This window comes from Streptomyces sp. NPDC016459 (assembly GCF_040632845.1).
Classification (GTDB): Bacteria; Actinomycetota; Actinomycetes; order Streptomycetales; family Streptomycetaceae; genus Streptomyces.
In genome coordinates this window covers 111,578-167,846 of record NZ_JBEYCR010000009.1, presented here as the reverse complement: position 1 = coordinate 167,846, position 56,269 = coordinate 111,578, and the positions used below count along the sequence as shown (strand labels likewise).

Annotated in this window: 54 protein-coding genes and 2 tRNA genes (2 of these 56 cut by a window edge); 10 read left to right on the top strand and 46 right to left on the bottom strand. The window is 72.0% G+C overall.

Features of this window, described 5'->3' with window-relative positions; translation table 11 throughout:
• The 13 genes from ABZ567_RS22460 to ABZ567_RS22400 form a co-directional block, all read right to left on the bottom strand.
• Positions 1–518: the beginning of an aminopeptidase P family protein gene (locus ABZ567_RS22460; RefSeq protein ID WP_360792636.1), read on the bottom strand. 595 nt of this gene lie to the left of the window's left edge; only the first 518 of its 1,113 coding nucleotides appear in the window; it begins with the start codon at positions 516–518; its stop codon lies off the left edge, out of view.
• A gap of 79 nt (positions 519–597) precedes the next feature.
• A complete protein-coding gene (locus tag ABZ567_RS22455) occupies positions 598–1,503 on the bottom strand; it encodes an AAA family ATPase (protein WP_360792811.1) in 906 nt (301 codons plus the stop codon).
• A 476-nt stretch (positions 1,504–1,979) separates the two neighbouring features.
• Complete coding sequence (gene aroQ, locus ABZ567_RS22450; protein WP_360792634.1) at positions 1,980–2,426, bottom strand: type II 3-dehydroquinate dehydratase; 447 nt, start codon at positions 2,424–2,426, stop codon at positions 1,980–1,982.
• On the bottom strand, positions 2,423–3,520 hold the full coding sequence (aroB, locus tag ABZ567_RS22445) for a 3-dehydroquinate synthase (RefSeq protein ID WP_360792632.1): 1,098 nt from the start codon (positions 3,518–3,520) through the stop codon (positions 2,423–2,425). Before aroB ends, aroQ begins: the two co-directional genes overlap by 4 nt.
• A complete protein-coding gene (locus tag ABZ567_RS22440; protein ID WP_360792630.1) occupies positions 3,517–4,038 on the bottom strand; it encodes a shikimate kinase in 522 nt (173 codons plus the stop codon). Before ABZ567_RS22440 ends, aroB begins: the two co-directional genes overlap by 4 nt.
• Positions 4,035–5,219, bottom strand: coding sequence for a chorismate synthase (aroC, locus tag ABZ567_RS22435; protein ID WP_360792628.1), 1,185 nt, complete (start codon positions 5,217–5,219; stop codon positions 4,035–4,037). The genes ABZ567_RS22440 and aroC overlap by 4 nt, the downstream gene beginning before the upstream one ends.
• A gap of 114 nt (positions 5,220–5,333) precedes the next feature.
• Positions 5,334–5,561 (bottom strand): hypothetical protein, encoded by a 228-nt coding sequence (locus ABZ567_RS22430; RefSeq protein ID WP_360792626.1) that lies wholly within the window; start codon positions 5,559–5,561, stop codon positions 5,334–5,336.
• Between the two features lie 53 nt (positions 5,562–5,614).
• Positions 5,615–6,457, bottom strand: coding sequence for a shikimate dehydrogenase (locus ABZ567_RS22425; RefSeq protein WP_360792624.1), 843 nt, complete (start codon positions 6,455–6,457; stop codon positions 5,615–5,617).
• Positions 6,438–8,207, bottom strand: a complete 1,770-nt coding sequence (mltG, locus tag ABZ567_RS22420; RefSeq protein ID WP_360792622.1) for an endolytic transglycosylase MltG — start codon at positions 8,205–8,207, stop codon at positions 6,438–6,440. The genes ABZ567_RS22425 and mltG overlap by 20 nt, the downstream gene beginning before the upstream one ends.
• Positions 8,208–8,308: 101 nt before the next feature.
• A complete protein-coding gene (gene ruvX, locus ABZ567_RS22415; protein ID WP_360792809.1) occupies positions 8,309–8,773 on the bottom strand; it encodes a Holliday junction resolvase RuvX in 465 nt (154 codons plus the stop codon).
• Positions 8,774–8,775: 2 nt separating this feature from the next.
• Positions 8,776–11,445 (bottom strand): alanine--tRNA ligase, encoded by a 2,670-nt coding sequence (gene alaS, locus ABZ567_RS22410; RefSeq protein WP_360792620.1) that lies wholly within the window; start codon positions 11,443–11,445, stop codon positions 8,776–8,778.
• Entirely contained in the window at positions 11,445–11,792 is a 348-nt protein-coding gene (locus ABZ567_RS22405; RefSeq protein ID WP_360792618.1) for a DUF6167 family protein, read from the bottom strand. Before ABZ567_RS22405 ends, alaS begins: the two co-directional genes overlap by 1 nt.
• A 6-nt stretch (positions 11,793–11,798) precedes the next feature.
• Positions 11,799–12,236, bottom strand: coding sequence for a DUF948 domain-containing protein (locus ABZ567_RS22400; protein ID WP_360792616.1), 438 nt, complete (start codon positions 12,234–12,236; stop codon positions 11,799–11,801).
• 158 nt (positions 12,237–12,394) lie between these two features.
• On the opposite strand from ABZ567_RS22400, the gene ABZ567_RS22395 reads away from it, so the two are divergent.
• The gene (locus ABZ567_RS22395; RefSeq protein ID WP_360792614.1) at positions 12,395–14,569 is read left to right on the top strand and encodes an AAA family ATPase; all 2,175 of its coding nucleotides are present in this window, start codon (positions 12,395–12,397) and stop codon (positions 14,567–14,569) included.
• 10 nt (positions 14,570–14,579) lie between these two features.
• On the opposite strand, the gene rpsD is transcribed toward ABZ567_RS22395, so the two are convergent.
• The 5 genes from rpsD to ABZ567_RS22370 form a co-directional block, all read right to left on the bottom strand.
• Positions 14,580–15,194, bottom strand: a complete 615-nt coding sequence (gene rpsD / locus ABZ567_RS22390; protein WP_015032311.1) for a 30S ribosomal protein S4 — start codon at positions 15,192–15,194, stop codon at positions 14,580–14,582.
• A gap of 351 nt (positions 15,195–15,545) precedes the next feature.
• Entirely contained in the window at positions 15,546–16,898 is a 1,353-nt protein-coding gene (locus ABZ567_RS22385; RefSeq protein WP_360792807.1) for a replication-associated recombination protein A, read from the bottom strand.
• A gap of 43 nt (positions 16,899–16,941) precedes the next feature.
• Positions 16,942–17,568: a vitamin K epoxide reductase family protein gene (locus ABZ567_RS22380; protein ID WP_360792611.1), complete on the bottom strand. Its 627-nt coding sequence runs from the start codon at positions 17,566–17,568 to the stop codon at positions 16,942–16,944.
• A 156-nt stretch (positions 17,569–17,724) separates the two neighbouring features.
• Complete coding sequence (gene hisS, locus ABZ567_RS22375; protein WP_360792609.1) at positions 17,725–18,987, bottom strand: histidine--tRNA ligase; 1,263 nt, start codon at positions 18,985–18,987, stop codon at positions 17,725–17,727.
• An 8-nt stretch (positions 18,988–18,995) separates the two neighbouring features.
• Positions 18,996–19,703 carry an MBL fold metallo-hydrolase gene (locus ABZ567_RS22370; protein ID WP_360792607.1) on the bottom strand — a complete coding sequence of 236 codons (708 nt, stop codon included), beginning with the start codon at positions 19,701–19,703 and terminating at the stop codon, positions 18,996–18,998.
• Positions 19,704–19,866: 163 nt separating this feature from the next.
• Here ABZ567_RS22370 and ABZ567_RS22365 point away from each other — a divergent pair, with 163 nt between their 5' ends.
• Both ABZ567_RS22365 and ABZ567_RS22360 read left to right on the top strand, forming a co-directional pair.
• The gene (locus ABZ567_RS22365) at positions 19,867–20,664 is read left to right on the top strand and encodes a peptidylprolyl isomerase (RefSeq protein WP_360792605.1); all 798 of its coding nucleotides are present in this window, start codon (positions 19,867–19,869) and stop codon (positions 20,662–20,664) included.
• A gap of 200 nt (positions 20,665–20,864) precedes the next feature.
• Positions 20,865–22,094, top strand: coding sequence for a DUF349 domain-containing protein (locus tag ABZ567_RS22360; RefSeq protein ID WP_360792603.1), 1,230 nt, complete (start codon positions 20,865–20,867; stop codon positions 22,092–22,094).
• Positions 22,095–22,158: 64 nt separating this feature from the next.
• Here the strand turns inward: ABZ567_RS22360 and ABZ567_RS22355 are convergent, their stop codons facing one another.
• The 15 genes from ABZ567_RS22355 to pgsA all read right to left on the bottom strand — a co-directional run bounded on the left by ABZ567_RS22355 (position 22,159) and on the right by pgsA (position 37,331).
• Entirely contained in the window at positions 22,159–24,639 is a 2,481-nt protein-coding gene (locus ABZ567_RS22355) for a bifunctional (p)ppGpp synthetase/guanosine-3',5'-bis(diphosphate) 3'-pyrophosphohydrolase (protein WP_360792601.1), read from the bottom strand.
• A 216-nt stretch (positions 24,640–24,855) separates the two neighbouring features.
• Positions 24,856–25,407 (bottom strand): adenine phosphoribosyltransferase, encoded by a 552-nt coding sequence (locus ABZ567_RS22350; RefSeq protein WP_360792599.1) that lies wholly within the window; start codon positions 25,405–25,407, stop codon positions 24,856–24,858.
• Positions 25,404–26,471, bottom strand: coding sequence for a protein translocase subunit SecF (gene secF, locus ABZ567_RS22345; protein WP_360792597.1), 1,068 nt, complete (start codon positions 26,469–26,471; stop codon positions 25,404–25,406). Before secF ends, ABZ567_RS22350 begins: the two co-directional genes overlap by 4 nt.
• 1 nt (position 26,472) lies before the next feature.
• Positions 26,473–28,254 (bottom strand): protein translocase subunit SecD, encoded by a 1,782-nt coding sequence (secD, locus tag ABZ567_RS22340; protein WP_360792595.1) that lies wholly within the window; start codon positions 28,252–28,254, stop codon positions 26,473–26,475.
• Positions 28,255–28,398: 144 nt separating this feature from the next.
• Positions 28,399–28,872 (bottom strand): preprotein translocase subunit YajC, encoded by a 474-nt coding sequence (gene yajC, locus ABZ567_RS22335; protein WP_360792593.1) that lies wholly within the window; start codon positions 28,870–28,872, stop codon positions 28,399–28,401.
• A 165-nt stretch (positions 28,873–29,037) separates the two neighbouring features.
• A complete protein-coding gene (gene ruvB / locus ABZ567_RS22330; protein WP_360792591.1) occupies positions 29,038–30,126 on the bottom strand; it encodes a Holliday junction branch migration DNA helicase RuvB in 1,089 nt (362 codons plus the stop codon).
• 59 nt (positions 30,127–30,185) lie between these two features.
• A complete protein-coding gene (ruvA, locus tag ABZ567_RS22325; protein ID WP_360792589.1) occupies positions 30,186–30,818 on the bottom strand; it encodes a Holliday junction branch migration protein RuvA in 633 nt (210 codons plus the stop codon).
• Entirely contained in the window at positions 30,815–31,378 is a 564-nt protein-coding gene (gene ruvC, locus ABZ567_RS22320) for a crossover junction endodeoxyribonuclease RuvC (RefSeq protein ID WP_056566692.1), read from the bottom strand. Before ruvC ends, ruvA begins: the two co-directional genes overlap by 4 nt.
• A 121-nt stretch (positions 31,379–31,499) precedes the next feature.
• Positions 31,500–32,252, bottom strand: coding sequence for a YebC/PmpR family DNA-binding transcriptional regulator (locus tag ABZ567_RS22315; RefSeq protein WP_360792587.1), 753 nt, complete (start codon positions 32,250–32,252; stop codon positions 31,500–31,502).
• 62 nt (positions 32,253–32,314) lie between these two features.
• On the bottom strand, positions 32,315–32,908 hold the full coding sequence (gene pdxT, locus ABZ567_RS22310; protein WP_360792585.1) for a pyridoxal 5'-phosphate synthase glutaminase subunit PdxT: 594 nt from the start codon (positions 32,906–32,908) through the stop codon (positions 32,315–32,317).
• 5 nt (positions 32,909–32,913) lie between these two features.
• Positions 32,914–33,837 carry a pyridoxal 5'-phosphate synthase lyase subunit PdxS gene (gene pdxS, locus ABZ567_RS22305; RefSeq protein WP_360792583.1) on the bottom strand — a complete coding sequence of 308 codons (924 nt, stop codon included), beginning with the start codon at positions 33,835–33,837 and terminating at the stop codon, positions 32,914–32,916.
• Positions 33,838–33,954: 117 nt separating this feature from the next.
• A complete protein-coding gene (locus tag ABZ567_RS22300) occupies positions 33,955–34,497 on the bottom strand; it encodes a hypothetical protein (protein ID WP_360792581.1) in 543 nt (180 codons plus the stop codon).
• 103 nt (positions 34,498–34,600) lie between these two features.
• Positions 34,601–35,752 carry a glycosyltransferase family 4 protein gene (locus ABZ567_RS22295; RefSeq protein ID WP_360792579.1) on the bottom strand — a complete coding sequence of 384 codons (1,152 nt, stop codon included), beginning with the start codon at positions 35,750–35,752 and terminating at the stop codon, positions 34,601–34,603.
• The gene (locus tag ABZ567_RS22290) at positions 35,749–36,672 is read right to left on the bottom strand and encodes a phosphatidylinositol mannoside acyltransferase (protein ID WP_360792577.1); all 924 of its coding nucleotides are present in this window, start codon (positions 36,670–36,672) and stop codon (positions 35,749–35,751) included. The genes ABZ567_RS22295 and ABZ567_RS22290 overlap by 4 nt, the downstream gene beginning before the upstream one ends.
• Complete coding sequence (gene pgsA, locus ABZ567_RS22285; RefSeq protein ID WP_360792575.1) at positions 36,669–37,331, bottom strand: phosphatidylinositol phosphate synthase; 663 nt, start codon at positions 37,329–37,331, stop codon at positions 36,669–36,671. Before pgsA ends, ABZ567_RS22290 begins: the two co-directional genes overlap by 4 nt.
• Before the next feature lie 274 nt (positions 37,332–37,605).
• Between pgsA and ABZ567_RS22280 the strand changes: the two genes are divergently transcribed.
• Together ABZ567_RS22280 and ABZ567_RS22275 are read left to right on the top strand one after the other, a co-directional pair.
• Complete coding sequence (locus tag ABZ567_RS22280; protein WP_360792573.1) at positions 37,606–39,822, top strand: elongation factor G-like protein EF-G2; 2,217 nt, start codon at positions 37,606–37,608, stop codon at positions 39,820–39,822.
• 264 nt (positions 39,823–40,086) lie between these two features.
• Complete coding sequence (locus tag ABZ567_RS22275) at positions 40,087–41,745, top strand: hypothetical protein (protein ID WP_360792571.1); 1,659 nt, start codon at positions 40,087–40,089, stop codon at positions 41,743–41,745.
• 116 nt (positions 41,746–41,861) lie between these two features.
• On the opposite strand, the gene ABZ567_RS22270 is transcribed toward ABZ567_RS22275, so the two are convergent.
• From ABZ567_RS22270 to ABZ567_RS22255, 4 genes are all read right to left on the bottom strand, one after another.
• Positions 41,862–42,425, bottom strand: coding sequence for an HIT domain-containing protein (locus ABZ567_RS22270; protein ID WP_360792569.1), 564 nt, complete (start codon positions 42,423–42,425; stop codon positions 41,862–41,864).
• Positions 42,426–42,565: 140 nt separating this feature from the next.
• On the bottom strand, positions 42,566–44,542 hold the full coding sequence (thrS, locus tag ABZ567_RS22265) for a threonine--tRNA ligase (protein WP_360792567.1): 1,977 nt from the start codon (positions 44,540–44,542) through the stop codon (positions 42,566–42,568).
• Between the two features lie 145 nt (positions 44,543–44,687).
• Positions 44,688–46,001, bottom strand: coding sequence for a hypothetical protein (locus ABZ567_RS22260; RefSeq protein ID WP_360792565.1), 1,314 nt, complete (start codon positions 45,999–46,001; stop codon positions 44,688–44,690).
• Positions 46,001–46,567: a DUF4365 domain-containing protein gene (locus tag ABZ567_RS22255; protein ID WP_360792563.1), complete on the bottom strand. Its 567-nt coding sequence runs from the start codon at positions 46,565–46,567 to the stop codon at positions 46,001–46,003. Before ABZ567_RS22255 ends, ABZ567_RS22260 begins: the two co-directional genes overlap by 1 nt.
• A 121-nt stretch (positions 46,568–46,688) precedes the next feature.
• On the opposite strand from ABZ567_RS22255, the gene ABZ567_RS22250 reads away from it, so the two are divergent.
• Complete coding sequence (locus tag ABZ567_RS22250; protein WP_360792561.1) at positions 46,689–47,417, top strand: 3'-5' exonuclease; 729 nt, start codon at positions 46,689–46,691, stop codon at positions 47,415–47,417.
• A gap of 48 nt (positions 47,418–47,465) precedes the next feature.
• Here the strand turns inward: ABZ567_RS22250 and ABZ567_RS22245 are convergent.
• Positions 47,466–47,537 (bottom strand) — tRNA-Val (locus tag ABZ567_RS22245).
• A gap of 39 nt (positions 47,538–47,576) precedes the next feature.
• Positions 47,577–48,023: an SRPBCC family protein gene (locus ABZ567_RS22240; RefSeq protein ID WP_360792559.1), complete on the bottom strand. Its 447-nt coding sequence runs from the start codon at positions 48,021–48,023 to the stop codon at positions 47,577–47,579.
• Positions 48,024–48,115: 92 nt separating this feature from the next.
• Between ABZ567_RS22240 and ABZ567_RS22235 the strand changes: the two genes are divergently transcribed.
• The gene (locus tag ABZ567_RS22235) at positions 48,116–50,656 is read left to right on the top strand and encodes a hypothetical protein (protein ID WP_360792557.1); all 2,541 of its coding nucleotides are present in this window, start codon (positions 48,116–48,118) and stop codon (positions 50,654–50,656) included.
• A gap of 49 nt (positions 50,657–50,705) precedes the next feature.
• Here ABZ567_RS22235 and ABZ567_RS22230 read toward each other — a convergent pair.
• A tRNA-Val gene (locus ABZ567_RS22230) sits at positions 50,706–50,780 on the bottom strand.
• A gap of 54 nt (positions 50,781–50,834) precedes the next feature.
• A complete protein-coding gene (locus ABZ567_RS22225) occupies positions 50,835–51,257 on the bottom strand; it encodes a TIGR02611 family protein (protein ID WP_360792555.1) in 423 nt (140 codons plus the stop codon).
• Between the two features lie 190 nt (positions 51,258–51,447).
• Between ABZ567_RS22225 and ABZ567_RS22220 the strand changes: the two genes are divergently transcribed.
• The gene (locus ABZ567_RS22220; RefSeq protein ID WP_015032345.1) at positions 51,448–51,861 is read left to right on the top strand and encodes an SsgA family sporulation/cell division regulator; all 414 of its coding nucleotides are present in this window, start codon (positions 51,448–51,450) and stop codon (positions 51,859–51,861) included.
• 191 nt (positions 51,862–52,052) lie between these two features.
• Positions 52,053–52,610: a CGNR zinc finger domain-containing protein gene (locus ABZ567_RS22215; protein WP_360792552.1), complete on the top strand. Its 558-nt coding sequence runs from the start codon at positions 52,053–52,055 to the stop codon at positions 52,608–52,610.
• An 11-nt stretch (positions 52,611–52,621) separates the two neighbouring features.
• Here ABZ567_RS22215 and ABZ567_RS22210 read toward each other — a convergent pair whose 3' ends face one another.
• Together ABZ567_RS22210 and ABZ567_RS22205 are read right to left on the bottom strand one after the other, a co-directional pair.
• The gene (locus ABZ567_RS22210; protein WP_360792550.1) at positions 52,622–52,786 is read right to left on the bottom strand and encodes a hypothetical protein; all 165 of its coding nucleotides are present in this window, start codon (positions 52,784–52,786) and stop codon (positions 52,622–52,624) included.
• A 111-nt stretch (positions 52,787–52,897) separates the two neighbouring features.
• The gene (locus ABZ567_RS22205) at positions 52,898–53,311 is read right to left on the bottom strand and encodes a hypothetical protein (protein ID WP_360792548.1); all 414 of its coding nucleotides are present in this window, start codon (positions 53,309–53,311) and stop codon (positions 52,898–52,900) included.
• Between the two features lie 148 nt (positions 53,312–53,459).
• Here ABZ567_RS22205 and ABZ567_RS22200 point away from each other — a divergent pair, with 148 nt between their 5' ends.
• Positions 53,460–53,975: a DsbA family protein gene (locus ABZ567_RS22200; RefSeq protein ID WP_360792546.1), complete on the top strand. Its 516-nt coding sequence runs from the start codon at positions 53,460–53,462 to the stop codon at positions 53,973–53,975.
• A 12-nt stretch (positions 53,976–53,987) separates the two neighbouring features.
• Here the strand turns inward: ABZ567_RS22200 and ABZ567_RS22195 are convergent, their stop codons facing one another.
• The 3 genes in view from ABZ567_RS22195 to ABZ567_RS22185 are tightly spaced (at most 42 nt apart) and all read right to left on the bottom strand, a layout consistent with a single transcriptional unit that may run on beyond the window.
• Positions 53,988–54,827: a GNAT family N-acetyltransferase gene (locus ABZ567_RS22195; protein WP_360792544.1), complete on the bottom strand. Its 840-nt coding sequence runs from the start codon at positions 54,825–54,827 to the stop codon at positions 53,988–53,990.
• A gap of 42 nt (positions 54,828–54,869) precedes the next feature.
• The gene (locus tag ABZ567_RS22190; protein WP_360792542.1) at positions 54,870–55,700 is read right to left on the bottom strand and encodes an aminodeoxychorismate lyase; all 831 of its coding nucleotides are present in this window, start codon (positions 55,698–55,700) and stop codon (positions 54,870–54,872) included.
• Positions 55,697–56,269, bottom strand: the 3' portion of a protein-coding gene (locus ABZ567_RS22185; protein ID WP_360792540.1) for a chorismate-binding protein. Its footprint extends 495 nt past the window's final position; 573 of the gene's 1,068 nt are visible here — the last part of the coding sequence; its start codon lies beyond the right edge, outside the window — the gene reads right to left on this strand; it ends in the stop codon at positions 55,697–55,699. Before ABZ567_RS22185 ends, ABZ567_RS22190 begins: the two co-directional genes overlap by 4 nt.

Genomic DNA, 56,269 nt, shown 5'->3' with positions numbered 1-56,269 from the left:
TCGGTCCGGCCCACCAGGATCGACTCGAGCAGCTCACCGAGGGCCTGGTCGGCGATCTCGGCGGCGATCCGGAGGCAGGCGATCTCGTCCTCGTCCTTGACGATCCTGAGCTGCTCGACGGCGCAGGCGAGGTCGGTGAGACGCAATCCGGGCGAGACGGAGCCCATGGCCCGGTACCGGGCCACCGTCAGGTCGTGCTCCTCGACGGCGAGCGCGTCGGCGCCTGACCGGAGGGCGTGGCCGACGGCGGCGACGGCCGGATCCCCGCCGCCGGTGGGCAGGACCTGTCGGCGGAGCAGTTCGTCGAGCCGTCCGTCGGCCGGCTCGCCACCGGGGGCCACGGAGCAGAGCAGGACGTCCGCGTCGGGCTCCGGTCCGACGAGGAGGACGGCGCCGGGAGGCGAACCGCCCGCCAGGTAGCGGACGTTGGCGGGGCGGGAGACCAGGGCCGCCGGGCTGCCCGCGGCCGCGCACCGATCGCGCAGCCGTACACGGCGGTCCGCATACACCTCTGACATGCTCCGAGCGTACGAGCAGCGGGCCGCGGTGGCCTGTTCAGCACGGCCGACCGGGCAGCGACGCCCGGTCGGCCGAGGCTCACCAGGTGGGCGGGCTGGCGATCGCGCGGGCCAGCACGTCGTCGAGGACGCGGGCGGTGGTCTCGACGTCGTACGTGGAGTTGTCGATGATCGGCAGGCCCGAGCCGTACCAGCCGGCCATCCGGCCGTGGATGGCGGCGACCTCCTCGTCCGAGAGGCGCCGGTTCCCGCTGCGCTCGGCGTTGCGCTCCAGGACGACCTCCAGGCCGGGCAGGAGCACGACCGGGAGCAGGCCGGGGCCGACGTGGCGCTTCCAGCCCCCGAGGCCCACCACGGGCCGGTCGGGGAAGACGGCGTCGTCGACGATGCAGGAGATCCCGTTGGCGAGGAAGTTGCGCGCGGCGAAGCCGCAGGTGCGGCGGGCGAGCCGGTACTGCGCCTCGGAGTGCTCGTTCCACCCGGTCTGCGGGTCGGCGAAACCGGAGCAGACCCACTCGCGGACGTCGTCGAGGCTGATGTGCGCGGTGGGCACGCGGCGGCGCTGCGCCCAGTGCCGGGCGACGGTCGTCTTGCCCGCCCCTGCGGGACCGATGAGCAGGACGGCGAGGGTCGCCGCGCCCGTACCGACGCCGTGCTCGCCGGGGGGCGCGAGCGGCGCGCTCACGGGCGGCAGCGGCACGTGGCCGGTGGGGTCCGCACGGTGGGGGCCCCCGACGGGGTACTGCGACGCGCCGGAGTGCGGCGGTACGGCTCCGGGCGCCGCGGCCCAGCCGGGCGCTCCCGGCTGCGCGGGGGGCGGTGACGGCGCCGCGTGCGGGGGCCTGGGGGCCCCGGCCTGCACGGCCGGGTGCACACCGAGCCGCGGCCCGGCCGTCGGGCTCTGGTGCGGGGCGCCGGACGGCGGCGGAGGCACGAGCGGACGCGCGCCGACGGCCCCGCCCTCCGCCCTTGAGGCGGGAGACAGGCCGGGTCCGGGGTTGGGTCCCTGAGCAGGGCCGGGGCCGGGACCCTGGCTGGGGCCGGGACCGGGGCCGGGACCCTGGCTGGGGCCGGGACCGGGGCCCTGAGCAGGGGCGGGACCGGCACCAGGGCCCTGCCCGGGACCGGGGTGGGGTCCTTGTCCGGGGCCGGGACCATGACCGAGGCCGGGACCCTGGCCGGGACCATGACCGAGGCCCTGTCCGAGGCCGGGACCGGGGCTCTGTCCGAGACCGGGGCCCTGGCCAGGGCCCTGACCAAGGGCGGGGCCCTGGGCGTGAGCCTGGGCGTGGCCCTGGCTCGGCGCCTGGCCCGATTGCTCGGGGGGTGGCAGCGGACCCCCCACTGCGTGCTGCATCCGGTGCCACTCCGTCTCGTACGCCTGATGTATCCGGTGCGCCGGAACGTTACCGCCCCCGGCCCCCACGAGGGGAACGGCCGGGGACGCCCCCTGGTGCCCTGTCAGCCGGACAGTTCCTCGGCGAGCGCCCTCAGGGCGAGCCGGTAGGAACCGATCCCGAACCCGGCGACCGTACCGGTCGCCACGGCCGCGACGACCGAGGTGTGCCGGAACTCCTCCCGGGCGTACGGGTTCGAGATGTGGACCTCGATCAGCGGGGCGGTCCGCTGGGCGGCGGCGTCCCTCATCCCGTACGAGTAGTGCGTGAACGCCCCGGGGTTGATGACGACCGGCGTCGAGGTGTCCGCCGCCTCGTGGAGCCAGCGGATCATCTCGCCCTCGTCGTTCGTCTCCCGCACCTCGACGTCGAAGCCGAGCTCCGCGCCGAGGGTGCGGCAGGAGTCGACGAGTCCCTTGTACGACGTGGCGCCGTAGATGTCGGGCTCGCGCGAGCCGAGCCGGCCCAGGTTGGGGCCGTTGAGCACCAGGACCGCACGGGGCTCGCTCACGCGGACACCTCGCCGTACGCCGCGATCAGGACGGCCGGGTCGGGACCCTCCAGGACGGTGGGCCTGCCGATCCCGTCGAGCACGATGAAGCGCAACAGGTCGCCGCGGGACTTCTTGTCCACCCGCATGGTCTCCAGGAGCTTGGGCCACTGGTCGCCGCGGTAGGTGAGCGGGAGGCCGACGGACTCCAGGATCGCGCGGTGCCGGTCGGCGGTCGCGTCGTCGAGCCGCCCGGCGAGCCGGCCGAGTTCGGCGGCGAAGACCATGCCGACGGAGACGGCGGCGCCGTGGCGCCACTTGTACCGCTCGTTCTTCTCGATGGCGTGGGCGAGGGTGTGGCCGTAGTTGAGGATCTCGCGGCGGCCGGACTCCTTGAGGTCGCCGGAGACGACCTCCGCCTTCACCCTGATCGAGCGGACGAGCAGCTCGGCGGTGTGCGGCCCGGTCGGGGTGCGGGCGGCCTCCGGGTCCTCCTCGATGAGGTCGAGGATGACCGGGTCGACGATGAACCCGGCCTTGATGATCTCCGCGAGACCGCTGACGTAGTCGTGCACCGGCAGCGAGTCCAGGGCCGCCAGGTCGCAGAGGACGCCGGCGGGCGGGTGGAAGGCACCGACGAGGTTCTTGCCCTCGGCGGTGTTGATGCCCGTCTTGCCGCCGACGGCCGCGTCGACCATGGCGAGGACGGTGGTCGGTACGGCGATCCAGCGCACGCCCCGCAGCCAGGTCGCGGCCACGAAGCCGGCCAGGTCGGTGGTGGCGCCGCCGCCGACGCCCACGACGACGTCGCTGCGGGTGAAGCCGGTCTGGCCGAGCGCCTTCCAGCAGTAGGCGGCGACCTCGACGGTCTTGGCCTCCTCGGCGTTCGGCACCTGGATGGCGACCGCCTCGTACCCCTGGTCGGCGAGGTCGGCGCGGAGGGCCTCACCCGTGTCGGCGAGCGCCTCAGGGTGGATCACGGCGACCCGCTTGGCCTGGGTGCCGATCAGTCCCGGGAGCTCACCGAGCAGCTGCCGGCCGACCAGCACCTCGTACGGATCCGTGCCCGCGCTGCCCGCGACCTGGATACGGGTCACTGCCTGGTCCGTCGTCATGCGTCCTTCTTCAGATCCAGTGCCGCGAGGACCGCGTCCGCGACCTCTTCCGGGGTGCGGTCGTCGGTGGCGACGACGGCCCGCGCGACTTCGGTGTACAGGTGACGGCGTGCCTCCATCAGCTCGCGCCACTGGCGGCGCGGGTTGACGGCGAGCAGCGGCCGCGCGGTGTTGAGGCCGACGCGCCGGACGGCCTCGTCGACGTCCATCGAGAGGTACGCGACCGGCAGCCCGGCGAGCAGGGCGCGGGTTCCGGCGTCGAGGACCGCGCCGCCGCCGAGGGCGAGGACGCCCTCGTGCCCGGTGAGGGCCGCGGCGACCGCGTCCCGTTCCAGGGCGCGGAAGTGGTCCTCGCCGTCCTCGACGAAGATGTCGGAGATCTCGCGTCCCTCGGCGGCGACGATGTCGGCGTCGGTGTCCCGGTAGGGCGCGCCGAGCCGTTCGGCCAGGAGCGCGCCCACCGTGGACTTGCCGGAGCCCATGGGCCCGACGAGGACGACCAGGGGACCGGCGGTCACCGGATGCGGAGGTTGTCGAGGTACGACCGCACGTTGCGGCGGGTCTCCGGGACACTGTCGCCGCCGAACTTCTCGACGACGGCGTCCGCGAGGACCAGGGCGACCATGGCCTCGGCGACGATGCCGGCGGCGGGGACGGCGCACACGTCGGAGCGCTGGTGGTGGGCCTGGGTGGCCTCGCCGGTGACGACGTCGACGGTGGCGAGGGCGCGCGGGACGGTCGCGATGGGCTTCATCGCGGCGCGGACGCGCAGCAGTTCACCGGTGGTCAGACCGCCCTCGGTGCCGCCGGAGCGGCCGGTGGTGCGCCTGAGGCCGTCCTCGGTCCTCACGATCTCGTCGTGGGCCTGGGAGCCGGGCACGCGGGCGAGGTCGAAGCCGTCGCCGACCTCGACGCCCTTGATGGCCTGGATGCCCATGAGGGCGGCGGCGAGGCGGGCGTCGAGGCGCCGGTCCCAGTGCACGTGCGAGCCGAGGCCGACGGGCACGCCGTAGGCGAGGACCTCGACGACACCGCCGAGGGTGTCGCCGTCCTTGTGGGCCTGGTCGATCTCGGCGACCATCGCCTTCGACGCGTCGGCGTCGAGACAGCGGACCGGGTCGGCGTCGAGCTTCTCGACGTCGGCGGGGGTCGGGTGGACGCCGTACGGCGCCTTGGCGGCGGCCAGCTCGACGACGTGCGAGACGATCTCGATGCCCGCGGCCTCCTTGAGGAAGGAGCGGGCGACGGCGCCGAGGGCGACCCTGGCCGCGGTCTCCCGGGCGCTGGCGCGCTCCAGGATCGGCCGGGCCTCGTCGAAGCCGTACTTCTGCATGCCGGCGAGGTCGGCGTGGCCGGGCCGGGGCCGGGTCAGGGGGGCGTTGCGGCCCGTCTCCTTGAGCTCGGCGGGGTCGACCGGGTCGGCCGACATGACCTTCTCCCACTTGGGCCACTCGGTGTTGCCGATCATGACGGCGACCGGGGAGCCGAGGGAGAGCCCGTGCCGGACGCCACCGAGGAAGGTGATCTCGTCCTGCTCGAACTTCATCCGGGCGCCGCGCCCATAGCCGAGACGCCGCCGCGCGAGGTGGTCCGCCACCAGCTCAGTGGTGACCGGGACACCGGCGGGAAGACCCTCCAGCGTCGCGACCAGCGCGGGTCCGTGGGATTCCCCAGCGGTCAGCCAACGCAACCTGCTCAACGATGCTCCTCATGCTCGCGCCTGGGCACTGCGACGACGCGGCCGGGTGCGCGGCCCTGGCCCGCCACTCCCGATCCTCCCACGTCCGGGGCGACCACTTGGTCGCCGGTCCAGCTATCGGACGCGGGTCTCGTCCTCCTGGCCGGTCTCCTCGTCCGCCGGGGCGGTGGAGGAGCGTTTCCGCAGCCAGGAGAGGAAGCCGTACGCCACGGTCGAGCCGAAGAGGCCGAGGACGGTGTACCTCGCCCAGGCCGGCAGGTCGCTGAAGAACCCCACGTACAGAAAGCGCACCACGTCGAAAGCGGCGTCCCACTTGGACGCCAGCACCAGTTCCCCGCCCATGTCCCCCGTACTTCCCCCTGCGGCTCCGGCGGTCCCCCGGCGCCGCTCCGAGCCTACCGGGCGCTCAGTGCCCGCTCCCCCGCCGCCCGCATGGCCGCGAGCGGCGCCCGCGGCGCGCCCGTCATCTGCTCGACCTGGAGGACGGCCTGGTGGACGAGGAGGTCGAGGCCGCCGACGACCTTGCCGCCGCGGTCGGACCAGGCGGCGGCGAGCGCCGTCGGCCAGGGGTCGTAGAGGACGTCGAAGAGGGTGCCGACGCTGTCGGGGACGGCGGTCGCCAGCGCGTTCGTCGTCCCCGCGGGGGTGGTCGCGACGACCAGCGGCGCGGCGAACGCCTCCGCCGCGTCGTCCCAGTCGGCGGTCCGGACGTCCACGCCGAGCCGCTCGCCCCAGCCGCGCATCTCCTCGGCCCGCGCCTCACTCCGTACGTACGCGGTCACGGGCCCGGCGCAGATCCGGGCGATCGCGGCGAGCGCGGAGGAGGCGGTGGCGCCGGCGCCGAGGATCGCCGCCGACTCCACCTTCTCGACGTTCCGCTCGCGCAGGGCGGCGATCATGCCGGGGATGTCGGTGTTGTCGCCGACCCGCCGGCCGTCCTCGCCAAGGACGACGGTGTTGACGGCCTCCACCGACGCGGCCGTGTCGCTGATCTCGTCGAGCAACGGGATGATCGCCCGCTTGAGAGGCATGGTCAGCGAGAGGCCCGCCCAGCTGTCGTCCAGCTCGCCCACGAAGCCGGACAGCCCGGCCTCGTCGACCTCGAACCGGTCGTACGACCAGCCGTCGAGGCCCAGCTCGGCGTACGCGGCCCGGTGCAGGACCGGGGAGAGCGAGTGGGCGATCGGCGAACCGAGGACGGCCGCGCGGCGGCCCGTCTCACTGGTTCGTGCTGGCATTGAACTTGTCCTTCAGCTTGAGGAAGTCGGCATGCGTCTTGGCGAACTCGGTCTTGTTCATGCCGTCCGTGGCCACGAAGTAGATCCAGCCGTCGCTCGTGGGGCTGAGCATGGCGGCCAGCGCCTCGTTGCCCGGGTTGCCGATCGGCCCCGGCGGTAGTCCCTTGTGCTTGTACGTGTTGTACGGGTCGGTGTTGGTGCGGGTCTCCTTCTCGGAGATCTTGATCTCGCTCTGACCCTTCAGGTAGTTGAGGGTCGAGTCGAACTGGAGCAGCTGGTACGTCTCCCGGTTGTCGGGCTGGAGACGGTTGTAGACGACCTCGGACATCTTGCGGAAGTCGTCGTGCGTCTTGCCCTCCGCCTGCACCAGGCTCGCGACCGTGACGAGTTCCCACGGGCCCTTGACGCCCAGCTCCTGCGCCTTCGCGTCCAGGTCGAGCTTCCCGTACTCCTGGTTCGCGCGGGAGACCATCTTGCGGAGTGCGTCCTCCGGCTTGCTGTTCTTGGCGACCGGGTAGCTCGCCGGGAAGAGGAATCCTTCCAGCGGGTCCTTGACGTCCTTGTGGTTCTTGGCCCAGTCCGGCAGGCCCAGGGAGTCCGCCTTCGCGCGGGCGATCTCCTTGGTGGTGCCCGGCTTGAGGTCGAGGCGCTTGTCGAGGGTGTCGTACACCCAGGTGTTGCGCTTGCCCTCGGGGATGACGAAGTTGGCCTGGCTCGCCGGATTGAGCATCAGCGCGACGGCGCTGTCCGCCGACATCTCCTTCTTCAGCGTGTAGACGCCCGCCTGGATCGTCCTGCCCTTGGGGTTCTGGGACTGCGCGGCGACGAACGCGTCGACGCTCTTCACGACGCCGGCCTTCTTCAGGATGTTGCCGATGTCGTAACCGAGCGCCCCACGCGGGATCTCGACCTGGATCTCGCCGGTGCCGCCGCCCGCGTAGTCGGGCGCCTCCCCGAACTGGCCCTGCCAGAACTGGTAGCCGAAGTAGCCGACGCCGCCGACGCCGCCGGCCAGGACGAGGGCGACGACCAGGCAGGCCACGCCGTTCTTGCCGTTGCGCTTCTTCGCCTTGCTGCGGCGGTCGCGGTCGCCGCCGCGCGAGCCCCGGCCGGGGGCCGGCTCGTCGTCGTAGTCGTCGTCCGGGTCGTCCTCACCCGTGAAGAAGGGGTGCTTCTCCTCCTCCGGCTCAGGCCGGGACTCCTCCTCCGGGGCCCAGTCGATCACCGGCTCCGGCGGGTTCTGCCGGTGGCCGGGGGGCTGGGGCGGCGGGTACGCCTCGGGGGTGCCGTAGAGGTCGGGGTTCTGGCCGCCGTACGGATCGGCCGGAGGCGAGCCGTAGGCCATCGCCGCCTGGCCGCTCTCCCAGCTGCCGTCGTACTGCTGTCCGAGGTGCCCGGGCGTGTCGTAACCGCCCTGGTACTCCGCCCCGTACTGCTGCTGCTCATACGACTGCTGGTACTGGTGAGCCTGCGCCGGCTGCTGGTACTGCGGGTCCACGTACCCCTGCGGCTGCTGCTCGTACTGCTGCGCATGCTGCTGCTGGTACGGGTCACCCTCGTATCCCTGGCCGCCCTGAGTACCCTGACCACCCTGGCCGTACGGGTCCTCGTAGCCCTGTCCGCCGTGCCCGTACTGGCTCGCCTGCTGCGGATCCGGGTACTGCTGCTGGCCCTCCCACCCCTGGTCCCCGTAGAGCGGGTCCCCGGGGTGCCACGGTTCGGAGCCGGGGCTCCGGCCATACTCAGTCATCGATCCCCAAACAGCCGCGAGGCTTCCGGACGATCCGCCTCTACGTAGTGCGGCAGCTGTTCGAACACCGCCGCATCGCGCGGAACGTTACCGTATCGCGATCAGATGACCACTTCGACGCCCTCGCCGGGCGGATTACCTGATACCCGTTCGGACTCAAGAGCGTTCTGCAGGATGATCACAGCGGCGGCCTGGTCGATGACGGACCGCCCCTTCTTCGCCTTCACTCCCGAGGCCCGCAGGCCCTGCGTGGCCGTCACGGTCGTCATCCGCTCGTCCACGAGGCGGACGGGTACGGGCGCGATCCCGCGCGCCATCTCCCCGGCGAAGGCACGGACCTTGGTCGCGGCCGGGCCCTCCCGCCCGCTGAGCGAGCGGGGCAGACCCACGATGACCTCGATCGGCTCGTACTCCTCGACGATCTGGCGGAGCCGCCGGTGGGCGGCCGGGACGTCACGTCCCGGCACGGTCTCCACCGGGGTGGCGAGGACCCCGTCGGGGTCGCACGAGGCGACCCCGATCCGGGCGTCCCCGACGTCCACCGCGATGCGGCGGCCGCGGCGCATCGTCACGCCGTCTCCGTCACGAGGCGCTCGACGGCGGCGATGGCCTCGCCGACGGCGCCCGGGTTCTGGCCGCCGCCCTGGGCGACGTCCGGCTTGCCGCCGCCACCGCCACCGAGGGTCTTGGCGGCGGTACGGACCAGCTCACCGGCCTTGAGGCCGCGCTCGCGGGCGGCCTCGTTGGTGGCGATGACCGTGAGCGGCTTGCCGTTGACCGTGGTGAACAGGGCGACGACGGCCGGGCGGCCGCCCGAGATGCGGCCCCGCACGTCGAGGACCAGCCTGCGCAGGTCGTCGGCGCCGGTGCCGTCCGGGACCTGCCCGGTGACGACGGCGACGCCGCGGATGTCCTGGGCGGAGTCGACGAGGCCGGCGGCGGCCTGGAGGACCTTCTCCGCACGGAACTTCTCGATCTCCTTCTCGGCGTCCTTCAGCTTGCCGAGCATGGTGGAGATCTTCTCCGGCAGCTCCTCCGGACGCCCCTTGACCAGCTCCTGGAGCTGGGCGACGACCGTGTGCTCCCTGGCCAGGAAGTTGTACGCGTCGACACCGACGAGGGCCTCGATACGGCGCACGCCGGAGCCGATGGAGGACTCGCCGAGCAGCTTCACCAGACCCAGCTGGGCGGTGTTGTGGACGTGCGTACCGCCGCACAGCTCCTTGGAGAAGTCGCCGATGGTGACGACCCGGACCTTCTCGCCGTACTTCTCACCGAACTCGGCGATGGCGCCCTGACGCTTGGCCTCGTCGATCGGCATGACCTCGGCGTGGACCTCCAGCTCGCGCGAGAGGACCTCGTTGATCTTCTGCTCGACGTCGGTGAGGACCGCGCCCGGCACGGCGTTCGGCGAACCGAAGTCGAAGCGGAAGCGACCGGGCTGGTTCTCGGAGCCGGCCTGGGCGGCCGTCGGACCGAGGGCGTCGCGCAGCGCCTGGTGGGTGAGGTGGGTGGCCGAGTGGGCGCGGGCGATGGCCCGGCGGCGGCGCACGTCGATGGCGGCGTAGGCCGTGGCGCCCACGGTCACCTCGCCGACCTGCACGGAACCCTTGTGCACGGACACACCGGGGACCGGCTGCTGGACGTCACGGATGTCGATGACCGCGCCGCTGTGCAGCCTGATCCGGCCCTGGTCGGCGATCTGGCCGCCGCCCTCGGCGTAGAAGGGGGTGCGGTCGAGGACGACCTCGACCTCGTCGCCCTCGGAGGCGGCAGGCGAGGGGACGCCGTTGACGAGGAGACCGACGACGGTGCTCTCGCCCTCGGTGTTGGTGTAGCCGGTGAACTCGGTGGCGCCGTTTCCGTCGGCGATCTCCCGGTACGCGGTCATGTCGGCGTGCCCGGTCTTCTTGGCCTTGGCGTCGGCCTTGGCGCGCTCCCGCTGCTCCTTCATCAGGCGGCGGAAGCCGTCCTCGTCCACCGAGAGGCCCTGTTCGGAGGCCATCTCCAGGGTGAGGTCGATCGGGAAGCCCCAGGTGTCGTGGAGCAGGAACGCCTTGTCGCCGGAGAGGATCGTGCCGCCGGCGGCCTTGGTCTCGGTGACGGCGGTGTCGAGGATGTTGGTGCCGCCCTTGAGGGCCTTCAGGAAGGCGGCCTCTTCGGCGAGGGCGACGGTCTCGACGCGCCTGCGGTCGGTGACGAGCTCCGGGTACTGCTCGCCCATCGTGTTGATCACGGTGTCCACGAGTTCCTGGACGACCGGACCGGTGGCGCCGAGCAGACGCATGTTGCGGACGGCGCGGCGCATGATGCGGCGCAGCACGTAGCCGCGGCCCTCGTTGCCGGGGGTGACGCCGTCGCCGATGAGCATCACGGAGGTGCGCATGTGGTCGGCGACCACGCGGAGCGAGACGTCGCTCTCGTGGGACGTGCCGTAGTCGACGCCGGTGAGCTCGGTGGCCTTGTCGATGACGACCTTGAGGGTGTCCGTCTCGTACATGTTCTGGACGCCCTGGAGGATCATCGCCAGGCGCTCGAGACCGAGGCCCGTGTCGATGTTCTTCGACGGCAGCTCGCCGAGGATCGGGAAGTCGTCCTTGCCGGAGCCCTCACCGCGCTCGTACTGCATGAAGACGAGGTTCCAGATCTCGACGTACCGCTCGTCGTTGACGGCCGGGCCGCCCTCGACACCGAAGTCGGGGCCGCGGTCGTAGTTGATCTCGGAGCACGGGCCACAGGGGCCGGGGACGCCCATCGACCAGTAGTTGTCCTTCTTGCCGAGGCGCTGGATGCGCTCGGCGGGGACGCCGACGACGTCGCGCCAGATCTGCTCGGCCTCGTCGTCCTCCTGGTAGACCGTGATCCAGAGCTTCTCCGGCTCCAGCCCGTAGCCGCCGTGCTCCACCGAGGAGGTCAGCAGCTCCCAGGCGAGCTTGATGGCGCCTTCCTTGAAGTAGTCGCCGAAGGAGAAGTTGCCGCACATCTGGAAGAACGTGCCGTGGCGGGTGGTCTTGCCGACCTCTTCGATGTCCGGCGTGCGCACGCACTTCTGCACGCTGGAGGCGCGCGAGAAGGGCGGCTTGACCTCGCCCAGGAAGTAGGGCTTGAAGGGCACCATGCCGGCGGGGACGAGCAGCAGAGTCGGGTCGTCCGCGATGAGCGACGCCGAAGGGACGACGGTGTGCCCGCGCTCCTCGAAGAAGCTCAGCCAGCGGCGGCGGATTTCAGCCGACTCCATCAGTGGTCCTCATTCCGGTTGTACGAGATCGTGGGGATGGAACGCGTCGTGGTCGGGCGCGCGGTGGGATCGAGCGCGGCCCTGCGACGGGGTGGCGGAAGCTCGTGGTCCTGGTCGACGGCTGCGTCCAGGCCGAGCGCCTCGCCCAGCTCGGCCTCGCGCTGGACCATGCCGGCCCTCACGTCGAGGGCGAAGTCCCTGAGGCGGTGGCCGGTCTCGATCGCCTTGTTCGCCGCCTGGGCCGCGAGGCTCTCGGGGGTCAGCTGCTTGAGCTTCCGGTTGACCTTGGTGGTGGCCCACACGCCGGCGGCTGCGCCGGCCGTGAACCAGAACGTACGGCGGAACATCGCGGCTCAGCCCTTCTGCTTCCGGCGTCGGGAGGACGGCACGGTACGGCCGACGATCACAGTACGGCGCGAGCGGGCGCGCGGCACGTCCTCGCCGTCCCCGCTCCGGCCGAGCGCCTTGCGCACGCCGTAGCCGAAGGCGGCCACCTTGACGAGCGGGCCGCCGAAGGCGGTGGCGACGGTGGAGGAGAGCGCGGAGGCGTTGGAGGTGACCTCCTGGACGTCCGAGGCGATGGCGTCGACCCGGTCGAGCTGGGTCCGCGCGGAGCGCACCGTCGCGGAGGCGTCCGCGAGCAGGGGCACGGCCTGCTCGGTCACGTCCGCCACCAGCCTGGTGGTCGCCCTGAGCGTCTGCGCCAACCTCACCAGCACCACGGCGAGGAAGGAGACCAGGATCGCCCAGAAGACGGCCACCAGAATCCCGGCAACCTCTCCACCGGTCACTCTGCACCGCTCTCTGCTGTCGTCGGGCCTTTGCGAAAAGTCGTTCCACGACCCTATCGCGCCCGGGCTCTCCCGCCGTACCGCATTACCGCCCGTGGGAGGGGAGTTGCGGGAACCGATTGTACGGAGAGCGTCCCGGTGAGTACGCTCCGTGTCCCATGCGACGCAGCAATCTCCCGGCGGAGCTGAACCGGTTCGTCGGCCGGTCCGCAGAGCAGGCCGCACTGACGGCGCTCCTCGAAGAGTCCCGCCTCGTCACGGTCGTGGGTGTGGGCGGGGTCGGCAAGACCCGGCTCGCGCTGCGCGCTGCCACGGCCGCGCAGAAACGCTACAGCGACGGGGTACGGCTGGCCGAGCTCGCGGCCCTCCGGGACCCCGGACTCATCGAGTACGCCCTGGCCGAGGCGCTCGGCCTGACCGACCACACCCCGAGGGCCCCGCGCGAGATCCTCCTCGACCATCTCGCGGAGCGGCGACTGCTCCTCGTCGTCGACGGTTTCGAGCACCTCGTGGAGCACTGCGCCCCGCTGGTACGGGAGATCCTCGCGCACGCCCCCGGGCTCACCGTCCTCGCGGTCGGCCGCCGGCCCCTGCGCGTGGCGGGCGAGACCGTGTTCCCGCTGGCGCCGCTGGACGAGGCGGACGCGGTGACCCTGCTCGCGGAACGGGCGGCGGAGGCGGGCGCGCCGACTCCGCCGGCCGACGAGGACGCCGCTCACGAGCTGTGCCGACGCCTCGACGGGATCCCGCTCGCCCTGGAACTGGCGGCCGGGCGGCTCCCCCTCCTCTCCGCCGGACAGATGCTGCTGCGCCTCGACGACCGCTTCCGGCTGCTCACGGACGGCGCGCGGGGGGCGCTCCCCCGCCATCAGACGCTGCGCACGGCCATCGGCTGGAGCCACGAGCTGTGCACCCCGGAGGAACGGCTCCTCTGGGCGCGGCTCTCGGTGTTCCCCGGCCCCTTCGACCTGGAGGCCGTGGAGTACGTGTGCGGGGGCCGGGAGCTGCCGCCGGAGCGGATCCTGAATCTGCTCGGCGGACTGCTCGCGCAGTCGCTGCTCACCCGGGAGGACACTCCCCTCGGTCCCTCCTACCGGATGCTCGACACGGTCGCCGCGTACGGGGCGGAGTGGCTGGCGGCGCTCCACGACACGGAGCGGATGCGGCGGCGGCACCGTGACTGGTACATGGGCCTGGCCACCTGGTGCGAGCTGGAGTGGTTCAGCCCGCGCCAGCCGGAGGTGGCGGCCCTCACGGAGGCGGCGCTGCCGCATCTGCGGGCGGCCCTGGAGCTGTGTCTCGAACTCCCCGAGGACGCGCATCTCGCCCAGCACCTGGCGGGCACGCTCTGGTTCGCGTGGGTGGGCTGCGGGCGTCTCTCGGAGGGCCGGCACTGGCTTGGGCGTGCGCTGGCGCTGGAGTCCGGGCACGAGGAGGCGCGGCTGAAGGCGCTGTGGGTCCTCGGGTACGTGGCGGTGCTGCAGGGGGACGGTACGGCGGCGGTGGCGGCGCTGCACGAGTGCGGGGAGCGGGCGCGGTCCTCGCGGAACCCGCTGGCGGAGGCGTACGCGACGCACCGGATGGGCTGTCTCGCGCTGCTCACGGACGACATGCCGCGGGCCGAGGAGCTGATCGGGCGGGCGCTCCTCGCGTACCGCGAACTCGGCGAGCTGAACAGCAACGTGCTGATGGGGCAGGTCGAGGTGGCGATGGCGCGGGCCTTCCGGGGCGACCTGGAGGGGGCGGCCGTCCTCTGCCGGGAGGTCCGGGAGATCTGCGAGGAGCGGGGCGAGCTGTGGACCCGGGCGTACGCGCTGTACGTGCTGGCGTATGCGGCGTGGAGCAGGGGCGCGTACGGGGAGGCCAGGGAGCTGTTGACCGAGTGCGTCCTGATCAACCACACCTTCCGTGACCTGGTCGGGCTCGTCCTCGCGATCGAGGTGCTGGCCCTGGTGGCGGTGAGCGAGGGCGACCCGGTGGAGGCGGCGGTCCTCCAGGGGGCGACGGTGCCGGTGTGGGACACGGTGGGTGTCCGGCTCTTCGGCTCGGAGGCGTTCGACGGGCCGAGGTCGCTGTGCGCGCAGCGGGCGGAGGAGGCGCTGGGGGCGGAGGCGTACGGCGCCGCGTTCCGTGCGGGCCAGGCCCTGTCGGCGGCGGAGGCGGTGGAGCGCGCGCTGGCGTTCGGCCGCGGCCCGGCCCTCGCCGGCGCCGGGGGGTCGTCCGCCCCGCGCCCCTTCCGTACGGCGGGGTCGTCGTCGGTCCCGGGAACGCGGAAGCCCGCCGACTCCCCCACCGGAAAGGGCGGGGAAGCGGCGGGCCGGGAACCGCGGTAGTACGCCTGGGTCAGCGGGCGTAGTACTCGACGACCAGCTGCTCGTCGCAGATGACCGGGATTTCCTTGCGGTTCGGGTCGCGGTCGAGGCGGAAGGCCAGGGCCTTCAGGTTGACCTGCAGGTAGCGCGGGGTCTCGCCGTCGGCGGCGAAGCCACCCTCGCGCGCCATCTCGAACAGCGGCTTGGTGCGGCTGCGCTCGCGGACCATCACGACGTCGTCGGGACGGACGCGGAACGACGGCTTGTCGACCTTGCCACCGTTGACCTGGATGTGGCCGTGGACGACCATCTGGCGGGCCTGGTAGATGGTGCGGGCGATGCCCGAACGCAGGACCAGGGCGTCGAGGCGGCGCTCGAGCTCGACGACCAGCGCCTCGCCCGTCTTGCCCTCGGCCTTCTTGGCGCGGTCGTAGGCGCGGGCCATCTGGCGCTCGCTGATGTCGTACTGGGCGCGCAGACGCTGCTTCTCGAGCAGACGGACCTTGTAGTCCGAGTTCTGCTTGCGGCCACGGCCGTGCTCGCCCGGCGGGTAGGGGCGGGCCTCGAAGTACTTGACAGCCTTGGGGGTCAGCGCGATGCCGAGGGCACGCGACTTCTTGACCTTGGGACGGGACTGGTTCGGCATGAACCAACCTCTCTCTTCGTACGTAACGGCTTCACCAGGGTTAGGGGAGGTCGCATCCGCAGCCGGGAAACCCACCGGGTCCGTACGGGACGGACCTGCCGGGCAGCCGCTCCCAGGTCTGGGCACATACGTGCAGCACGCGAACGACCCACCGCCGCTCCCGGGAACCGGGTGGTGGTGGGTGGCACGCGACACCTTCGAAGGTGCGCGACGCTCCTGGAAACCCCGCCCTGAGGCCGGGTCTCCGGCTGACTGTCCCGTTCTGGTGTGCCGACCGGAGCCGGACACGGGACGCAGCAATCCGCACCAGTGTACCGGGTCCCCAGAGTGCTCACGCACGGCGTCGGAGTGCTACTCCTCGCCCTTCAGGCGGGCCCGTACGCGCTCCACCACGTCCGCGTACCTCGCCTCGGCGCCGTAGCGGGTCGGCTCGTAGTAGTGCTTGCCGTGGATCGTGTCCGGGGCGTACTGCTGGGACGCGATGCCGCCCGGGACGTCGTGCGGGTACACATAGCCCTGGGCGTGGCCGAGCTTGGCCGCACCCTTGTAGTGGCCGTCGCGCAGGTGCGCCGGGACCGAGCCCGCGAGGCCGTTCCGCACGTCCGCGAGGGCGGCGCCGATCGCGGTCGTCGCGGCGTTCGACTTGGGGGCCAGGGCCAGGGCGATGGTGGCGTGGCTCAGGGTGAGCGCCGCCTCCGGGAAACCGATCATGGCGACGGCCTGCGCGGCGGCGACGGCGATCGGCAGCGCGTTCGGGTCGGCGAGGCCGATGTCCTCGCTCGCGGAGATCATGAGTCGCCGGGCGATGAACCGCGGGTCCTCCCCCGCCTCGATCATCCGCGCCAGGTAGTGCAGGGCCGCGTCCACGTCCGAGCCGCGGATCGACTTGATGAGCGCGCTGGCCACGTCGTAGTGCTGGTCGCCGTCCCGGTCGTACGTCACGGCCGCGCGGTCGACGGTCTCCTCGACCGTCTGGAGGGTGATCTCCGGCTCGCCCTTGGCGATGGCGGCTCCCGCCGCCGCCTCCAGGGCGGTCAGGGCGCGCCGGGCGTCGCCGCCCGCGACGCGCAGGAGGTGGGCCTCGGCGTCCTCCGGCAGGGTCACGGCCCCGCCGAGTCCGCGCTCGCCGGTGAGGGCCCGCGCCATCAGGCCGCGCAGGTCGTCGTCGGTCAGCGACTCCAGGGTGAGGAGCAGCGAGCGGGAGAGGAGCGGGGAGATGATCGAGAAGTACGGGTTCTCGGTGGTGGCGGCGATCAGCGTCACCCAGCGGTTCTCGACGGCGGGCAGGAGCGAGTCCTGCTGGGCCTTGGAGAAGCGGTGGATCTCGTCGAGGAAGAGGACGGTCTCCTTGCCGTAGCCGCCGACCGCGCGCCGGGCGCCGTCGATGACGGCGCGGACCTCCTTGACGCCCGCGGTGATCGCGGAGAGCTCCACGAACCGCTTGTTCGTCGCCTTCGAGACGACGTAGGCGAGGGTGGTCTTTCCGATGCCCGGCGGGCCCCAGAGGATCACCGACGAGGCGCCGGCGGGGCCGCCGTCCCCTTCGCCCACCAGTCGGCGCAGCGGCGAGCCGGGCTTGAGCAGGTGCTTCTGGCCCACCACCTCGTCGAGGGTGCGCGGGCGCATCCGGACGGCCAGCGGGCTGCTGGCCGGGTCCTTCTCCTGGCGGTCTTCGGCGGCTGCGGTAAAGAGGTCGGGCTCCACAGTCATGAAGCCTAGGTCACCGCACCGACAGCGCGGTCCTCCGTCAGCCGGTCCAGAAGTCCCACCAGCGGGTCAGGATGAGCATGCCGATGATCCCGATGTGCAGGACGGGAAGGATCCAGGTGAACTCGTCGAAGAAGGTCCTGAGGCCGCGGGGGGCGGGGATGACGCCGTGGCGGACGTTGTGCGAGGTCACGTACCAGAACATGACGATGGTGGCGACCCAGGCTAGGCAGCACCACAGGCAGAGCGAGTTGATCTCGTACAGCGACTGGTACGTGAGCCAGGTGCAGAAGCCGACGCCGAAGAGCGTGCCGGCGTTGAGGCCGAGCCAGTACCAGCGGCGGTAGCGGGCCCCGGCGAGGAGGCCCAGACCGATCGCGACCACCATGGCGTACGTGACGAGGCCGAGCATCGGGTTCGGGAAGCCGAAGACCGAGGCCTGGTCGCTCTTCATGATGTTGCCGCAGGAGACGATCGGGTTGAGGCTGCACCCCGGGGTGAAGTTCGGGTCCTCCAGCAGTTTGAACTTGTCGATCGTGATGACCCAGGCGGCGAGCACCCCGGCCGCTCCGGTGATCACGAGAAGCCAGGCGAAGGCCTTGCCCGCGCCGATCGTGCCGGCGCCGTCGCGGCCGGACGCGGCCTCTTCCACCGCTGCCTTCGTCATGTCGCCTTGTCCCTCGATCGTCCGCCTGTCGGGCACGGCCATTCTGCCGCACCGTCCCCCGCCCCCGCCGTTCGCGGGGGATAAGGAGCACGCGGGAGGGGCCCGGCCCACGCGCGTGCGTGGGCCGGGCCCCTACCGGTGTCCGTACCCGGCCCGTCAGGCCAGCCTGGCCCGTACCGCGTCGAGGAGACCGTCCACGGGGACCGCCTGCTGCTCGCCGGACTCCATGTCCTTGAGCTGGACGACGCCCTCGCCGAGGTCGCGCTCGCCGGCGACGACGGCGAAGCGGGCACCGGAGCGGTTGGCGTCCTTCATGGCGCCCTTGAGGCCCTTGCCGCCGAAGGAGAAGTCCGCGGCGATGCCCTCCCGGCGCAGTTCGGTGACCTTGCCGAACAGCAGGCGGCGCGCCTCCTCGCCGATGGCCACCGCGAAGACGCTGGTGGCGGCGGGGAGGTCGAGTTCGATGCCCTCCGCCTCCAGAGCGAGGACCGTGCGGTCCACGCCGAGCGCCCAGCCCACGGAGGGCAGCGCGGGGCCGCCGATCATCTCGGAGAGGCCGTCGTAGCGGCCGCCGCCGCCGACCGCCGACTGCGAGCCGAGACCGCCGTGGACGAACTCGAAGGTCGTGCGGGTGTAGTAGTCGAGGCCGCGTACGAGCCTGGCGTCGTCCTCGAAGACGACACCGGCCGCGCTGATCAGGGCGCGCACCTCCTCGTGGTACGCCTTGCACGCGTCGCACAGGTAGTCGCGCAGGAGCGGAGCGCCGACCAGCTGCTTCTGTACGGACTCGCGCTTGTCGTCGAGGACGCGCAACGGGTTGATCTCGGCGCGGCGGAGGGTGTCCTCGTCGAGGTCGAGCCCGCGCAGGAAGGACTGGAGGGCCTCCCGGTAGACGGGACGGCACTCCTTGTCGCCGAGCGAGTTCAGCAGGATGCGGAAGTTCCGCAGGCCGAGCGAGCGGTACGCCTGGTCGGCGAGGATGATCAGCTCGGCGTCGAGCGCCGGGTCCTCGGCGCCGATGGCCTCGGCGCCGACCTGCGAGAAGTGGCGGTAGCGGCCCGCCTGGGCCCGCTCGTAGCGGTAGTAGGAGCCGGAGTACCAGAGCTTGACCGGCAGATTGCCGAGCTTGTGCAGATTGCCCTGGAGGGCCGCGCGCAGGACGGACGCGGTGCCCTCGGGCCGCAGGGCCAGCTCGTCGCCGCCCTTGGTCGTGAGGGTGTACATCTCCTTGGACACGATGTCGGTGGACTCGCCGACACCGCGGGAGAACAGCTTGACGTCCTCGAAGCCGGGGGTCTCGACGTAGCCGTAACCGGAGTCGCGCAGCGGTGCGGCGATCGCCTCGCGCACCGCGAGGAAGGTCGCGGAGCGGGGCGGCAGCAGGTCGTACGTGCCCTTGGGGGCCTTGAAGGTGCTCACGTGGGTCGTCACATTCCTCGTCGGGGAGCGTCCGTGCTCCCGAGGCCGGCGGCCACGTCCCGCAGATAGGGGTTCGTGGCGCGCTCCTGGCCGATGGTCGTCTGGGGACCGTGTCCCGACAGCACAACGGTCGAGTTGTCGAGCGGCAGGCACACACGCGCCAGCGAAGCGAGCATCTCGTCCATGTCACCGCCGGGAAGGTCGGTGCGTCCGACGGAGCCGGCGAACAGCAGGTCCCCGGAGAAGAAGACGGAGGGGATCTCCGTGGTCTCCGGCATCCTGAAGGTCACCGACCCCTTGGTATGACCGGGCGCGTGGGCGACGGAGAAGTCGAGACCGGCGAGCTTCAGCTCGGCGCCGTCGGTGAGTTCCCGCACGTCGTCGGGCTCTCCCACGGTCAGCTCGCCCATGAGCGGCATCCCGATGGAGCGGCCGAGGGCCTTCTCCGGGTCGCTCATCATGTAGCGGTCGGACGGGTGGATCCACGCGGGGACGTCGTGGGCGCCGCACACCGGGACGACGGAGGCGACGTGGTCGATGTGTCCGTGGGTGAGGACGACGGCGACGGGCTTCAGCCGGTGCTTCTTCAGCGTCTCCTCGACGCCCTGGGCGGCCTGGTGGCCGGGGTCGATGATCACGCACTCCTCGCCCGCGGCGGGGGCGACCAGATAGCAGTTGGTCCCCCAGGCCCCGGCGGGGAACCCAGCAATCAGCACGTCTCGTCCTTGGTCGTCGTCCGGCACGGGGCGCGGAAATCACGGGAAACACGGGATTCGGCAGATCAGAGCCTACCGGCGGTGCCGGTTCCACAGCCAACCCGTATACGGTACGGGCACATCCGGCCAGGACAGGAACAGACGAGCGACAGGAGCGGAACCGGTGGTCACCAGCGATCAGCGGCGGCGGCAGCTTGCCAGGGAGAAGTACATGCGGCAGCAGCAGCGGCGGGAGGAGAACCGGCGCAAGGCGAAGCGCCGCAACACCGTCGTCGCGGCCGCCCTCGCGGTGGTCCTCGCGGCGGGCGGCGCCGTGTACGCCTCCGTGGCGCTGACGGGCGACGACTCCCCCAAGGACTCGGACAGCGCGGCGAGCGGCACGCCCACCACCCCGGCGCCCACGGGCAGCGAGTCGGCGAACCCGGAGCCCGCGATGTCCGTGGACCCCAAGGGCACGTACACCATGGCTCTGAAGACCAACGAGGGCGACATCACGATCACCATGGACGCGGCGAAGACGCCGCGCACGGTGAACTCCTTCAAGAGCCTCGCCGACAAGCAGTACTTCGACGGGACGAAGTGCCACCGGCTCACCACCGGGGGCATCTTCGTGCTCCAGTGCGGCGACCCCAAGGGCGACGGCACCGGCGGCCCCGGGTACACCATCCCGGACGAGAACCTGGGCGCCCTGGGCAAGGCGGGTGCGGACGGCACGGTGACCTTCCCGGCCGGCACCGTGGCCATGGCGAACACCTCGCAGCCGAACACCGGCGGCTCGCAGTTCTTCCTCGTCTACAAGGACACCAAGCTGCCGCCGGCCTACACCCCCTTCGGGAAGATCGACGCGGCCGGCCTGAAGGCGGTCCAGGACGTGGCCGGGGCGGGCGTCGTGGGCGGCGCAACGGACGGTGCCCCGAAGAAGGCCGTGACCATCGAGAAGGCGACCGTCGCGAAGAAGTGAGCCGGGTGTCCGCACGCCCGCGTGACCGTCGAATCTCGGTCGCGCTGAGTGCGGACAGCCGGGCCGCGGTTCGCCTAGATTGGCGTTGTGCAGCGTTGGGCCGTCGGCCACGCTGCGGAAGGCGGGCGAGGCCCGCCGGGAAACTGTGGACGATGCCCGGGGGGTACGACCCCGCGACGGCATCATGGTGAGGAGGCGCTGTGAGCAGCGACCCGTGGGGCCGCGTCGACGAGACGGGCACCGTGTACGTGCGGACGGCCGAGGGTGAGAAGGTCGTCGGATCGTGGCAGGCCGGCACCCCCGAAGAGGCCCTGGCCTACTTCGAGCGCAAGTACGAGGGCTTGGTCGTCGAGATCGGCCTCCTCGAGAAGCGGGTGAGGACCACCGACCTCTCGGCGAAGGACGCCACCGCGGCGATCGAGCACATCCGGCAGCAGGTCGACGAGCACCACGCCGTCGGTGACCTGGCCGCGCTCTCGACCCGCCTCGACAAGCTCGTCGAGACGGTCGAATCGCGCCGCGAGGAGCGGAAGGTCCAGAAGGCGAAGCAGACCGACGAGGCGCGCGCCGCGAAGGAGAAGCTCGTCACGGAGGCCGAGGAGCTGGCCCAGAGCGAGCAGTGGCGCTCCGCGGGCGAGCGGCTGCGGGCCCTGGTGGACACCTGGAAGGGTCTCCCCCGGCTCGACCGCAAGTCCGACGACGAGCTGTGGCACCGTTTCTCGCACGCCCGCTCGGCGTTCTCGAAGCGCCGCAAGGCCCACTTCGCCTCGCTGGACGCCCAGCGTGAGGACGCCCGCAAGGCCAAGGAGCGCCTGGTCGCCGAGGCGGAGTCGCTGTCCGGCTCCACCGACTGGGGCACCACGGCTGCCCGGTACCGCGAGCTGATGACGGAGTGGAAGGCGGCCGGCCGCGCCCAGCGCGAGCACGAGGACGATCTGTGGAACCGCTTCCGCGGTGCCCAGGACGTCTTCTTCGCGGCGCGCGGTGAGGTCTTCGCCGAGCGGGACGCGGAGCAGACCGAGAACCTCAAGCTGAAGGAGGAGCTCGCGACCGAGGCCGAGAAGCTGCTGCCGGTGACGGACCTGAAGGCGGCGCGCGCGGCCTTCCGTTCCCTCAACGAGCGGTGGGAGGCCGTCGGCCACGTGCCGCGGGACGCCCGGCCCAAGGTCGAGGGTCGGATGCAGGCGGTGGAGCGGGCGATCCAGGAGTCCGAGGAGGCCGAGTGGCGCCGGACGAACCCGGAGGCACGCGCGCGTGCCGCGGGTCTGACCGGTCAGCTCCAGGACGCGGTCGAGAAGCTGCGCAAGCAGATCGACGCGGCCCGTGCCGCGGGCAACGACGCCAAGGCCGACAAGCTCTCGCGCGAGCTCGAGGGCCGTCAGGCCCTGCTCGACCAGGCGTTGAAGGGCCTGCAGGAGTTCGGCGGCTGACAGCCGTGACCGTAAGAGGAAGGCCCCCCGGCTCGCTGCCGGGGGGCCTTCCTCGTGCTGCTCGCTACGGCCTTCGGGCCGAGGTCACCCGGTACACGTCGTAGACGCCCTCCACGCCCCGCACGGCCTTCAGGACGTGGCCCAGGTGCTTCGGGTCGCCCATCTCGAAGGTGAAGCGCGAGGTGGCCACCCGGTCGCGGGAGGTCTGGACGGCCGCCGAGAGGATGTTGACGTGCTGGTCCGAGAGGACCCGGGTCACGTCCGAGAGCAGCCGGGACCGGTCGAGCGCCTCGACCTGGATCGCGACGAGGAACACCGAGGACTGCGTGGGGGCCCACTCGACCTCCAGGATCCGCTCCGGCTCGCGGGAGAGCGAGTCCACGTTGACGCAGTCGCTGCGGTGAACCGATACGCCGCTGCCGCGGGTGACGAAGCCGATGATCGGGTCGCCGGGCACGGGGGTACAGCAGCGGGCCAGCTTCACCCAGACGTCCTCGACGCCCTTGACGACCACACCGGGGTCGGCGTTGGCGCGGCGCTTGGACCGGCCGCGCGTCGGCGGGCTCGCCTCGTCGACGTCCTCGGTGGCCGCCTCCTCGCCGCCGAGCGCCTGGACCAGCTTCTGCACGATGGACTGGGCGGTGACATGGCCCTCGCCGATCGCCGCGTACAGCGAGGAGATGTCGCTGTAGCGCAGCTCGTGGGCGAGGGTGACGAGGGAGTCGCCGGTGAGGATCCGCTGGATCGGCAGGTTCTGCTTGCGCATGGCCCGCGCGATGGAGTCCTTGCCCTGCTCGATGGCCTCGTCCCGGCGCTCCTTGGAGAACCAGGCGCGGATCTTGTTGCGGGCGCGCGGGGACTTGACGAAGCCCAGCCAGTCGCGGGACGGTCCGGCGCCGGCGGCCTTGGAGGTGAAGACCTCGACCAGGTCGCCGTTGTCGAGGGTCGATTCGAGCGGTACGAGCCGCCCGTTGACCCTCGCCCCTATGGTGCGGTGGCCGACCTCGGTGTGGACCGCGTAGGAGAAGTCGACGGGCGTGGCCCCGGCGGGCAGGGCGATGACGTCACCCTTGGGCGTGAAGACGAAGACCTCGTTGCGGGAGAGGTCGAAGCGCAGGGACTCCAGGAACTCACTGGGGTCCTCGGTCTCCTTCTGCCAGTCGAGGAGCTGGCGCAGCCACGCCATGTCGTTGAGGTGGTCGTCCTTGCCGACCTTCCTCGGCACCTCGGCGCGCACCTTGGAGGCTCCGGCGACGGCCTCCTGCTTGTACTTCCAGTGGGCGGCGATGCCGTACTCGGCGCGCCGGTGCATGTCGAAGGTGCGGATCTGCAGCTCGACGGGCTTGCCGTTGGGTCCGATGACCGTCGTGTGCAGCGACTGGTACATGTTGAACTTCGGCATCGCGATGTAGTCCTTGAACCGGCCGGGGACCGGGTTCCATCGCGCGTGGACGGTGCCGAGGGCGGCGTAGCAGTCGCGGACGGTGTCGACGAGGACACGGATGCCGACCAGGTCGTAGATCTCCGCGAAGTCACGGCCGCGGACGATCATCTTCTGGTAGACGCTGTAGTAGTGCTTGGGGCGGCCGGTGACGGTGGCCTTGATGCGGGCGGCACGCAGGTCGGTCTGGACCTCGTCGGTCACTATGGCGAGGTACTCGTCCCGCTTGGGGGCGCGCTCGGCGACGAGCCGGACGATCTCGTCGTACATCTTGGGGTAGAGGATCGCGAAGGCGAGGTCCTCCAGCTCCCACTTGATGGTGTTCATGCCCAGGCGGTGGGCCAGGGGCGCGTAGATCTCCAGCGTCTCGCGGGCCTTCTTCTCCTGCTTCTCCCGCTTGAGGTAGCGCATGGTGCGCATGTTGTGCAGGCGGTCCGCGAGCTTGATCACCAGGACGCGCGGGTCCTTGGCCATGGCGACGACCATCTTGCGGACGGTCTCGGCCTGGGCGGCCTCGCCGAACTTGACCTTGTCGAGTTTGGTGACGCCGTCGACGAGGAGGGCGACCTGGTCGCCGAAGTCCCGCCGGAGGGTGTCGAGGCCGTACTCGGTGTCCTCGACGGTGTCGTGCAGCAGACCGGCCATCAGGGTCGCCGGGTCCATGCCGAGCTCGGCGAGGATGGTGGTCACGGCGAGCGGGTGCGTGATGTACGGGTCGCCGCTCTTGCGCTTCTGGCCCCGGTGCCAGCGCTCGGCGACCTGGTAGGCCCGCTCGATCTGGCGGAGCGTCGCCGTCTCGATCTTGGGGTCGTTGGAGCGGACGATCCGGAGCAGCGGTTCGAGGACCGGGTTGTACGGGGAGGAGCGCTGGACGCCGAGCCGGGCCAGGCGGGCGCGGACGCGGTTGGAGGAGCCGCCCGAGCGGGCGGGCGCGGCCGGGGCGGGCCGCGCGGGGGCCGGGGCCTCGGGGACGGGTGGCGCGGGCGCGGCAGGCGTGGGCCCCGTCTCCGCGGGCTTGTTCTCGGGCGTGCCGGTCCCCGGCGCGGCCTGGTCGGCCTTCGGGTCGGGCTGCGCGGCGGAGAGTGGCTGGGCCTCGTCTGGCAAGAGCGCTCCTCTGGGGTCCCCCCGGACGGCGTCTGGGGGAGGTTCCGGGTCCCCCGGACAGGCCCGGAAAGCCCATGGTATCGAGCCGGGAGTGACGACGCGCACGCGGTGGCCTCACCTGCGGCCCCGCCCTCGGGAACGACGACGGGCGCCCCGGGAGGTCCCGGGGCGCCCGTCGTCGTACGGCCTCGCCCCAGAGGGGAGAGGCCCGGCCGGTCAGACGCGGATGAGGGCCGTGAGCGGTGCCCCGTCCAGGGCGGGCTCCAGCCGGGCACGGCCCGGGAGGAAGCCGAGCTCCAGGAGGACCGCGACACCCGCCACCTCGGCGCCGGCACGGCGGATGAGCTCGATCGAGGCCTCGGCCGTACCGCCGGTGGCGAGGACGTCGTCGATGATCATGACGCGGTCGCCCGCGGCCAGGTCCTCGGCGTGCACCTCGATCTCGGCGGTGCCGTACTCCAGCTCGTACGCCTGGCGGAGGGTCGCCCCGGGGAGCTTGCCGGCCTTGCGGACCGGGATGAAGCCCAGGCCCGCGCGGACGGCCACCGGGGCGGCCAGGATGAAGCCGCGCGCCTCGAGGCCGACGATCTTCGTCGCACCGTGCGCGGAGCACAGTGCGGCGAGGGCGTCGGTGAGCGCCGTGAACGCCTCGGGGTCCGCGAGCAGCGGCGTGATGTCCTTGAACAGCACGCCCGGCTTCGGATGGTCGGGGACGTCACGGATGCGGCTGAGCAGGAGCGCGGTGACGTCCTGGGCCTCCGCGGTCATCCTCGGTGCTCCTGCGGGCGGCCACGGCGGCTCGCGCGCGGGCCGACGACGGCGGCCTCGCCCTCGTCGGCGTACGGGCCGTCCGCGGGCTCGTCCCTGGCGGCTGCCCGCTTGGCGACGATGCGCTTCTTGAGCGCCTTGATCGACGGCTCGCGCTCCTTGAGGTCCGCGACGAGCGGGGTGGCGATGAAGATCGAGGAGTACGCACCGGCGGCGAGACCGACGAACAGCGACAGCGAGATGTCGTTGAGCATGCCGGCGCCCAGGACGCCGCCACCGATGAAGAGCAGGCCGGCGACCGGCAGCAGCGCGACGACGGTGGTGTTGATCGACCGGACGAGGGTGCCGTTGATCGAGCGGTTCGCCAGCTCGCTGTACGTGAAGCGGGTCTGCTTCGTGATGTCCTTCGTCTGCTCCTTGAGGGAGTCGAAGACGACGACCGTGTCGTACAGCGAGTATCCGAGAATGGTCAGCAGACCGATCACCGTACCGACCGTGACCTCGAAGCCGACCAGCGAGTAGATGCCCACCGTGATCGTGAGGTCGTGGATGAGGGCGATGAGCGCCGCGACCGCCATTCGCCACTCGAAGGCGATGGCGAGGTAGATCACCACGAGGATCATGAAGACCCCGAGGCCCGTCCAGGCCTTGTTGGCGATCTGCTCACCCCAGCTGGGGCCGACGAGTTCCGCCGCGATCTTGTCCTCGGGGACGTTCAGGTCCTTGGCGAGCTCCGAGCGGACCTGGTCGGACTGCGCGGTGTCGAGGCCGCCGACCTGGATGCGCAGGGAGCCGTTGCCGAGCTGCTGGACGATCGCGTCGTGGCCGGAGGCCTCCTCCGCGTACTCCTGCGCCTGGCTGACGGAGATCTCCGACTTCGGGGTGGTGAAGACGGCACCGCCCTGGAACTCGATGCCCATGTTGAGGCCGCGGACGGCCAGGGCGGCGATGGCGGTGATCGTGATCAGGATGGACAGGCCATACCAGATCTTGCGGTTGCCGATGAAGTCGTAGCCGACCTCACCGCGGTGGAGCCGGGCGCCGAGATCGCCGAGCTTCGACATCTCACGCCTCCTTCGGGTCGACGGGGCCAGCGGCGGAAGCGGAGGCACGGCGGGTACGGCGCAGCGGCGGCTTGGCGCCGAGCCGCTTCGGGTCGAGGCCCGACCAGGCGTGGCCGTCACCGAAGAACTTGGTCCGCGCGAGGAGCGTCATGACCGGCTTGGTGAAGAGGAACACCACGACGACGTCGAGCAGGGTGGTCAGGCCGAGCGTGAACGCGAAGCCCTGGACCTTGCCGACGGTGACGATGAAGAGCACGGCCGCGGCCAGGAACGACACGAAGTCGGAGACCATGATGGTGCGGCGGGCGCGCGGCCAGGCGCGCTCGACGGCCGGGCGGAGCGTGCGGCCCTCGCGGAGTTCGTCGCGGATGCGCTCGAAGTAGACGATGAACGAGTCCGCGGTGATACCGATGGCGACGATGGCGCCGCAGACGGCCGGCAGGTTCAGCGCGAAGCCGATGGCCGGGCCGAGCAGCGACATGATCACGTAGGTGAGGAGCGCGGAGACGCCGAGGCTGAGGATGGCGACCAGCGACAGACCGCGGTAGTACGCGACCAGGTAGATGATGACCAGTCCGAGACCGATGGCGCCGGCGATCAGACCGGCCTCCAGCTGGTCACCGCCGAGGGCGGCGGTGACGGTGTCGACGCTCTGCGTCTCGAAGGTCAGCGGCAGGGCGCCGTACGACAGGATGTTGCCGAGGTCCTGGGCGGACTCCTGGTTGAAGTTGCCGGAGATCTCCGCGCTGGCGCTGAGCGTCTGGCGCACCGAGGGCGCCGAGACGACCTCGCCGTCCAGGACGATCGCGAAGCGGTTCTGCGGGTCGGTCTGGGCCGACAGCTTGCTGGTGATCGCCTGGAACTTCTTCGAACCCGCGTCCGTGAAGTCCATGGTCACGATCCACATGCCGCGCTGCTGGTCGAGGGCGCCCTTGGCGTCGTCGACGTCACGGCCCTCGACCTCGGCCGGCCCGAGGATGTACTTCGACCACACGCCGGGGGCGTCCTCACCACAGGCGACGGTGGGCGCGGTGGGCTTGACTCCCTGACCGGCGGCGCTGCGCTGCTTGGGGTCGAGGCAGTTCAGAGCGGAGAACTTCTGCTCGAGCGCGGCGGTGCCGGCGTCGGGCGTCGGGGTCGCCGAGGGGGTGCCGGTGGCCTTCGGCGTCGCGGAGGACGAGGCCGAGGCGCTGCCGGTGGGCGTGGGACTCGGGGCCTTGAGGGCGTCGGTGAGCGCACGGCCCTGGGTGGCGCCGGTGGCCGTCGGGGTGGCCGTCTTCTCGCCCACGGACGAGCCGGATGCGGAGGAGGACGGCTTCGGCGTGGCCGAGGGGGAGCCGGAGGAGCCGGTGCTCGGCGCCGGCGCGGCGCCGCCGCTCGTCACCGCGAGCACGGGCCGGAAGTAGAGCTGGGCGGTGGTACCGACCTGCTCCCGGGCCTGCTTCTCGTTCGTCCCGCGGGGGATGTTGACGATGATGTTCTCGCGGCCCTGCGTCTGGACCTCGGCCTCGGAGACACCGAGACCGTTGACACGGCGCTCGATGATACCGACGGCGGTGTTCATGTTGGTCTCGTTGACCGCCGACTCCTGGCCAGGATCAGCCTTGGCCTTGAGCGTGATCGACGTACCGCCGGCGAGGTCGATGCCCAGACGCGGGGTGGTGTGCCCCGACCAGAACATGCCGCCGGTGAGCGCGACCATGGCGATCAGGATGAGTGCCAGGGCGCGGCCCGGCCGGCTCTGTCCCCCCGCCGGCCTTCGGCCCTTCTTCGGTGCTGCCACCTGTCGTATCTCCCTGTCCAACCGTCTACCGCCGGGTATGCGTGAGACGGCCACGAAGTGTGTGTGGGGACCTTCCCCCGCAGACGTGGAACCGTTCCGGGGGCCGTGCGCGCCGGTGGGCGTGCACGGTGTCCCCGACCGCGACTACTTCGCGTCGGTCTCGCCGTCGGCCTTGCCGTCCTTCTGGCCGTCGGCGGCCTCGGCCGTGTCCGGCTTCTTCGTCAGATCGGCCTTCGGCTCCGCGTCCCCGACGGTCTCCGCGCCGTCGGTGGCCTCGGCGGCCCCGGTCAGCGACGAGGCGTCGTCCGGGACGACGGCGGCGGAGTCCGAGTCGTCGTCACCGTGGACGATGCGGTTGTACTCGGAGTCCTCGAGGACCGCGCCGATGGCGTTCTTCGCGTAGACGGCGTGCACACCGGGCGCCACTTCGAGGAGGACGGTCTCGTCGCCGATCTCCTTGACGGTGGCGTACATCCCACCGATGGTGCGGACGCCGGTGCCGGGCTGCATCTCGTCGCGCATCCGCGACGCCGCCTGCTGCTTCTTCTTGGCAGAGCGGGTCATCAGGAACATGGCCCCGATGAGGACGATGAAGGGGAGGAGGGTCACGATGCTCACGGGACGGGTTTCCTTCGCACGGTCGCGGAGAAACCGCGGCCTGATCTTCGGGGGTGGGCGCGCCGACCAGAAAGGGCGGCATCGGCGGAGTCTAGGCGAGTCCGCATCGATGGAACAACGTCCAGCATCGCACCCCGGTTCCGGTCCGGGCGAGTGTCAGCACCGTCACGCCCCGAAGAGCCCCTGTTGTCCGCTTCCTGGCGCCGCCGGGCCCGCTGCCTGCGGCGGAACGAGTCCGAGGTGCGCCCAGGCCGCCGGGGTGGCGACCCGGCCACGGGGGGTGCGGGCCAGCAGACCTTCGCGTACGAGGAAGGGTTCGGCGACCTCCTCGACGGTCTCGCGCTCCTCCCCCACCGCGACCGCGAGGGTGGAGAGCCCGACCGGTCCGCCGCCGAAGAGCTTGAGGAGGGCTTCCAGGACGGCGCGGTCGAGCCGGTCGAGGCCGCGGCCGTCTACCTCGTACACCCTCAGCGCCGCCTCCGCGATCTCCCTGGTGATGACGCCGTCGGCCCTGACCTGCGCGTAGTCCCGGACTCGGCGCAGCAGACGGTTGGCGATGCGGGGGGTGCCGCGGGAGCGGCCGGCGATCTCGGCGGCGCCGGCCGTGTCGATCTCCACGTCGAGGAGCCCGGCGGAGCGGTGGATCACGCGCTGGAGCTCGGCCGGGTCGTAGAACTCCATGTGGCCGGTGAAGCCGAAGCGGTCGCGCAGCGGTGGCGGCAGGAGGCCGGCCCGGGTGGTGGCGCCGACGAGGGTGAAGGGCGGGAGTTCGAGGGGGATGGCGGTGGCGCCCGGGCCCTTGCCGACGATGACGTCGACGCGGAAGTCCTCCATCGCCATGTAGAGCATCTCCTCGGCGGGCCGGGACATGCGGTGGATCTCGTCGAGGAAGAGGATTTCCCCCTCCTGGAGGGAGGAGAGGATCGCGGCGAGGTCTCCGGCGTGCTGGATGGCGGGGCCCGAGGTGATGCGGATCGGCGCGTTCATCTCGGCGGCGATGATCATCGAGAGGGTGGTCTTGCCGAGGCCGGGGGCGCCGGAGAGCAGCACGTGGTCGGCGGTGGCGCCGCGCTGGCGGGCGGCCTTGAGGACCAGGTCGAGCTGCTGGCGGACCTTCTCCTGGCCGACGAACTCGCTGAGGTCCTTGGGGCGCAGGGCGGCTTCGACGGCCTGGTCGTCGCCCTCGGCGGAGGCGCCGACGATACGCGCCTCGGCGTCGGGGGCCTCGGCTGCGGTGTCGTCGTCCCAGTTCACGGTGGATGCCTTCTCGTTCGTACGGCCGGGTCGGGCCGGGTGGTGGGTCAACGGGTGGGTCAGCGGGCGCGGTTGAGGGTCTGCAGGGCGGCGCGGAGCAGCTGCGGTACGGGGGCCGTGCCGGTCTCCGCGATGGCGGCCTCGGCCTGCGGGGTGACCGCGCCGACGGCCTCATCGGCCTCGCGGCTCGCGTAGCCGAGGCCGATCAGGGCGGCGGTGAGCTGCTCGGTCCACGGCGCGGGTCCCGAGGCGGCGGCGCGCTGGGCGCCGACCAGGCCGCTGCTGCCGAGGGGGGCACCGAGCTTGTCCTTCAGTTCGAGGAGGAGTTTCTGCGCGCCCTTCTTGCCGATGCCGGGGACGGCCATGAGGGCCTTCTCGTCTCCGGTGGACACGGCGAGGCGCAGCGCGTCGGGGCTGTGCACCCCGAGCATGGCCTGGGCGAGGCGGGGGCCGACGCCGCTGGCGGTCTGGAGCAGCTCGAAGACCTGGCGCTCGTCGTCGTCGGCGAAGCCGTACAGGGTGAGGGAGTCCTCGCGCACGACGAGGGAGGTGGCGAGGCGGGCGCCCTGCCCGATCCGCAGTCCCGCGAGGGTCCCGGGGGTGCACTGGACGGCCATGCCCACGCCGCCGACCTCGATGACGGCCGTGGAGGGGGCGAGGGCGGCGACCGGGCCGCTGACGAAGGCGATCATCGGGTTCGGCCTTTCACTGCGGACGCCTGCTGGGCGACCGCCTGCTGGAGACGGTTCTGGGCGACGGCCTGCTGGAGGCGGTTCTGTGCGGGGGCCCGCCAGATGTGGCAGATGGCGAGGGCGAGGGCGTCGGCGGCGTCGGCCGGCTTGGGCGGGGCGGAGAGCCGGAGCAGCCGGGTCACCATGGCGCCGACCTGCGCCTTGTCGGCGCGTCCGCTGCCGGTGACGGCGGCCTTGACCTCGCTGGGGGTGTGCAGGGCGACGGGGATGCCCCGGCGGGAGGCGCAGAGCATGGCGACGGCGCTTGCCTGGGCGGTGCCCATCACCGTGCGCACGTTGTGCTGGCTGAACACCCGCTCCACGGCCACGAGTTCGGGCGAGAAGCGGTCGAGCCACTCCTCGATGCCGCGCTCGATGCCGACCAGCCGCACCCCGATGTCGTCGTCCGCCGCGGTCCGCACCACGCCGACGCCGAGCATGGTGAGGGGCCGTCCGGCGACGCCTTCGACGACGCCGACGCCGCACCGGGTCAGACCCGGGTCCACCCCGAGAACACGCACGCCGCCCCCTCCCTTCGATCACCTGTTTGTGCAGGCTATCCGCTGCCACCGACAACGCCGCACGAACGACAGCGGGCCGACGGGGGTGTGTCCCCGTCGGCCCGCTGCGGAGCGGCCGCGATCAGGCGTCGACCTTCGCCATGACCTCGTCGCTGACGTCGAAGTTGGCGAAGACGTTCTGCACGTCGTCGCTGTCCTCCAGCGCGTCGATCAGCTTGAACATCTTGCGCGCGCCCTCCTCGTCGAGCTCGACCTGCATGGTCGGGACGAAGCTGGACTCGGCGGAGTCGTAGTCGATGCCGGCCTCCTGGAGGGCGGTACGGACCGCGACCAGGTCGGTGGCCTCGCTGATGATCTCGAAGGACTCACCGAGGTCGTTGACCTCCTCGGCGCCGGCTTCGAGCACCGACTCCAGGACGTCGTCCTCGGACAGCTCGCCCTTGGGGAGCACGACGACGCCCTTGCGGTTGAACAGGTACGAGACCGAGCCCGGGTCGGCCATGGAGCCGCCGTTGCGGGTCATGGCCACGCGCACGTCGGAGGCGGCGCGGTTGCGGTTGTCGGTGAGGCACTCGATGAGCACCGCGACGCCGTTCGGGCCGTAGCCCTCGTACATGATCGTGGCGTAATCGGCGCCGCCGGCCTCGAGGCCCGCACCGCGCTTGAGCGCGGAGTCGATGTTCTTGTTCGGGACCGACTGCTTCTTCGCCTTCTGGACGGCGTCGAACAGGGTCGGGTTACCGTCCAGGTCGGCGCCGCCCGTGCGGGCCGCGACCTCGATGTTCTTGATCAGCTTCGCGAAGAGCTTGCCGCGCTTGGCGTCGATCACGGCCTTCTTGTGCTTCGTCGTAGCCCATTTAGAGTGGCCGGACATCTGCCTGTCTCCTTCGCGTAACCCATTTCTGAACGAACCCCAGAGATCCTACCGGGATCGGATCAGCGCGCGGCGCGCACCATGTCGACGAACAGGGCGTGGAGGCGGTGGTCCCCGGTGAGCTCCGGGTGGAACGAGGTCGCGAGCGCGCGGCCCTGTCGTACGGCGACGACATGGCCCCCGTGCTCGGCGAGGACCTCGACCCGGGCGCCGACGGACTCCACCCAGGGGGCACGGATGAAGACGCCCTCGACGGGCCCGTCCTCGATGCCCGCGACGGTGACGGCGGCCTCGAAGGACTCGTTCTGCCGTCCGAAGGCGTTGCGGCGGACGATCATGTCGATGCCGCCGAAGGTCTCCTGGCCCGAACGCGGGTCGAGGATCTTCTCGGCGAGCATGATCAGCCCGGCGCAGGTGCCGTAGACCGGCAGGCCCGCGGCGATGCGCTCGCGCAGCGGCTCCATCAGGCCGAAGAGCTCGGCCAGCTTGGAGATGGTGGTGGACTCACCACCGGGGATGACGAGACCGTCGACCTCGGCCAGCTCCTCGGGGCGCCTCACCGGCCTGGCCACGGCGTCCGCCGCGGCCAGGGCGATCAGGTGCTCCCGTACATCGCCCTGGAGAGCCAGGACACCAATCACGGGAGTGCTGCTCATGGGTGTTACCAGCCCCGGTTGGCGTAGCGCTCGGACTCGGGGAGGGTGTCGCAGTTGATGCCGACCATGGCCTCGCCCAGGTTGCGGGAGGCGTCCGCGATGATCTTCGGGTCGTCGTAGAAGGTGGTGGCCTTCACGATGGCGGCGGCGCGCTTGGCCGGGTCGCCCGACTTGAAGATGCCGGAGCCGACGAAGACGCCCTCGGCGCCGAGCTGACGCATGAGCGCGGCGTCGGCCGGGGTGGCGACACCACCGGCGGAGAACAGCACGACCGGCAGCTTGCCGAGCTCGGCGACCTCCTTGACGAGCTCGTAGGGGGCGCGCAGCTCCTTGGCGGCGGCGAACAGCTCGTTGTTGTCGTAGCCGCGCAGCCTGGCGATCTCGTTCTTGATCTGGCGCAGGTGACGGACGGCCTCGACGACGTTGCCGGTGCCGGCCTCGCCCTTCGAGCGGATCATGGCCGCGCCCTCGGCGATGCGGCGCAGGGCCTCGCCCAGGTTGGTGGCGCCACAGACGAAGGGGGTCGTGAAGGCCCACTTGTCGGAGTGGTTGACCTCGTCGGCCGGGGTGAGGACCTCGGACTCGTCGATGTAGTCGACACCGAGGGACTGCAGGACCTGGGCCTCGACGAAGTGACCGATGCGGGACTTGGCCATCACCGGGATGGAGACCGCGCCGATGATCTCCTCGATCATGTTCGGGTCGGACATGCGGGCCACGCCGCCGTCCTTGCGGATGTCCGCGGGGACCCGCTCCAGGGCCATGACGGCCACGGCGCCGGCGTCCTCGGCGATCTTCGCCTGCTCGGCGTTGACCACGTCCATGATCACGCCGCCCTTGAGCTGCTCGGCCATGCCGCGCTTCACACGGGAGGTGCCGATCGCCGAGGACTCAGCGGACTGGGGGGAAACGGAAGGCGTGGTGGACACGGGGTACCTCACTCGTGACAACGGGGGTGACGACTAGATCCGAGGAAACAGTCCACCTGCGGTCCACAGCAAGGGCCAATGTGGACCCGGTGGATCGTTTTCGCAGGTTACGGGATGTCAGGTCGGGCGATCGGCAAGGGCCACCGGCGGCTCGTCGTCCATTTCGAAGGCCAGCGGGAAGGGAGCGTGGCCCGCGAGCCGGAACCAGCGGACCGTGCGGTGGCGGCGCAGCGCGCGGGCGGCCCGCACGGAGTCGTTGTGGAAACGGCGGGCCATCGGCACCCGGCGTACCGCCTGGGCGAGCTCTTCCGCGGCCTCGTCGCCCCCGGAGGCCGCCCGGACGACCTCCACCTGCTCGGGCTCGCCGAACACGACGCGCAGGGCCTGGCTCAGCTCGCTCTCGGCGACCTCCCGATGGTCCTCCTCGGCCTGCCGGGCGGCGTGCGCGGCCTCGTACAGGACGATCGAGGCGGCCGGATCGAGAACGCCTGAGGTGGCCAGCTCCTGGGTGACCGAGGCCCGGCGCAGCAGCTGCGCGTCCAGGGCCGCGCGGGCGGCGTCGATACGGGAGTGGAGCCGGTCGAGCCGGCCGGCGGTCCAGCTGAGATAGACGCCGATGAGGATCAGCGCGACGACGGTCCAGATCAGGGTTTCGGTCACGGGCGCACAGGCTACCGGGGCGGTGGCGGCGCCCCTGCCCACGGTCACGGGGAGGCCCACTCCGCCGGGCGGGGGCCGGCCCCGCCCGGCGGAACTGCGAGTCCTACAGGCCCAGCCGGGTGCGCAGGCTCACGCGTTCGTCCGTGTCCACCGCCGCCGCCCCCGCCGTCACCGTCTCGTACACCGAGAGGACGTCCGCTCCCACCGTCGCCCAGTCGAAGCGGCGTACGTGCGCCGAGCCCCGGGCGCTCAGACCGGCGCGGCGTTCCTCGTCGCCCAGGAGGCGGATCGCCGCGTCCGCGAGGGCGTCCGCGTCCTCGTTGGCGAAGAGGTCGCCCGCCGCGCCCTGGTCGAGGACCTGGGCGAAGGCGTCGAGGTCGGAGGCGAGGACGGGCGCGCCGGCCGACAGCGCCTCGACGAGGATGATGCCGAAGCTCTCCCCGCCGGTGTTGGGCGCCACGTACACGTCGACACTGCGCAGCAGCCGCGCCTTGTCCTCGTCGCTGACCATGCCGAGGAACTCGACCCGGGACCGCAGCTCGCGCGGCAGCGAGGCCACCGCCTCCTCCTCGTCCCCGCGTCCGGCGACGAGGAGCCGCGCGCCGGGCCGCTCGGCGAGGATCCCGGGCAGGGCCCGCATGAGGACCGGCAGACCCTTCCTCGGCTCGTCGATGCGTCCGATGAAGCCGAGGGTCTCGCCCTGCCACTCCTTCTTCGGTTCGGCGCGGGCGAAGAAGTCCACGTCGACGCCGTTGGGGATGACGACGGCGTCACCGCCGAGGTGTTCGACGAGCGTGCGCCGCGCGTACTCGCTCACGGCGATGCGGGCGCTGATCTTCTCGAGGGCGGGCTGGAGGATCGGATACGCCGCGATCATCGCCCGGGAGCGCGGGTTCGACGTGTGGAAGGTGGCCACGATCGGCCCCTGCGCGGCCCAGCAGGTGAGCAGCCCGAGCGAGGGCGAGGTCGGCTCGTGGATGTGGACCACGTCGAAGGTGCCGTCGTGGAGCCAGCGGCGGACCCGCGCGGCGGAGAGGAAGCCGAAGTTGAGCCGCGCCACGGAGCCGTTGTACGGCACGGGGACGGCCCGGCCCGCGGAGACCACGTACGGCGGCAGCGGTGTCTCGTCGTCGGCGGGGGCGAGGACGGAGACCTCGTGGCCGAGCCGGATCAGATGCTCGGCGAGGTCGCGGATGTGGAACTGGACGCCGCCCGGCACGTCCCAGGAGTACGGGCAGACGATGCCGATCCTCACGCCGTCCCGCCGTCCCGCTCCGGACGCTCTTCCAGGTCCGCGAGCCACAGTCGTTGCAGCATGTGCCAGTCCTCCGGGTGGTCCGCGATGCCGGCGGCGAAGGCGTCGGCCAGCGCCTGCGTCATCACGACCGTCTTCTCGGCCCGCGTACCCGTCTCGGGTACGTCCACGGGCGGGTGGATCCGCCCCCTCATGACCGGCGTCTCGTCGTACCAGAGCGTCGCAGGCAGCAGCAGCGCTCCCGTCTGCTGGGCGAGCATCGCGGGTCCGCCCGGCATCCGCGTCTTCTCCCCGAAGAAGGTGACCTCGGTGCCGGAGGCCGACAGGTCGCGGTCCGCGACCAGGCAGACCAGGCCGCCCGCCCGCAGGCGCCGCGCGAGGGTGCCGAAGGCGGAGCCCCCGGCGTGCGGGAGGACCTCCATGCCGAGGGACTCGCGGTAGGCGACGAACCGGTCGAACAGCGACTCCGGCTTGAGCCGCTCCGCGACCGTGGTGAACGGCACGCCGAGGGCGCGGGGCACCCACGCCCCCGCGAGGTCCCAGTTCGCCAGGTGCGGCAGGGCGACGACGACCCCGCGACCGGCGGCCAGCCCCTCCTTCAGGTGGTGGACGTCCTTGAGGTCCACCCCGTGCTCGACCCGCTCCGCGCTCCACGTCGGCAGCCGGAAGGACTCCATCCAGTACCGCATGTACGAGCGCATGCCGGCCTTCGACAGCTCGGCGAGGCGCTCGGGCGTGGCGTCCGGCACCACGCGCGCGAGGTTGGCCTCGAGACGCAGGACGCTCGGGCCGCGCCGCTTCCACACGACGTCGGCGATCCGCCGGCCGAGGGCCGTGGCCACCGGCTCGGGCAGCTTCTTCACGGTCGCCCAGCCGGCCCCGTACAGGCCGTCGCTCATCCGGTCCTTCAACGTGCTCACGATGCCGCCCCGCTCCCCCCGGCCGCGGCGGCGTCCGCCTCGGCCGATTCCCGTCGTACGGTCACGACCCGCTGGCCCAGGGTCACGGCGCTGCCGACGGCCACGATCCAGAGCGCGATCGGGAGCAGCACCTCGATGCCGGGCACGCCGAACGTGCTCAGTCCGGCGAGGCCGGCGGCGACCAGGGAGATCACCAGGCGCTCGGCGCGCTCGACCAGGCCGTTCACGGCGACGGGCAGGCCGATCGACTCGCCGCGCGCCTTGGTGTACGAGACGACCTGACCGCTCGCCAGGCAGAAGATCGCCACGGCGCACAGCACGTTGTCGTCGCCCTTGCCCGCGTACCAGAGCGCGAAGCCGCCGAAGATCGCGCCGTCGGCGACCCGGTCGAGCGTCGAGTCGAGGAAGGCTCCCCAGCGGCTGGAGATCCCCGCCTGCCGGGCCATGTTGCCGTCGACGAGGTCCGAGAAGACGAACAGGGTGATGACGATGGTGCCCCAGAAGAACTCGCCGCGGGGGAAGAAGACCAGCGCTCCGGCCATCACTCCCGCCGTGCCGATGAGCGTGACCGCGTCCGGGCTGACGCCCCGGCGGAGCAGAAACGCGGCGAACGGTGTGAGGACACGCGTAAAAAATGCACGCGCGTACTTGTTCAGCATGGCCTTCCCGAGGTTCGGTGGGCCGCGCGGCCCCTACGACCACCGGCTCACCCATCGTAGCCACGCGCGCCCCGGCGTACGGGCGGGCACCCGCCCCCGTCGCGTCGGCGTCCCCCGGAGGACCCCTCCGTGTCCGACGGATGGACGCGTCCAGGCGTCGGTGCCAAGCTCGAAGGACCACCGCGGGCACCGCAGGAGCCGTACCGCGACGCACCACTCCCGCGCGGCACCCGCCGTACCGCCGCTCCACGCGAGCAGTCGGGAGGAACACATCATGGGTGACAAGGCGAACACCGCCGCCGGGGCCGCCGGCAGGGCTCTGACGGCCGACCGGCCCACGGCCGTGCGGAACGTGGTGCTGGTCGGCCACAGCGGATCCGGCAAGACGACCCTGGTGGAGGCGCTCGCGCAGACCGCCGGGGCGCTCAACCGGGCCGGCCGGGTCGAGGACGGCGCCACCGTCTCCGACTACGACGAGATCGAGCACCGCCAGCACCGTTCCGTACAGCTCTCCCTCGTCCCGGTCGGCTGGGACGGGTACAAGATCAACCTCCTCGACACCCCCGGGTACGCCGACTTCGTCGGGGAGCTGAGGGCGGGTCTGCGCGCCGCGGACGCCGCCCTCTTCGTCGTCTCGGCCGCGCAGGAGGCCGACGCCGTCGCCGCCTCCACCCGGATGATCTGGGAGGAGTGCGCCGCCGTCGGAATGCCCCGCGCCATCGTCGTCACCCACCTCGACACCGCCCGCACCGAGTTCGACGAGCTCACCGCCGTCTGCGCCTCCCTCTTCGGCCACGACGACCCGGACGCCGTCCTGCCCCTCTACGTTCCGGTGCGCGGCGAGGAGGGCCCCGACGGACACGCACCCGTGACCGGCCTGGTCGGCCTGCTCTCGGAGCGGGTCCACGACTACTCGACGGGGGTACGGCGGGAGAGCCCGCCCGACGAGAGCCGACGGGAACGCATCACGGAGGCCCGCGCCCGGCTGATCGAGGGGATCATCGCCGAGAGCGAGGACGAGACCCTCATGGACCGCTACCTCGGCGGTGAGCAGCTCGATGTGAAGACCCTCGTCGACGACCTGGAGAAGGCCGTCGCCAGGGGCGCCTTCCACCCGGTGCTGGCGGCCGCCCCGGCCGCCGACGGCGGCACGCAGGGCCTCGGCACCCTCGAACTCCTGGAGCTGATCACCGGCGGCTTCCCCTCCCCGCTGGAACACGAGCCGCCCGCCGTCACCACCCCCGACGGCCGCCCCCGGCCCCCGATCGTCTGCGACCCCGACGGCCCGCTGGTCGCCGAGGTCGTCAAGACCGCCGCCGACCCCTACGTCGGCCGGGTCTCCCTGGTCCGGGTCTTCTCCGGCACCCTGCGCCCCGACGAGACCGTCCACGTGTCCGGTCACGGCCCGGCCGACCGGGGCCGTGAGGAGCGGCAGCCGCACGAGGCGGACGAGCGGATCGGCGGACTCACCTCCCCCTTCGGCAAGCAGCAGCGGCCCATGGCGCAGTGCATCGCCGGGGACCTCGCCTGTGTGGCCCGGCTCGGCACCGCCGAGACCGGCGACACGATCTCCGCCAAGGACGATCCACTCCTGATGGAGCCCTGGAGCATGCCGGAACCCCTGCTCCCGCTCGCCGTCGAGGCCCACGGCAAGGCCGACGAGGACCGGCTGTCGCAGGGCCTCGCCCGGCTGGTCGCGGAGGACCCCACCCTGCGCCTCGAACAGAACCAGGACACCCGGCAGGTGGTGCTGTGGTGCCTGGGCGAGGCCCACCAGGACGTCGCCCTGGAACGTCTCAGGGGCCGGTACGGGGTCCGGGTCGACGCCGTGCCGTACGAGGTGGCGCTGCGCGAGACCTTCGGCGGTGCCGCCACCGGCCGCGGCCGGCACGTCAAACAGTCCGGCGGCCACGGCCAGTACGCGATCTGCGAGATCGAGGTGGAGCCGCTCCCGCCGGGCAGTGGCGTCGAGTTCGTCGACAAGGTGGTCGGCGGAGCGGTCCCGCGCCAGTTCATCCCCTCCGTCGAGAAGGGCGTACGGGCCCAGGCCGCGCGGGGCGTCGCCGCGGGCCACCCGCTCGTCGACATCCGGGTCACCCTCAGGGACGGCAAGGCCCATTCGGTGGACTCCTCCGACGCCGCGTTCCAGACGGCCGGAGCGCTCGCGCTGCGGGAGGCGGCGGCCGGGACCGCCGTCCAGCTCCTGGAGCCGGTCGCGGAGGTCCAGGTCCTCGTGCCGGACGAGTACGTCGGCCCGGTGATGAGCGACCTGTCGGGGCGGCGGGGCCGGGTCGTCGGCACCGACCAGGCCGGGCCCGGGCGGACCGTGGTCCGGGCCGAGGTGCCGGAGATCGAGATCGGGCGGTACGCGATAGACCTCCGGTCCGTGTCGCACGGCACCGGCCGGTTCGACCGCGCGTACGTCCGCCACGAGCCGATGCCGCCCCAACTCGCCGGAAAGCTGCGCGAAAGGGCCGGAAAGGGTGCCTGACCGACGGGGTGACAGGCGGGGCACCGGCGGGGGCGGCCGACCGGGCGGACGACGGTCGGGGTGGCGGCCGGTGTACAGGCGATGTGGCGGCCGGGGTGAGAGCCGGGGCCGTCCGCGCCGGTGTCGGGGAGCGGACGGCATTCGGCCGAGCCGTCCCACTCCGGTGACGCGTCAGGCGGTACCCGGTTACGCTGTGGTGCCCAGCTCAGAAGGTGTGCGGGGCCCGGCAGTTGGGAACAGCCCGCACAGGGGTACTCGCGCGCGATGGGGGCGGCAGTGGCGATGGACGGTTTCGGACCCGGGGCACAGATTCCCCTCCAGGGATCCGGCGGCGGTACGGGGGCGACGAACGCCCTGGCGTCCGCCGCGTACCGGGACAGTCCGCTGGACACGATCAAGGAAGCCGACAACGACCTCTACAAGTCGACGGTCAAGGAAGGGAAGTGGCACAAGCTCTTCCGCCCGGACTTCGGTGAGGCCTTCTCCCGCGCGGTCCAGGTCCGCATGCTCGGCGGCGCCCGCAAGGCCCTCGTCCAGTCGTTCGGCGCGGAACCGCAGCCGGTCGTCGAGCACTGCCTCGCCGCCTCCCGCCTGCGCAGGCAGCGCGACATCAAGCTGACCATGGTCACCTTCTTCTGCGGGTTCCTCTTCCTGCCCGGCCTGCTGCTCTGGCTCGGCGTCATCCAGCTCCGCCGGATGGCCGCGGGTTCGGACAGGAAGCGCACCAGCGCCATCGGCACGGCCCTTCTCGTCGCGGCCGGGTTCCTCGCCCTGCTCGTCCTGCTGAAGCTGCCCTTCGCCGGGATCCTGCCGAACTACCTGCGCCTCATGCTCGTGGCCCCGGTCGTCGGCTGGTTCCTCGCCCGCCGGATCTGCGAGGGCACCGCCCTCGACCTCCGCGAGCGCTGGACGGCCCTGCTCAGCGGCGGCGGCATCGGCGCCAAGATCCCCGAGGCCGCGCCCCGGGACCCGGGCGAGAAGGCCGCCGAGGAACTCCGGCAGAACCTGGAGAAGCTCGCCGCGGAGCAGCAGTCCAACATCGTGTTCTACGCGGGCGCGAAGGGCATCCTCGGCCTCGGCACGCGCTGGGGCAGCTGGACGCTCGCCGAGGAGCTGATCCCCAAGTCCGGGCGCGAGATCCACGACTTCCGCGCCTGGGACGTCGTCCGCAAGATCCACGACCAGCTCACCCTGCTGGAGCGCGGGTCCCTCAAGACCGGCTTCCCCAAGCCGACCGTCAAGCACTGGATCGTCTCGCCCGTCGGTGAGGGCGCCGACGAGGTCACCCGCCCCGAGGGCGACAGCATCGTCCACTACCAGGTCAAGCCGCACGAGATACAGCGCATCTGCAACGACCAGCAGTTCGGCGCGGGCAACCGCCACTACCTCGGCGTGCAGTTCGCGCTCTGGGACGGGAACCTGGTGCTCACCATGATGGTCACGGTGACGTCCCTGCTCCACACCCTCCGGATCGAGGTCACGGGGCACGCCCTCGGTCCCGTCCACGGCCTGTTCGGCACGAAGCCGAAGGCGAAGACCAAGGAGGTCTCCAAGACGGTCCGCTTCTGGGAGACCCGGGAGATCACCCAGGCGCTGATGACGACCGACGAGGTCGTCCGCCTCGCGGTCCGCGCCCCGCTCACCTGGTACCCGCCGGTCCTGGACTTCCTCGGCGGCAAGCTCGTCCTGCCCGAGCCCTTCGGACTGCGGCACATCTGGGCCGGACCGCCCTGGAAGAACCGCTTCATGGCCGACGACGCGATCCGCATGGCGACGCCGGTGCTGCGGGCGGTCCACGCCGCGACCATCGCGATGCTCGACGAACACAACGTGGACACGGAGCGCTTCACCAACCGCTCGCTCGTCCTCGGCGGCGGCGTCCAGGAACCCGCCCCGAAGAAGGCCGACGTCTACGACGCCTAGGTCACGACCGGGACGCCGGCGCGTCCGGGACGCCGGCGCGTCCGGCACCAGGGCGGGCCCGGGACCAAGGGCGGGCCCGGGGCCAAGGCGGGCCGGGGATCAGGGCGGGCCCGGGATCAGAGGGTGGCCGGCCAGGCGTCGGCCAGCATCTTCCGGGTGTCCGCGAGGAGCTGCGGCAGGATCTTGGTGTGACCGACGACCGGCATGAAGTTCGTGTCCCCGCCCCAGCGAGGCACCACGTGCTGGTGCAGATGCGCGGCGATGCCGGCGCCCGCGACGGCACCCTGGTTCATGCCGATGTTGAAGCCGTGCGCACCGGACGCCGCCCGCAGCGCGACCATCGCGCGCTTGGTGAAGTCGGCGAGCTCCGTCGTCTCCGCGACGTCCAGATCCGTGTAGTCGGCGACATGGCGGTAGGGGACGACCATGAGGTGCCCGCCGTTGTACGGGTACAGGTTGAGGACCGCGTACACGCTCGCACCGCGCGCGATCACCAGGCCGTCCTCGTCCGACTTCGCCGGGATCGAGCAGAACGGACAGCCGTCCTCGGCCCCCGGCCCGGTCGGCTTGTTCTCGCCCTGGATGTACGCCATCCGATGAGGCGTCCAGAGGCGCTGGAACGCGTCCCGCGTCCCCACTCCGATCTGCTGCTCCGGCTCACTCGTCATGCTGAGCAGCATATTGCGTCGCCCGTTCGGAACGTGTCCCCGGGGCGGAGGATCCATGGGGCGGCCATCGTGTGCCGATTCCAGGCGTTCACCCGGCAGGACGAGGAGAGGCCCCCGGGGTTTCCCCGGGGGCCTCCTGAACACGCGGAGCGTCACACCTGGACGCGGTCCTCGACGATCTTGGCGAGCTTGGCGATGGCCTCGTCGACGGGAATGCCGTTCTCCTGCGAACCGTCGCGGTAGCGGAAGGAGACGGCGCCCGCGGCCATGTCCTCGTCACCCGCGATGACCATGAACGGGACCTTCTGCTTCTGCGCGTTGCGGATCTTCTTCTGCATCCGGTCCGACGAGGAGTCGACCTCCACCCGCAGACCCCGCTTCTTCGCCTGGGCGGCGAAGTCGTGCAGGTAGTCGACGTGCGCGTCGCCGATCGGGATGCCGGTCGCCTGGACGGGCGCCAGCCACGGCGGCATCGCGCCCGCGTAGTGCTCGAGGAGCACGGCGAAGAAGCGCTCGATCGAACCGAACAGCGCGCGGTGGATCATGACCGGGCGCTGCTTGGTGCCGTCCGGCGCGGTGTACTCCAGGTCGAAGCGCTCCGGCAGGTTGAAGTCGAGCTGCACGGTCGACATCTGCCAGGTGCGGCCGATGGCGTCCCGCGCCTGCACCGAGATCTTCGGGCCGTAGAACGCGGCGCCGCCCGGGTCGGGGGTCAGCGGCAGGCCCTGCTTCTCGGCGACCTGCTGGAGGACGGCGGTGGCCTCCTCCCACACCTCGTCGGAGCCGACGAACTTCTCGGGGTCCTTGGTGGACAGCTCCAGGTAGAAGTCGGTCAGACCGTAGTCGCGGAGCAGGTTGAGGACGAAGGTGAGGGTCTTGTCGAGCTCCTCCGCCATCTGCTCCTTGGTGCAGTAGATGTGCGCGTCGTCCTGGGTGAAGCCGCGGGCACGGGTGAGACCGTGCACGACGCCGGACTTCTCGTACCGGTACACGGTGCCGAACTCGAAGAGGCGGAGCGGCAGTTCACGGTACGAACGTCCGCGCGCGTCGAAGATCAGGTTGTGCATCGGGCAGTTCATGGGCTTGAGGTAGTAGTCCACGCCCTCGTCGAGCTGCATGGGGGGGTACATGCCCTCGGCGTACCAGTCGAGGTGGCCCGACTTCTCGAACAGCTTGCCCTTGGTGGCGTGCGGCGAGTAGACGAACTCGTAGCCCTCCTCCTCGTGCCGCTTGCGCGAGTAGTCCTCCATGACCCGGCGGATGATGCCGCCCTTGGGGTGGAAGACGGCGAGGCCGGAGCCGATCTCGTCCGGGACGGAGAAGAGGTCGAGCTCGTTGCCCAGCTTGCGGTGGTCGCGCTTCTCGGCCTCGGCGAGGAAGTCGAGGTGGGCCTTCAGCTCCTCCTTCGACGGCCAGGCGGTGCCGTAGATGCGCTGGAGCATCGGGTTCTTCTCGCTGCCGCGCCAGTAGGCGGCGGCGTTGCGCATCAGCTTGAACGCCGGGATGTTCCGGGTGGTCGGCAGATGCGGACCACGGCAGAGGTCCTTCCAGCACAGGTCGCCGGTCTTGGCGTCGAGGTTGTCGTAGATGGTCAGCTCGCCGCCGCCCACCTCGACGTTCGCGCCGTCGTCGGTCGAGGCGGAACCCTTGATGCCGATGAGCTCCAGCTTGTACGGCTCGTCCGCCAGCTCGGCGCGGGCGTCCTCGTCGGTCACCACGCGGCGGGCGAAACGCTGGCCGCGCTTCTGGATCTCCTGCATCTTCTTCTCGATGACCTTGAGGTCCTCGGGGGTGAAGGGCTTCTCGACGTCGAAGTCGTAGTAGAAGCCGTCCCGGACCGGCGGGCCGATGCCCAGCTTGGCCTCGGGGAAGAGCTCCTGCACGGCCTGCGCCATGACGTGCGCGGTCGAGTGGCGCAGGATGTCGAGACCGTCCGGGGAGGAGATCTCGACGCCCTCGACGACATCGCCGTCGGAGAGCTCGTACGACAGGTCCTTCAGCTCACCGCCGACGCGGGCGGCGATGACGGTGCGGTCGTCGGCGAACAGGGCGCCGGCGGTGGTGCCCGCGCTCACCGCCCTCTCCTCTGCTTCCGAGGCGGACTGGACGGTCACACGGACATCAGACACAGGTACTCCATACATAGGGGCGCGGGCAGGCACGAGGTGCCGGCGCCGGTGACGCGCGACAGAGACGAGGTGCCGCGCTCCCCCGATCCTACGGGCTCTGTTCGCCTCCGGGGCGCCGCGGCCGGACGCACCGGGGACCTGCGGGTCAGGTCTCGTCCGGGCCGCAGGCCTCCTCGAAGAAGTCGAGGTTCTCCTGCAGGGCCTTCATCAGCCGGTCCCGTTCCGTCTCGTCCACCTGTACGGGGACGACCTCGGACGCGTCGGTGAGGCGGCGGAAGCCGCCCCGGCTCTCCAGGCGGCCCACCACCCGGATCGGGAGCCCCACGAGATGGGCGTGGCCGGCCGTGCGGTACGCCTCCTCGTCGAGGGTGACGCGGACGTGCGGGACCTCCGCCCCGGCGAGCACCCGGAGGCGTACGGTGCCGTCGCCGCGCGGCCCGGAGCGGCGCATGCGGACGACGGCGCCGGTGATCCGGACCGGCACGGAGGGTTCGTCGGTGAGGTAGCGGGCGCTCGCCTCCCGCAGGGCGGGCAGGTCGCCCGGGGAGAACTCGACCGGTTCGGGCCGGGCGGCGCAGCCCTCGGGCGCGCCGGCGGACGGTGCCCATTCCAGGGCGACGCGTGCGCCTTCGGTGCCACGGACGAGGGCGACGAGGGCCTCGGTGAGTTCACGGCTGACCCCCGCCCCGACGGCGGCGTCGAAGGCCTCCATGCCACCGGTGGCCCGCTGGTAGTCGGTGGCCTCGCGGGCCGCGTGGAGCGCGTGGTAGAGCCGGACCGCGACGGGGCGGCCCGGTTCGACCGGCAGGAAGGCGGTGAGGCCGCGCCCGCCGGGCGCCGCGCCGACCACGACGGTCTCCAGGGAGGCCTGGGCGGCGCGCCGGTGCCGGGCCCCGTAGTAGCCGGCCCGGCCGCGTACGGCGAGGGCTCCGGCGAGGAGCAGTTGCCGGGCGGCTGACCTGAGCTGTTCCTGCACGGTCCAGGGGACGGTGCCGGCGGGGCCCGGGGGCACGTCGCGCCACCAGCGGATCTCGTCACTGGGCACGGCGAGGCCGGTGAGGACCTCGCGGGCGGAGGGCGTGGCGCTGCGGGCGAGGGCGGTGAGCGCCTCGCCGAGGAGGTCCTCGCAGTCCGGGAAGGCGCGGCTCTCGGGGACGAGGACGCTGGTGCCGGCGCCGTTACCGGGCGGGGTCCAGCGGCTGTAGCGACCGGCCGCGCCGCCGCGCCGCCGCCACCCGTGGCGGGCGAGGAGGGCGCCGAGGACACGCGGGTCGACCCGGCCGGGGTCGGGTGCGCCGTGGCCGTCGGCCCAGGGTCCGGTGGGCGGGGCCGGGACGCCGGTCCAGTGACCGGGGCTGTCACCGGGCGCCGGGTGGGGCCGGTAGGGCGGGGGGACGGGGCCGCCCGCGGTCCCGTCGCCTTCGTCCCCGAACCTCGGTTCGTCGATCGGTCGGTGCATCAGGGTCTCCCTCCCACGCCGACCCGGGTCATGATCTCGCAGAGCGCCCGGTCGTCGAAGATCCGCGCCGTGGGGATGCGCACGGTGGTCCTGTGCCGTCCCGTGACCGGCTGTCCGGCCAGGTTGATCCAGTAGCAGCAGTGCCGCAGGTCGAGCCGGTCGTGACTCGCTCTCAGCCAGTCCTCCTGCGACCTCGGGACGAGCATCACGACGAGGATCTTGTGCACGGACACGGGGGTCCTCGCGAGCTTCACCAGGTGGTCGTTGTCGAGGGTGAACGAGAACGCGCTCCCGGGCGGGCGCGGCGGTATCTGGTAGGTGCACTTGAGCTGCACCTTGATGGTCACCTCGTCATCGACGGTGTGACCGGGAGAGCCGTGACTCACGTGCCAGTCGATGCCGTTGTCCGGAAAGGGCTGGGACAGCGAGCAGCCGGCCGCGGCGGCGACGGCGTGCAGGTATCCCACCTGAAGGGTCTCCATGCAGGCGGTGGTGGCGAGTGAGCCGCGCGTCGGTGCCATCCCCTGGGGCGGCAGCCCTCCCGACTCGGGCTGGGCGAGCGCCATGTCTGTTTCCTTCCCCGTCCCTTGTGTTGTGACCGGTCCGCGTACGACGCAAACAGTCCGGGTATCACCGTTTCGGGGCAGGGGGTTGGCCATCTGCCGCACGTGTGCAGGGAGTTCAGGGATGACAATGCAGTGGTACGAAGGGCCCCTGGCCGCTTTCGACACGGAGACCACGGGAGTCGACGTCGAGGGCGACCGGATCGTGTCGGCCGCTCTCGTCGTGCAGGACACGGCGGCGGCACGGCCGAGGGTGACGCGCTGGCTGGTCAATCCGGGCATACCGGTACCCGAAGGGGCCACCGCGGTGCACGGCCTGACGGACAATCACCTTCAGCGGTACGGCCGTTGGCCGGCCCCGGTGATGGAGGAGCTGGCGCGGGCGCTGGCCGAGCAGGTCGCGGCGGGCCGTCCGCTGGTGGTGATGAACGCGCCGTTCGATCTGACGATCCTCGACCGCGAGCTGCGCAGGCACCGGGCGTCCACGCTCGGCGACTACCTGCCGGGCACCCCTCTGTGCGTGCTCGACCCGCGGGTCCTGGACAAGCATCTGGACCGCTACCGCAAGGGACGCCGGACACTCACGGACCTCTGCGCGCACTACGAGGTGGAGCTGACGGGGGCGCACGACGCGGCGGCGGACGCGACGGCGGCGCTCGACGTCGTACGGGCGGTGGCACGGCGCTTCTCGTCGCGGCTCGAACGGCTGACCCCGGCCGAGCTGCACACGCTGCAGGCGGTGTGGCACGCGGCGCAGGCGCGGGGCCTCCAGGCGTGGTTCACCCGGCAGGGAACACCGGAGACCGTGGACCCGGCGTGGCCGCTGCGGCCGGAAATGCGCACGGCGGCGTGACGCATGACAGAGGCCGGTCCGTCTCGCGACGGACCGGCCTCTACCCGGTGGGCGATACTGGGATCGAACCAGTGACCCCTTCGGTGTGAACGAAGTGCTCTCCCGCTGAGCTAATCGCCCGGGAACGGGTTGAACCATACAGGCCCTCGCGCCTCTCGTTCAAACCGATGGCAGGTGGGTGGCGAGTCCCCGCCGTCCCCCGCGCATCATCAGGGCGTGGTTGAGGCGGAAGAGGGGCCGGCCGGGTACGGCGAGGGTCCGCAGGAGGCGGGCGCGGACCTCGACCTCCTGCTCGTACACGACGCGCGTTCCGGTCCCTTCCGGGGTGACGGTCCAGCGGACCCGGCCGTCCAGGTCGCCGCCGAGGGCGACCTCCAGGACCCGGGCGGCCGGGTCGCTGCGCCGGGCCTGGACGGTGACGGCGATCTCGTACGGGAGCAGGGACCGGAAGCGGGCGGTGCCGGTGGTGTCGTCGACGCGGACGACCTCGCGCACCTGGGGCCACCAGCGGGGGTACTCCTCGGGGCGTTCGAGCACGCCGTAGACGTCGTCGGGCGGGGCGGCGAGCCGCCAGACGCTGCGGAAGCGGTAATGGCACCAGTCCATGCCCCCAGTGTGGGGGTACTCAGACGGCGGGCGCCGGAAGATGAGTACCGGGACGCATTCCCGCCAGGTGTGGCCGGGGCCACACTCCGGACATGGACAACTCACTGCCGCCCGTGGACGAGCTGGTGCTCGTCGACCGCGAGCTGGCGCAACTCGACGCACGCCGGTCCCAGTTGCTGGCACGGCGGGCCTGGCTGCTCCAGGTGCTGTACGCCCCGGTCGCGTCGGCGGCGCCGCGGCCCCGGCCGCCGGTGGCGGACGCGAGCCCTCGGAGCGCGCAGAACGTTCTGCTGACGCTGGGCGGCACCCTGCTGACGATCGCGGCGGTCGCCTTCACGCTGGTGAGCTGGGGCTCGATGGGCATCGGGGGACGCGCCGCGGTCCTGTGCGTGGTGACCTCCGCCGCTCTGGTGGCGCCGGTGGCGCTGCTGCGCAGGAGCCTGGTGTCGACGGCGGAGTCGGTGGCGGCTCTCGGCCTGGTCCTGATGGTGCTCGACGCGTACGCGCTGCACCGGGTGGCGCTGCCGGAGACGGACGGCCCGGGGTACACGGCCGCGGCCGCCGCGGTCCTCGCGGGTGCGTGGACGGCGTACGGATCGGCGCTGTCCCGGCTGCGGATCCCGCTGCCGGTGGCCGTCGTCGCCGGACAGCTGCCGCTGCCGCTGGGAGCCCTCGCGGCGGGCGGCGGGCCGACGGCCTTCGCGTGGGCGGCGCTGGTGACGGCCGCGGCGGACGGGGCGGTGGTGCTGTGGGCCCGGCCGGAGTCGGTCCGGATCACGGCCGCCACGGGTGCGGTGCTCCTGGGCGGCTGGGCGCTCCTGACGGGTGGCTGGCTCTCGGTCACCTCGCCGTGGAGCGGCGCGGCGCTGCTGCTCGCGGGCGCGGCGGTGTCCTTGTCCGTGGCCCGGCGCACGCCCGCCCTCGCGGTGGCCGCCGCGGCGGTCGGGGGCCTGGCGATGGTGACGGCCCTGGGCGGCCTGCTCCGCGCCGCGGTCCCGGCGGACTGGGCGGTGCCGGGGTACGTGCTGTGCGCCCTGGTCCTGGCGTCGCTGTGGCGCGCGGGCACGGCGTCGCCCACCGGGACCGGCGCGGCCGGCACGGCCCCGGCCGGTGCCGGGGCGTCCGGCGGTGGGCACGTCGGCGCGGTCACCGAGCCGACGGCCGGCGGTCTCCCGCTGCCGCGGGGGGTTCGGCTCGGGCTGGCCGGGGCGGGGGCCGGGGTGGCGGCGCTGGGGGTCGTGTGGGCGCTGCCGCCGGCGGTCGCCGGGCTGCTCGGGCCGATGGCCCGGACGACGGACGTGTGGTCGGGCGAGCACACCGGGCGCGTCCTGACGTCGTACCCGGCGACGGCGGCCCTGGTCCTGGCGGTGGCCGTCGCCGCCCTGGCCGCCGTTCCCCGGCTGTGGGCCCGGTGCGGGGCCCTCGCCCTGGCCTGGGCGCTCCTGACCGGCCTGCCGGTCTCCCTCGACCTGCCGTACGCGGTGACGCTCGCCGTCCAGCTCATGACGGCAGCGGCGGCCCTGGGGATCGCCGTCCGCCCCGATCCGCTCACCCGCGGCCTGCCCGCGCCCGGCCACCCGGAGGCGGGGGCGCCGGCCGTAGCGGGGACGCCCTGGTCGCCGTGGGCACCCGGGCGGCCCGGCGCGCGGACGCCCGTCATGAAGCCCGGTGCCGTCCTCGGGTGGTGCGCGTACGGGGGCGGGCTCGCGTCCGCCGTGAGCGCCGCCGCCCTGGCCCTCGACGTACGGGGAGCCACGTTCGTCGCCCTGGGGGTGGTACTGGCTCTCCTCACGGCCGTGGCGGCGCTCGGTAGGGGCGCGCGCCGCCTGGTCGCCTCCTCGGGCGCGGTCCTCACCGCGGCCGGGCTGGTGTGCGCGGTGGCGGCGGCCGGCGGCTTCGAGGACCACTGGACGGCTCTCGCGCTGCTTGTGGTCCCGGCGGTCACCGCTGCCGTGGGCGCCTGGACGCGCCCGCGTGCGGTGGCCCTGACGGTGGAGATCACCGGCGCGGTCGTGGCGCTTCCGGCGGTCGGTCTCGCAGGCTCCCGGCCGGCGTTCCTGGCACTCGCCCTGGCCCTCGGCGGAGTGATCGCGTCGGCGACGGCGGTACGGCCGGAGCGGCGGCGGTTCGCCTCCTGGGCGGCGGCGGCGCTGTTCCTGCTCGCCACCTGGGTGCGGCTCGGGGCCTGGGAGGTGACGACGCCGGAGGCGTACACGCTCCCGGTGACCGTGCCCGCGCTCGTCTTCGGCTTCCTGCGGCGGCGCCGGGACCCCGGGGTCTCGTCCTGGACGGCGTACGGCCCCGGTCTCGCGGCGACGCTGCTGCCGAGTCTCCTCGCGGCCTGGACGGACCCGGAGTGGTTCCGCCCGCTGGCCCTGGGGGTGGCGGCCCTGGCGGTGACGCTGGTCGGCGCGCGGTTCCGGCTCCAGGCCCTGCTGGTCCTCGGCGGCGGGGTGCTGGCCCTGGACGGGCTGCACGAGCTGGCGCCGTACGTGGTGCAGGTGGTGGGCGCGCTGCCGCGCTGGCTGCCGCCGGCCCTGGCCGGGCTGCTGCTGCTCGCGGTGGGCGCCACGTACGAGCAGCGACTGCGGGACGCCAGGAGGCTCCGGGACCGGGTCGCGCGGATGCGGTGAACGCCGAAGGCCCGGAGACGGTGATCCGTCTCCGGGCCTTCGGACCGGGTGGTGGGCGATACTGGGTTCGAACCAGTGACCCCTTCGGTGTGAACGAAGTGCTCTCCCACTGAGCTAATCGCCCCGGTGCACCGCAAACATTACCGCATGTCAGCGGGGCTCCCGCACCGTCCGATGGTCACTGGTCGATCTTCCACGGCATGACGAAGCCGAGATTCCACACGTAGAAGCCGAGCAGGACGGCGATGATCACCAGGCCGACGGTGGTGAGGATGATGTTCCTGCGGCGGACCTTGGGGTCGAGGGCTCGCTGGGCCGCCTCGGTGACCTTGCGCTTGGTCCAGCGGAGCACGAGCTGCGCCCAGACGAACTCGGTCGCCCAGATCGCCATGCCGCCGAAGATGACCAGCCAGCCGGGTCCGGGGAGCGGCAGCATGACCACTCCGGCGCCGACCACGGCGAGTCCCACGATGAAGACGCCGACCTGCCAGCTCATGTGCAGGCCTCGGCGCGACTTGATGAAGTCCGGCGCGCGGGATCCCAGTTCGGCTTCCTGGCCGTCTGCGGACTCCCCGGCGCGCTCGTCACTCTCCGCATTCATGACTCCCAACCTACCGGACCGGGAGCCCTTGCCGGAATGGCGGTATTACCGCAGGTCACAGGCACCCATACGAGCGACCTGAACACTCACAAAACCGACAGAGGGGTTTACAACGGCACCGGAGGTGGCATGTCGATTTCGCCGACGTGCGAATCCCCGAGCGCACACTGAGCGAAAGGCCCTGGCGCTTATGAACACCACGGTCAGCTGCGAGCTGCACCTGCGCCTCGTTGTGTCGAGCGAGTCCTCACTGCCTGTACCCGCGGGCCTGCGGTATGACACGGCCGATCCCTATGCCGTGCACGCCACCTTCCACACCGGAGCCGAGGAGACGGTCGAGTGGGTCTTCGCCCGCGACCTTCTCGCCGAGGGGCTGCACCGGCCCACCGGCACGGGCGACGTCCGCGTCTGGCCGTCGCGTAGCCACGGTCAAGGAGTCGTCTGCATCGCACTGAGCTCCCCCGAGGGAGAAGCCCTGCTCGAGGCCCCGGCGAGGGCCCTGGAGTCGTTCCTGAAGAGGACCGACGCCGCCGTGCCACCGGGCACCGAGCACCGGCACTTCGATCTCGATACGGAGCTCTCCCACATCCTGGCCGACAGCTGAGCCAGGCCGAGAGCCGCACGGCGCCGTCCGACTCGGGGCGACGGCGCCGCGCGAGCAGCCACACAGGCACGACCTCCGGCGCCCACCACCGCGCAGCCGGCGCGGTGGTGGGCGCCGGTGCCTTTTCCCGGTCACGCTAAAGTCAGCGCCATTCCGCGGGCGCCCGCCCGCGGCCGGCCAGGGAGCGGATCGTGCTGATTCCCCACGACACCCGGATCGCCCTCGACACCGTCGTCGATCTGATGAACACCGCGCCCCAGGGCGAGCGGGCCGACGAGCTCGCGGACCTCGTCGGGCTGCGGGTCTTCGTGAGCGCGCACAAGATCAGCGGCGTGGGCGAGCTGGACAACGACGACCTGCGGGCCGTCCGTGAGGTCCGTGAGAAGTTCGCCGCGGTCTTCTCCGCGCCCGAGGCACGGATCGCGGCCCCCCTGATCAACCAGCTGGTGGCGGGCGCGGGCACCACGCCCCAGCTCACCGACCACGACGGCTACGACTGGCACGTGCACTACTTCGCGCCGGGCGCCTCGGTGGCGGACCATCTCGCGGCCGACTGCGGCATGGCCCTCGCGTTCATCATGGTGGGGGGCGAGCAGGAGCGGCTGCGGCGCTGCGAGGCGCCCGACTGCGGCCGCGCCTTCGTCGACCTCTCCCGCAACCGCTCGCGCCGCTACTGCGACAGCCGCACCTGCGGCAACCGCCTTCACGTCGCCGCGTACCGGGCGCGCCGCAAGGAGGCGGCGGGCTGAGACCGGAGCCGTCACAGCACGAAGAGATCGTGCACGGCGGCCATCAGCAGCAGACAGCCGATTACCCCCAGGAAGATCATCAGCGGGGGCTGGGAGAGCGCGAACAGGCAGCCGCGCGGCTCTTCGGCGGGGGCTTCGGGGGCGGCGGGGAGAGTCTCCCGCGAGGTATCCGGCATCTCCGGGGGATGATGGCGCACCCGGGGCCGGGGGAATCCCGCAACACGCCTCACCGCAGGGGCCGTTCACCCCTTCTCGTGGATCATGGGAACGGGAATCGCCAGAAGCGGTCAGATTCCGTGCTTCTTCAGAATCGCCTCGATGTCGCTGAAGTCGTCCCCGGCGGACTTGCCGGCCTGCGGCTTCGCCGCCACGGCGCGCGAGGGCGCCGACGCACCCGGGGCCACCGCTCTCGGCTCGGCGCCGCCGCCGGTCACCTTGCGGCCGACCCGGCGCCGCTCGACGGCCCGGGTGGACAGCAAGAGCAGCCACGCGACCCCGAGCACGCCGAATCCGGCCCAGGCGACCGGGCTGAGCGCCGTGCCCGCGATCCAGTCGACCGCGCCCGTCAGCACCAGGCCGAGCGGCACGAGCGCGTAGGCCGCGATCCGGGCGGCGGTCAGGAAGCGCTTCCGGTACGCCGTGATCGCGGCGATGCCCAGGCCCGCCGCGGACACCGCGGAGCAGATGGTCTCGGCCAGCATGCGGTCCTCCAGGTCCCGGGTGATACGTCCCTTCCATCCTGCACCGGCCGGACCGCCCGGGGCCATGCCCGACGGCCGGTCTCAGGGAGATCTCCGGGTCACCCCCGCCGGATCTCCTCCCCAGGTCCCGGTGAGGGAGACTGCTGTCATGAGTGACTCCACCACCGCGCCCGCCTCCCCCGTCGTCCTCGAGGCGTGGTTCGACCTCCAGTGCCCGGACTGTTTCCAGGCCCTCGACGACGTCCGCGCGCTCCGCGAGAAGTACGGCGACCGGCTCGACGTGCAGCTGCGCCACTTCCCGCTGGCCAAGCACAAGCACGCCTACGCCGCAGCGCAGGCCGCCGAGGAGGCCGTCGAGCAGGGCAAGGGCTGGCCGTACGCGGAGGCACTGCTCGCCAGGACCGCCGAACTCGGCGAGCGGGGCGAGCCGGTGCTCATGGAGGTCGCGACCGAACTCGGCCTGGACGCCGAGGAGTTCGACACCGCCTTGATCGACGGCCGGCATCTGCTGACCGTCGACGCGGACGAGGCCGAGGGCAAGGCCATCAAGGTCACCGGCACGCCGACCTATGTGATCGACGGCGAGCGTCTGGACGGCGGCCAGAGCCAGGACGGGCTGCGCGCGCGCGTCGAGGAGATCGCCGACCGCCTCCTGCGGAGCTGACCGGCACCTCTCTCAGCGCAGGTCCTTGGCGCTGTTGACGTACGTGGTGCGAAAGCCCAGCGACTCGTACAGCCCGATCGCCGGGGTGTTGCCCGCGAAGACGTGCAGTCCGAGCAGGGTCTCCCCGGCCTCCCGGGCGACCCGCTCGGCGAGCAGCATGAGCGCCCGCCCGTAGCCGCGGCCGCGCTGCTCCTCGTCGACCTCGATGTCGTACACGAAGGCCGCCCACCGCCCCGGTTCCAGCTCGATCCGGCCGGTCCACAGATGGCCGGCGGGCCGACCGTCCCGTACGACCACGTGGATCGCGGTTCCGGGGGTGGCCAGGCCGTCCGGGAGCAGCGTGCGGTGACTGCTCTTGGCCTTGGCCCGCGCCTGGTCCTCGGGGACGCCCCGGTCGATCCAGCTCCGCGCGAAGCCGTCCATGGCCCGCGTCTGCCACCCGGCGTACTCGGCCTCGGTCATCGGCCGGATCTCGACGCCCTCCGGCAGCGTCGGCGGCTGGGCGGCCAGCTCCTTGAGCATGTTCCGACTGCGCTCGGTGTAGCCGAGGGACCGGGCCATCCGCAGTGCGGGCGCGGCGTCGGCGGGCACCGATATCTGGACCTGGACGCAGCCCCAGCCCCGCAGCACCTCCTCGGAGGCCAGCGCGGCGACCGTGCCCCGGCCGCGGCCGCAGTCGGGCTCGTCGACCGCGAGGCGGCTGATCACACCGGCCGCGGCTCCGAAGCCGGGGGCGGTGGAGAGGTGCACGGAACCGACGCGGCGGCTGTTCACACACACGTCGTAGGTACGAGAACGGCCGCCGTCGGGCGTCTGCTGAAGCGGCTCGGCCGGCCGCAGAGTGGTGGTCATCAGAGGTGTTCTACCCACCCCGGGGCCGTCCGTCATCAGGTTTTACCCGAGGCGGGGGTCCCGGTCCCGGGCAGCCCGCTCGTCGAAGATCCGCATCGCCTTCGCGGTGACGGGGCCGGGCGCCGACGCCGCCTCGCGGCCGTCGACGCGGTGCACGGCCTGGACGTCGCGGAGGGTCGAGGTCAGGAAGATCTCGTCGGCGCTCTCCAGGACGTCCAGCGGCAGGTCGGTCTCCCGTGCGCCGGTCCACTCGACCGCGAGGGCGCGGGTGATGCCCGCGAGGCAGCCGGAGGAGACCGGAGGGGTGAGGATCCGGCCGTCGACCACGACGAAGACGTTGGAGCCGGTGCCCTCGCAGAGCTGTCCCACGGTGTTGGCGAAGAGCGCCTCGGTGGCGCCCTGCTCGCGCGCCCTGGCGAGGGCGACCACGTTCTCGGCGTACGAGGTGGTCTTGAGGCCGGTGAGGGCGCCGCGCTCGTTGCGGGTCCAGGGCACGGTGATCACCGCGGTGGAGTCGGCCCGGCGGCGGGTCTCGCCGAGGGCGACGACGAGGCTGGGCCCGGCGTCGCCGCGCTCCGAGCCGAGCGGGGAGAGACCGCCGGTGTACGTGATGCGGAGCCGGCCGAGTTCCATCGGGTTCGCGTCGAGGACGGCGGCGCAGGCGCGACGGACCTCGTCGAGGTCGGGGTCGGGCAGCCCGAGACCGCGGGCGGAACGGGTGAGCCGCTCCAGGTGGAGCGTCAGAGCAAACGTTTCTCCTCGCTCGGCCTTGACCGTCTCGAAGATGCCGTCGCCGACGGTCAGTCCGTGGTCCAGCACGGAGACCAGGGCGGTCTCCGCGTCGTGCAGCCCGCCGTTGACCCAGAGTTTCATCGAGAAGTGGCCTTTCCGCTCGCCTCAAGGGCGCCTGACTCGTAGGCACCCGACGCTATCGCGACGAGGCGGGCCGCCTTGAGCTCGGTCTCGTCCCACTCGCGCTCGGGGTCGGAGCCCCAGGTGATCCCGGCGCCGGTGCCGAAGCGGAGCACGCCCTCGGGGCGGTCGATCCAGAAGGTGCGTATGCCGACGGCCAGCTCGGCGGTGCCCGCGTCGGCGTCGACCCAGCCCACACCTCCGCAGTACGGGCCGCGGGGTGCGGTCTCCAGGGCCTCGATGATCCGCAGGGCGCTGGACTTGGGGGCGCCCGTGACGGAGCCGGGCGGGAAGGTGGCGTCGAGCAGCTCGGGCCAGCCGGCGTCCCACCGCAGCAGTCCGGTGACGGTGGAGACGAGATGCACGAGGCCGGGGTGCTCCTCGGTCGCGCAGAGGGAGGGAACGGCGACGGAGCCGGTCTCGCTGACGCGACCCAGGTCGTTGCGGACCAGGTCGACGATCATCACGTTCTCCGCGTGGTCCTTGGGAAGCAGGTCGGCACGGGTACGCCCGGTCCCCTTGATCGGACC

Excerpts from the sequence above, each read along its gene's own strand:
- aroB (WP_360792632.1), bottom strand. The coding sequence starts at position 3,520 with ATGACGACGGACCAGGCAGTGACCCGTATCCAGGTCGCGGGCAGCGCG.
- ABZ567_RS22430 (WP_360792626.1), bottom strand. The coding sequence starts at position 5,561 with ATGGGCGGGGAACTGGTGCTGGCGTCCAAGTGGGACGCCGCTTTCGAC.
- ABZ567_RS22425 (WP_360792624.1), bottom strand. The coding sequence starts at position 6,457 with ATGCCAGCACGAACCAGTGAGACGGGCCGCCGCGCGGCCGTCCTCGGT.
- mltG (WP_360792622.1), bottom strand. The coding sequence starts at position 8,207 with ATGACTGAGTATGGCCGGAGCCCCGGCTCCGAACCGTGGCACCCCGGG.
- ruvX (WP_360792809.1), bottom strand. The coding sequence starts at position 8,773 with ATGCGCCGCGGCCGCCGCATCGCGGTGGACGTCGGGGACGCCCGGATC.
- alaS (WP_360792620.1), bottom strand. The coding sequence starts at position 11,445 with ATGGAGTCGGCTGAAATCCGCCGCCGCTGGCTGAGCTTCTTCGAGGAG.
- ABZ567_RS22405 (WP_360792618.1), bottom strand. The coding sequence starts at position 11,792 with ATGTTCCGCCGTACGTTCTGGTTCACGGCCGGCGCAGCCGCCGGCGTG.
- ABZ567_RS22395 (WP_360792614.1), top strand. The coding sequence starts at position 12,395 with ATGCGACGCAGCAATCTCCCGGCGGAGCTGAACCGGTTCGTCGGCCGG.
- rpsD (WP_015032311.1), bottom strand. The coding sequence starts at position 15,194 with ATGCCGAACCAGTCCCGTCCCAAGGTCAAGAAGTCGCGTGCCCTCGGC.
- ABZ567_RS22380 (WP_360792611.1), bottom strand. The coding sequence starts at position 17,568 with ATGACGAAGGCAGCGGTGGAAGAGGCCGCGTCCGGCCGCGACGGCGCC.
- ABZ567_RS22350 (WP_360792599.1), bottom strand. The coding sequence starts at position 25,407 with ATGACCGCGGAGGCCCAGGACGTCACCGCGCTCCTGCTCAGCCGCATC.
- secF (WP_360792597.1), bottom strand. The coding sequence starts at position 26,471 with ATGTCGAAGCTCGGCGATCTCGGCGCCCGGCTCCACCGCGGTGAGGTC.
- ruvA (WP_360792589.1), bottom strand. The coding sequence starts at position 30,818 with ATGATCGCCTTCGTCAGCGGCCCGGTCGCCGCCCTCGCCCCCTCCACG.
- ABZ567_RS22315 (WP_360792587.1), bottom strand. The coding sequence starts at position 32,252 with ATGTCCGGCCACTCTAAATGGGCTACGACGAAGCACAAGAAGGCCGTG.
- pdxT (WP_360792585.1), bottom strand. The coding sequence starts at position 32,908 with ATGAGCAGCACTCCCGTGATTGGTGTCCTGGCTCTCCAGGGCGATGTA.
- pgsA (WP_360792575.1), bottom strand. The coding sequence starts at position 37,331 with ATGCTGAACAAGTACGCGCGTGCATTTTTTACGCGTGTCCTCACACCG.
- ABZ567_RS22280 (WP_360792573.1), top strand. The coding sequence starts at position 37,606 with ATGGGTGACAAGGCGAACACCGCCGCCGGGGCCGCCGGCAGGGCTCTG.
- ABZ567_RS22275 (WP_360792571.1), top strand. The coding sequence starts at position 40,087 with ATGGGGGCGGCAGTGGCGATGGACGGTTTCGGACCCGGGGCACAGATT.
- ABZ567_RS22270 (WP_360792569.1), bottom strand. The coding sequence starts at position 42,425 with ATGCTGCTCAGCATGACGAGTGAGCCGGAGCAGCAGATCGGAGTGGGG.
- ABZ567_RS22260 (WP_360792565.1), bottom strand. The coding sequence starts at position 46,001 with ATGCACCGACCGATCGACGAACCGAGGTTCGGGGACGAAGGCGACGGG.
- ABZ567_RS22255 (WP_360792563.1), bottom strand. The coding sequence starts at position 46,567 with ATGGCGCTCGCCCAGCCCGAGTCGGGAGGGCTGCCGCCCCAGGGGATG.
- ABZ567_RS22250 (WP_360792561.1), top strand. The coding sequence starts at position 46,689 with ATGACAATGCAGTGGTACGAAGGGCCCCTGGCCGCTTTCGACACGGAG.
- ABZ567_RS22240 (WP_360792559.1), bottom strand. The coding sequence starts at position 48,023 with ATGGACTGGTGCCATTACCGCTTCCGCAGCGTCTGGCGGCTCGCCGCC.
- ABZ567_RS22235 (WP_360792557.1), top strand. The coding sequence starts at position 48,116 with ATGGACAACTCACTGCCGCCCGTGGACGAGCTGGTGCTCGTCGACCGC.
- ABZ567_RS22225 (WP_360792555.1), bottom strand. The coding sequence starts at position 51,257 with ATGAATGCGGAGAGTGACGAGCGCGCCGGGGAGTCCGCAGACGGCCAG.
- ABZ567_RS22220 (WP_015032345.1), top strand. The coding sequence starts at position 51,448 with ATGAACACCACGGTCAGCTGCGAGCTGCACCTGCGCCTCGTTGTGTCG.
- ABZ567_RS22210 (WP_360792550.1), bottom strand. The coding sequence starts at position 52,786 with ATGCCGGATACCTCGCGGGAGACTCTCCCCGCCGCCCCCGAAGCCCCC.
- ABZ567_RS22205 (WP_360792548.1), bottom strand. The coding sequence starts at position 53,311 with ATGCTGGCCGAGACCATCTGCTCCGCGGTGTCCGCGGCGGGCCTGGGC.
- ABZ567_RS22200 (WP_360792546.1), top strand. The coding sequence starts at position 53,460 with ATGAGTGACTCCACCACCGCGCCCGCCTCCCCCGTCGTCCTCGAGGCG.
- ABZ567_RS22195 (WP_360792544.1), bottom strand. The coding sequence starts at position 54,827 with ATGACCACCACTCTGCGGCCGGCCGAGCCGCTTCAGCAGACGCCCGAC.
- ABZ567_RS22190 (WP_360792542.1), bottom strand. The coding sequence starts at position 55,700 with ATGAAACTCTGGGTCAACGGCGGGCTGCACGACGCGGAGACCGCCCTG.